The sequence below is a fragment of the Blautia sp. MSK18_10 genome, assembly GCF_020553185.1.
Classification (GTDB): Bacteria; Bacillota; Clostridia; order Lachnospirales; family Lachnospiraceae; genus Blautia_A; species Blautia_A wexlerae.
The window spans coordinates 115,344-173,014 of the sequence record NZ_JAJCGT010000002.1 but is presented as its reverse complement, the minus strand read 5'-3'; the positions used below and the strand labels follow the sequence as shown (position 1 = coordinate 173,014).

Annotated in this window: 56 protein-coding genes, 4 pseudogenes and 1 other annotated feature (2 of these 61 cut by a window edge); of the genes and pseudogenes, 15 read left to right on the top strand and 45 right to left on the bottom strand. The window is 43.7% G+C overall.

All coding sequences use genetic code 11. The annotated features are described in order from the left end of the window. The 10 genes from scpB to LI074_RS17275 form a co-directional block, all read right to left on the bottom strand. On the bottom strand, positions 1-422 hold the 5' portion of the coding sequence (scpB, locus tag LI074_RS01930; protein ID WP_008704505.1) for an SMC-Scp complex subunit ScpB. It extends 148 nt beyond the left edge of the window; only the first 422 of its 570 coding nucleotides appear in the window; the start codon lies at positions 420-422; its stop codon lies beyond the left edge, outside the window. Between the two features lie 29 nt (positions 423-451). Next, positions 452-1,264 (bottom strand): segregation and condensation protein A, encoded by an 813-nt coding sequence (locus tag LI074_RS01925; RefSeq protein WP_173697748.1) that lies wholly within the window; start codon positions 1,262-1,264, stop codon positions 452-454. A gap of 67 nt (positions 1,265-1,331) precedes the next feature. Further along, complete coding sequence (locus LI074_RS01920; protein WP_055201381.1) at positions 1,332-2,141, bottom strand: metallophosphoesterase; 810 nt, start codon at positions 2,139-2,141, stop codon at positions 1,332-1,334. A gap of 58 nt (positions 2,142-2,199) precedes the next feature. Then, positions 2,200-3,234, bottom strand: coding sequence for a molybdopterin-binding protein (locus LI074_RS01915; protein WP_173697747.1), 1,035 nt, complete (start codon positions 3,232-3,234; stop codon positions 2,200-2,202). Between the two features lie 149 nt (positions 3,235-3,383). Next, positions 3,384-4,583 carry a D-alanyl-D-alanine carboxypeptidase family protein gene (locus LI074_RS01910; protein WP_173697746.1) on the bottom strand — a complete coding sequence of 400 codons (1,200 nt, stop codon included), beginning with the start codon at positions 4,581-4,583 and terminating at the stop codon, positions 3,384-3,386. 243 nt (positions 4,584-4,826) lie between these two features. After that, positions 4,827-6,314 (bottom strand): cardiolipin synthase, encoded by a 1,488-nt coding sequence (gene cls, locus LI074_RS01905; protein ID WP_173697771.1) that lies wholly within the window; start codon positions 6,312-6,314, stop codon positions 4,827-4,829. A 189-nt stretch (positions 6,315-6,503) separates the two neighbouring features. Next, on the bottom strand, positions 6,504-6,680 hold the full coding sequence (rpsU, locus tag LI074_RS01900) for a 30S ribosomal protein S21 (protein WP_004222305.1): 177 nt from the start codon (positions 6,678-6,680) through the stop codon (positions 6,504-6,506). Positions 6,681-6,969: 289 nt separating this feature from the next. Then, a complete protein-coding gene (gene alaS, locus LI074_RS01895) occupies positions 6,970-9,609 on the bottom strand; it encodes an alanine--tRNA ligase (protein ID WP_173697745.1) in 2,640 nt (879 codons plus the stop codon). Positions 9,610-9,677: 68 nt separating this feature from the next. Further along, on the bottom strand, positions 9,678-10,907 hold the full coding sequence (gene tyrS, locus LI074_RS01890; RefSeq protein WP_008704520.1) for a tyrosine--tRNA ligase: 1,230 nt from the start codon (positions 10,905-10,907) through the stop codon (positions 9,678-9,680). A 47-nt stretch (positions 10,908-10,954) separates the two neighbouring features. Further along, positions 10,955-11,246, bottom strand: a binding site (T-box leader). 97 nt (positions 11,247-11,343) lie between these two features. Further along, a complete protein-coding gene (locus LI074_RS17275) occupies positions 11,344-12,717 on the bottom strand; it encodes a cell wall hydrolase (protein ID WP_274604716.1) in 1,374 nt (457 codons plus the stop codon). Between the two features lie 267 nt (positions 12,718-12,984). On the opposite strand from LI074_RS17275, the gene LI074_RS01870 reads away from it, so the two are divergent. Beyond that, positions 12,985-13,305: a hypothetical protein gene (locus LI074_RS01870; RefSeq protein ID WP_022381125.1), complete on the top strand. Its 321-nt coding sequence runs from the start codon at positions 12,985-12,987 to the stop codon at positions 13,303-13,305. A 74-nt stretch (positions 13,306-13,379) separates the two neighbouring features. On the opposite strand, the gene LI074_RS01865 is transcribed toward LI074_RS01870, so the two are convergent. Then, positions 13,380-13,565, bottom strand: coding sequence for a hypothetical protein (locus tag LI074_RS01865; protein ID WP_173697701.1), 186 nt, complete (start codon positions 13,563-13,565; stop codon positions 13,380-13,382). Between the two features lie 178 nt (positions 13,566-13,743). On the opposite strand from LI074_RS01865, the gene LI074_RS01860 reads away from it, so the two are divergent. Together LI074_RS01860 and LI074_RS01855 are read left to right on the top strand one after the other, a co-directional pair. After that, the gene (locus tag LI074_RS01860; RefSeq protein ID WP_118670038.1) at positions 13,744-14,109 is read left to right on the top strand and encodes a hypothetical protein; all 366 of its coding nucleotides are present in this window, start codon (positions 13,744-13,746) and stop codon (positions 14,107-14,109) included. Further along, complete coding sequence (locus tag LI074_RS01855; RefSeq protein ID WP_008704527.1) at positions 14,102-14,374, top strand: hypothetical protein; 273 nt, start codon at positions 14,102-14,104, stop codon at positions 14,372-14,374. Before LI074_RS01860 ends, LI074_RS01855 begins: the two co-directional genes overlap by 8 nt. A 155-nt stretch (positions 14,375-14,529) precedes the next feature. On the opposite strand, the gene LI074_RS01850 is transcribed toward LI074_RS01855, so the two are convergent. The 7 genes from LI074_RS01850 to LI074_RS01820 all read right to left on the bottom strand — a co-directional run bounded on the left by LI074_RS01850 (position 14,530) and on the right by LI074_RS01820 (position 19,202). Then, positions 14,530-15,054, bottom strand: coding sequence for a CinA family protein (locus LI074_RS01850; protein WP_173697744.1), 525 nt, complete (start codon positions 15,052-15,054; stop codon positions 14,530-14,532). A gap of 15 nt (positions 15,055-15,069) precedes the next feature. Next, positions 15,070-15,609, bottom strand: a complete 540-nt coding sequence (gene pgsA / locus LI074_RS01845) for a CDP-diacylglycerol--glycerol-3-phosphate 3-phosphatidyltransferase (protein WP_022381120.1) — start codon at positions 15,607-15,609, stop codon at positions 15,070-15,072. Beyond that, the gene (gene rimO / locus LI074_RS01840) at positions 15,593-16,930 is read right to left on the bottom strand and encodes a 30S ribosomal protein S12 methylthiotransferase RimO (RefSeq protein WP_173697743.1); all 1,338 of its coding nucleotides are present in this window, start codon (positions 16,928-16,930) and stop codon (positions 15,593-15,595) included. The genes pgsA and rimO overlap by 17 nt, the downstream gene beginning before the upstream one ends. Positions 16,931-17,018: 88 nt before the next feature. Continuing rightward, positions 17,019-17,378, bottom strand: coding sequence for a DNA-directed RNA polymerase subunit omega (gene rpoZ, locus LI074_RS01835; RefSeq protein WP_008704531.1), 360 nt, complete (start codon positions 17,376-17,378; stop codon positions 17,019-17,021). 42 nt (positions 17,379-17,420) lie between these two features. Next, entirely contained in the window at positions 17,421-18,044 is a 624-nt protein-coding gene (gene gmk / locus LI074_RS01830) for a guanylate kinase (RefSeq protein WP_008704533.1), read from the bottom strand. Continuing rightward, complete coding sequence (locus LI074_RS01825; protein ID WP_008704535.1) at positions 18,037-18,309, bottom strand: DUF370 domain-containing protein; 273 nt, start codon at positions 18,307-18,309, stop codon at positions 18,037-18,039. Before LI074_RS01825 ends, gmk begins: the two co-directional genes overlap by 8 nt. Positions 18,310-18,320: 11 nt before the next feature. After that, entirely contained in the window at positions 18,321-19,202 is an 882-nt protein-coding gene (locus tag LI074_RS01820; RefSeq protein ID WP_008704536.1) for a YicC/YloC family endoribonuclease, read from the bottom strand. Between the two features lie 595 nt (positions 19,203-19,797). Between LI074_RS01820 and LI074_RS01815 the strand changes: the two genes are divergently transcribed. The 3 genes from LI074_RS01815 (at position 19,798) to LI074_RS01805 (ending at position 24,636) form a co-directional block, all read left to right on the top strand. Further along, positions 19,798-21,543, top strand: coding sequence for an Rqc2 family fibronectin-binding protein (locus LI074_RS01815; protein WP_173697742.1), 1,746 nt, complete (start codon positions 19,798-19,800; stop codon positions 21,541-21,543). A gap of 144 nt (positions 21,544-21,687) precedes the next feature. Next, positions 21,688-23,244, top strand: a complete 1,557-nt coding sequence (locus LI074_RS01810) for an ABC-F family ATP-binding cassette domain-containing protein (RefSeq protein ID WP_008704538.1) — start codon at positions 21,688-21,690, stop codon at positions 23,242-23,244. 27 nt (positions 23,245-23,271) lie between these two features. Next, positions 23,272-24,636, top strand: coding sequence for an MATE family efflux transporter (locus LI074_RS01805; RefSeq protein WP_173697741.1), 1,365 nt, complete (start codon positions 23,272-23,274; stop codon positions 24,634-24,636). Positions 24,637-24,715: 79 nt separating this feature from the next. On the opposite strand, the gene leuS is transcribed toward LI074_RS01805, so the two are convergent. Continuing rightward, positions 24,716-27,118 carry a leucine--tRNA ligase gene (leuS, locus tag LI074_RS01800; protein WP_022381115.1) on the bottom strand — a complete coding sequence of 801 codons (2,403 nt, stop codon included), beginning with the start codon at positions 27,116-27,118 and terminating at the stop codon, positions 24,716-24,718. 436 nt (positions 27,119-27,554) lie between these two features. Beyond that, positions 27,555-29,645: an elongation factor G gene (locus tag LI074_RS01795; RefSeq protein WP_025576899.1), complete on the bottom strand. Its 2,091-nt coding sequence runs from the start codon at positions 29,643-29,645 to the stop codon at positions 27,555-27,557. 649 nt (positions 29,646-30,294) lie between these two features. Between LI074_RS01795 and LI074_RS01790 the strand changes: the two genes are divergently transcribed. Then, positions 30,295-31,386 (top strand): prephenate dehydrogenase, encoded by a 1,092-nt coding sequence (locus LI074_RS01790; RefSeq protein WP_025576901.1) that lies wholly within the window; start codon positions 30,295-30,297, stop codon positions 31,384-31,386. Here the strand turns inward: LI074_RS01790 and LI074_RS17700 are convergent. Then, positions 31,352-31,495, bottom strand: a pseudogene (locus LI074_RS17700) (DUF6783 domain-containing protein). The gene LI074_RS01790 and the pseudogene LI074_RS17700 overlap by 35 nt on opposite strands. Here LI074_RS17700 and LI074_RS17695 point away from each other — a divergent pair. From LI074_RS17695 to LI074_RS01780, 3 genes and pseudogenes are all read left to right on the top strand, one after another. Then, positions 31,454-31,564, top strand: a pseudogene (locus LI074_RS17695) (DUF6783 domain-containing protein); the annotation flags it as partial. The pseudogenes LI074_RS17700 and LI074_RS17695 overlap by 42 nt on opposite strands. A gap of 92 nt (positions 31,565-31,656) precedes the next feature. Beyond that, positions 31,657-32,931, top strand: coding sequence for a 3-phosphoshikimate 1-carboxyvinyltransferase (gene aroA, locus LI074_RS01785; protein WP_173696795.1), 1,275 nt, complete (start codon positions 31,657-31,659; stop codon positions 32,929-32,931). Positions 32,932-33,384: 453 nt separating this feature from the next. Next, on the top strand, positions 33,385-34,374 hold the full coding sequence (locus LI074_RS01780) for a 2-hydroxyacid dehydrogenase (protein WP_173697740.1): 990 nt from the start codon (positions 33,385-33,387) through the stop codon (positions 34,372-34,374). A gap of 63 nt (positions 34,375-34,437) precedes the next feature. Here the strand turns inward: LI074_RS01780 and LI074_RS01775 are convergent, their stop codons facing one another. Then, on the bottom strand, positions 34,438-34,815 hold the full coding sequence (locus LI074_RS01775; protein WP_020993787.1) for a hypothetical protein: 378 nt from the start codon (positions 34,813-34,815) through the stop codon (positions 34,438-34,440). Positions 34,816-34,875: 60 nt separating this feature from the next. Next, positions 34,876-35,427 (bottom strand): flavodoxin family protein, encoded by a 552-nt coding sequence (locus tag LI074_RS01770; RefSeq protein WP_025576904.1) that lies wholly within the window; start codon positions 35,425-35,427, stop codon positions 34,876-34,878. A gap of 126 nt (positions 35,428-35,553) precedes the next feature. Here LI074_RS01770 and LI074_RS18085 point away from each other — a divergent pair, with 126 nt between their 5' ends. The 3 genes from LI074_RS18085 (at position 35,554) to LI074_RS01765 (ending at position 37,344) form a co-directional block, all read left to right on the top strand. Beyond that, a complete protein-coding gene (locus tag LI074_RS18085) occupies positions 35,554-35,619 on the top strand; it encodes a DUF6783 domain-containing protein (protein ID WP_319017442.1) in 66 nt (21 codons plus the stop codon). A gap of 6 nt (positions 35,620-35,625) precedes the next feature. Further along, positions 35,626-35,715 carry a DUF6783 domain-containing protein gene (locus LI074_RS18080; protein WP_368221829.1) on the top strand — a complete coding sequence of 30 codons (90 nt, stop codon included), beginning with the start codon at positions 35,626-35,628 and terminating at the stop codon, positions 35,713-35,715. Positions 35,716-35,949: 234 nt separating this feature from the next. Next, positions 35,950-37,344 (top strand): CapA family protein, encoded by a 1,395-nt coding sequence (locus tag LI074_RS01765; RefSeq protein WP_173697739.1) that lies wholly within the window; start codon positions 35,950-35,952, stop codon positions 37,342-37,344. 177 nt (positions 37,345-37,521) lie between these two features. Here the strand turns inward: LI074_RS01765 and queA are convergent, their stop codons facing one another. The 9 genes and pseudogenes from queA to LI074_RS18075 all read right to left on the bottom strand — a co-directional run. Continuing rightward, positions 37,522-38,547 (bottom strand): tRNA preQ1(34) S-adenosylmethionine ribosyltransferase-isomerase QueA, encoded by a 1,026-nt coding sequence (gene queA, locus LI074_RS01760; protein WP_173697738.1) that lies wholly within the window; start codon positions 38,545-38,547, stop codon positions 37,522-37,524. After that, positions 38,544-39,302, bottom strand: coding sequence for a tRNA (guanosine(37)-N1)-methyltransferase TrmD (gene trmD, locus LI074_RS01755; RefSeq protein WP_173697737.1), 759 nt, complete (start codon positions 39,300-39,302; stop codon positions 38,544-38,546). The genes queA and trmD overlap by 4 nt, the downstream gene beginning before the upstream one ends. Next, positions 39,303-39,806, bottom strand: a complete 504-nt coding sequence (rimM, locus tag LI074_RS01750) for a ribosome maturation factor RimM (protein WP_008704681.1) — start codon at positions 39,804-39,806, stop codon at positions 39,303-39,305. A gap of 144 nt (positions 39,807-39,950) precedes the next feature. After that, complete coding sequence (locus tag LI074_RS01745; RefSeq protein ID WP_008704683.1) at positions 39,951-40,181, bottom strand: KH domain-containing protein; 231 nt, start codon at positions 40,179-40,181, stop codon at positions 39,951-39,953. Positions 40,182-40,245: 64 nt separating this feature from the next. Then, on the bottom strand, positions 40,246-40,491 hold the full coding sequence (gene rpsP / locus LI074_RS01740) for a 30S ribosomal protein S16 (RefSeq protein WP_008704685.1): 246 nt from the start codon (positions 40,489-40,491) through the stop codon (positions 40,246-40,248). Between the two features lie 113 nt (positions 40,492-40,604). Continuing rightward, a complete protein-coding gene (ffh, locus tag LI074_RS01735; RefSeq protein WP_008704686.1) occupies positions 40,605-41,960 on the bottom strand; it encodes a signal recognition particle protein in 1,356 nt (451 codons plus the stop codon). Between the two features lie 3 nt (positions 41,961-41,963). Further along, positions 41,964-42,287 carry a YlxM family DNA-binding protein gene (ylxM, locus tag LI074_RS01730; protein ID WP_008704687.1) on the bottom strand — a complete coding sequence of 108 codons (324 nt, stop codon included), beginning with the start codon at positions 42,285-42,287 and terminating at the stop codon, positions 41,964-41,966. A 71-nt stretch (positions 42,288-42,358) separates the two neighbouring features. Next, a complete protein-coding gene (locus LI074_RS01725; protein WP_172730309.1) occupies positions 42,359-42,526 on the bottom strand; it encodes a hypothetical protein in 168 nt (55 codons plus the stop codon). Between the two features lie 158 nt (positions 42,527-42,684). Continuing rightward, positions 42,685-42,741, bottom strand: a pseudogene (locus tag LI074_RS18075) (DUF6783 domain-containing protein); the annotation flags it as partial. 15 nt (positions 42,742-42,756) lie between these two features. Between LI074_RS18075 and LI074_RS18070 the strand changes: the two are divergent. Then, the gene (locus tag LI074_RS18070) at positions 42,757-42,852 is read left to right on the top strand and encodes a hypothetical protein (protein WP_334298479.1); all 96 of its coding nucleotides are present in this window, start codon (positions 42,757-42,759) and stop codon (positions 42,850-42,852) included. A 123-nt stretch (positions 42,853-42,975) separates the two neighbouring features. Here the strand turns inward: LI074_RS18070 and LI074_RS01720 are convergent, their stop codons facing one another. From LI074_RS01720 to LI074_RS01690, 7 genes and pseudogenes are all read right to left on the bottom strand, one after another. Beyond that, entirely contained in the window at positions 42,976-43,275 is a 300-nt protein-coding gene (locus LI074_RS01720) for a hypothetical protein (RefSeq protein ID WP_243278814.1), read from the bottom strand. Positions 43,276-43,535: 260 nt separating this feature from the next. After that, positions 43,536-43,640 (bottom strand): annotated as a pseudogene (locus tag LI074_RS18065) (metal-dependent transcriptional regulator); the annotation flags it as partial. Positions 43,641-43,650: 10 nt separating this feature from the next. Next, positions 43,651-45,387, bottom strand: coding sequence for an ABC transporter ATP-binding protein (locus tag LI074_RS01710; RefSeq protein ID WP_025576908.1), 1,737 nt, complete (start codon positions 45,385-45,387; stop codon positions 43,651-43,653). A 14-nt stretch (positions 45,388-45,401) separates the two neighbouring features. Next, on the bottom strand, positions 45,402-47,147 hold the full coding sequence (locus tag LI074_RS01705; protein ID WP_025576909.1) for an ABC transporter ATP-binding protein: 1,746 nt from the start codon (positions 47,145-47,147) through the stop codon (positions 45,402-45,404). Beyond that, entirely contained in the window at positions 47,144-48,616 is a 1,473-nt protein-coding gene (locus LI074_RS01700) for an ABC transporter ATP-binding protein (RefSeq protein ID WP_025576910.1), read from the bottom strand. Before LI074_RS01700 ends, LI074_RS01705 begins: the two co-directional genes overlap by 4 nt. Before the next feature lie 14 nt (positions 48,617-48,630). After that, on the bottom strand, positions 48,631-49,371 hold the full coding sequence (locus LI074_RS01695) for an energy-coupling factor transporter transmembrane component T (protein WP_025576911.1): 741 nt from the start codon (positions 49,369-49,371) through the stop codon (positions 48,631-48,633). After that, complete coding sequence (locus LI074_RS01690) at positions 49,371-49,955, bottom strand: MptD family putative ECF transporter S component (RefSeq protein ID WP_022379910.1); 585 nt, start codon at positions 49,953-49,955, stop codon at positions 49,371-49,373. The genes LI074_RS01695 and LI074_RS01690 overlap by 1 nt, the downstream gene beginning before the upstream one ends. 202 nt (positions 49,956-50,157) lie before the next feature. On the opposite strand from LI074_RS01690, the gene LI074_RS01685 reads away from it, so the two are divergent. Beyond that, positions 50,158-51,147 (top strand): helix-turn-helix domain-containing protein, encoded by a 990-nt coding sequence (locus LI074_RS01685; RefSeq protein WP_025576912.1) that lies wholly within the window; start codon positions 50,158-50,160, stop codon positions 51,145-51,147. A gap of 105 nt (positions 51,148-51,252) precedes the next feature. On the opposite strand, the gene LI074_RS01680 is transcribed toward LI074_RS01685, so the two are convergent. The 6 genes from LI074_RS01680 to smc form a co-directional block, all read right to left on the bottom strand. Further along, entirely contained in the window at positions 51,253-51,852 is a 600-nt protein-coding gene (locus tag LI074_RS01680) for a HEPN domain-containing protein (RefSeq protein ID WP_025576913.1), read from the bottom strand. Between the two features lie 207 nt (positions 51,853-52,059). After that, positions 52,060-52,581, bottom strand: coding sequence for a HEPN domain-containing protein (locus tag LI074_RS01675; protein WP_330366222.1), 522 nt, complete (start codon positions 52,579-52,581; stop codon positions 52,060-52,062). Beyond that, positions 52,571-52,912, bottom strand: a complete 342-nt coding sequence (locus LI074_RS01670; RefSeq protein ID WP_173697736.1) for a nucleotidyltransferase domain-containing protein — start codon at positions 52,910-52,912, stop codon at positions 52,571-52,573. The genes LI074_RS01675 and LI074_RS01670 overlap by 11 nt, the downstream gene beginning before the upstream one ends. Before the next feature lie 567 nt (positions 52,913-53,479). Then, positions 53,480-54,691 (bottom strand): threonine ammonia-lyase, encoded by a 1,212-nt coding sequence (gene ilvA, locus LI074_RS01665; RefSeq protein WP_008704690.1) that lies wholly within the window; start codon positions 54,689-54,691, stop codon positions 53,480-53,482. Positions 54,692-54,765: 74 nt separating this feature from the next. Beyond that, positions 54,766-55,722, bottom strand: a complete 957-nt coding sequence (ftsY, locus tag LI074_RS01660; RefSeq protein WP_025576916.1) for a signal recognition particle-docking protein FtsY — start codon at positions 55,720-55,722, stop codon at positions 54,766-54,768. Positions 55,723-55,737: 15 nt separating this feature from the next. Beyond that, positions 55,738-57,671: the 3' portion of a chromosome segregation protein SMC gene (gene smc / locus LI074_RS01655; protein ID WP_173697735.1), read on the bottom strand. It continues 1,627 nt past the right edge of the window; the window shows 1,934 of its 3,561 coding nt (coding positions 1,628-3,561); the start codon falls outside the window, past its right edge; it ends in the stop codon at positions 55,738-55,740.

The following is a 57,671-nucleotide window of genomic DNA, read 5'->3' as shown; positions in this document are numbered from 1 at the left end:
CCGGGGGCATCCAGACGCCCAAGTTCCCTGACCAGACTGTATTCTACCAGCTTGTTGATGGCGTGGTCACATTTTACCCCTCGGATCTTCTCGATCTCCGCCTTTGTAACCGGCTGTTTGTATGCAATGATGGATAAGGTTTCCAGCATAACATCTGACAGTGCCGGTTTCTGAGGATGCAGGGCAATATTGATCAGATACTGATAATATTCTTTCTTTGTACACATCTGGAAAGAATTCTCCAGTTCTATGATCTGGATGCCTCTGTTCTCTTCCTGATAACGGTCCATCATATTGCGGATGATCCTTCCTGTTGTCTTCTCGTCCACACCGATGGCTCTGGCGATCCGGGGCAGTTCTACGGAACCGCCCATTGCAAAAAGTATTGCTTCTATCGCAGCTTCTGTCTCCTTAATCTTCACTCAGTCTTCCTCATTCCTTATCCTTTTTATTACATATTGATTTCTGTATTCTGCGGTTCATCTTCCGCAAATTCCGTAAGATTCTTCCATGTGTCCGGATCTGTCTGTACTTCAACAGAGATATCATCGAACAGCCCGTCCTGCTCCACGTGGATGTATCCCATTTTCATCAGTTCCAGTATGGAGAGAAAGGTGACGATCACCTGTACTTTCGAGCACTGACTCTCCAGGAGATTCCGGAAGCTGAATTTTTGATGGGTACGGGCAAAATCTTTGATCTCTATCATCTTATCAGACAGACTGACCTCTTCCTTCTCGATGGTTCCGAATTTGCTTCGGATAGGATCGACCTTGTCTTCCTGCCTGCGGATGATAGACTTGTAGATTGCATTCAGCTTCTCCAATGTGAGACCTGCCAGAAGTTCCTTTGGATCTACAGGCTCTCTGTACTGCAGTACCTCATCGGGAAGAGTGGGCTCTTTAAAGAATACATTTGCCGCATCGTCCATCTTGTCCTTCAGTTCATAGGACATAAACTTATACATCTTATATTCCAGAAGTTTCTCCACCAGTTCCGCTCTTGGATCTTCCTCTTCTCCCTCCTCATTGACTTCTTTCGGGAGAAGCATTTTACACTTGATATCCAGCAATGTGGCTGCCATAACCATAAACTCGCTCATGACACCAAGGTCTTCCCGCTCCATGGCATGGATGTATTCCATATACTGATCTGTGATCTCCACGATGGGGATATCATAGATATCTATTTTATTTTTTTCGATAAGGTGCAGTAAGAGATCCAGAGGACCTTCAAATACTTCCAGCTTTACCGGAATTCCCATAGCACAGTCTTTTCCTTTTCAAGTAAATATTTCGCTGCCATACAGTCAGCAGACAGTAACAATATTCTCAGGCATTCGGTTTCAGATCCACCATCAGCAATTCTCTGGGATTATGGATCCTTACAGGTATAGTGTGTTCCCCTGCTCCTGCGCTTACCAGCATATGCTGTTCCTTCCTGTGGAAATCTCCGCAGCAGAACTTCGGAAATGGATGAAGCTGTGGGGAAAGCAGCCCATTGTGCCTGCCAATTCTTACAATCCCTCCATGATAATGCCCGCTCAGGATCAGATCTGCCCCCCAGTCAAAATAGGTATCTCCATATTTGGGACTGTGAGCCAGAAGAATATTCAGGGAATCGGAAGATGGTTCTCCGATCAGTTCTCTGACTTCCTCTCTTTTAAGCTGTGGAGAAAATGGCTTTTTATAATAGATCAGAGGTACTTCCAGACCATAGACAGTAAGGCTGGTTTTTCCCACCTGCAGGCTGCAGGATTCATTATGCAGGATATGGATCCCGGCTGTCTTCAGCTCCTTTTCATATTCCTGATATCGGGCTGCCATACAGTTCTCCTGAGGATCTGTCCTGTACAGCTTATATTCATGGTTTCCCAGTGCATAATAAACAGGATACTGCTGAGCCAGGCTCCGCAGAAGAGATGATGCAGTCTTTAAAGAAGCAGAATCATTTCTCACGATCATATCACCGGCAATGAGAATCCCATCCGGTCTGTACCGGTGGATCGTCTCCAGAAGCTTTCTGTTATCAGGGCCAAATTCCATGCCATGAAGATCTGCGAGCACCGCAAATCTGATGCCTCTCGCATCCTTTATTTTGTTAGAATGGATTGTATAATGTACGGTTTTAAATCTTTTCATGCAAGTTTTCTTTTCCCTTTATGTTCACTTTGTGTCTGACAACGCATTCTGCGGGATATTATTTTCCGAATCCGCAGTTCGGGAATGTACAGACATCACAGTTCAGGCAGAGTCCACCCTCTCCAAGTTGGTTAATCTCTGATAATGTAATCTCATCATCTGCCATCAGTCTCGGCAGAAGCAGATCAAAGATGGTATTCTTTGCATACATAACACATCCCGGAAGCCCAAGGATCGGTATCTGCCTGCCGTCTTTCTCATAATAGGAAACCAGCATCATAGCTCCCGGAAGTACGGGTGCACCGTAGGATACGATGCGGGTTCCTGTTGCTTTGATCGCACCCGGAGTTCTGTCATCCGGATCTACGCTCATTCCACCGCTGCAGACTACCATATCGGCTCCCTCTTCGATAAATTTCAGGATATCGGCTGTTATCTGTTCCATATTATCACCCGGTTTTGTCTGACCGATGACCTCTGATGGAAATTTTGCAAATTTATCTCTCAGTACAGGAGTGAAGGTGTCAGTGATCAGACCTTTCTGCACTTCACTTCCTGTTGTTACGATACCCACCTTTTTCTTCTTATATGGCAGAATGGAAAAGATCGGCTCTGTGCCTGCCACCTCTGCTGCACGATCCATTTTCTCCTTCTCGATCACCAGAGGGATAATTCTGGTTCCTGCAAGTTTGTCGCCCTTCTTTACAGGAAAATCTCCATGGCGGGATGCGATCATCATCTCTCCAAGTGAATTGACAGCCAACAGAGCTTCCCTGCGGATCTTAAGCACTCCGTCAATGTCTGCGATCAGCTCGATCTTTCCCTCTTTTATATCAGAACCATGCATGGTGTCCGAATCTCCGGCACAGATCTTATAAAGGATCTCTGCGCCTTCATTCTCATGAAGGATTCCTTCTTTCTTCTCCCACACATATAAATGTTCTTTTCCTACAGAGAGTAACAGAGGAATATCCTCTTCTCTGACAATATGACCTTTCTTAAAAAGCACCCCTTTTTTTACATCTTTGATAATCTGTGTGATGTCATGGCATAAAATGTGCCCTACGGCATCTTCTGTACGGATTTCTTTCATTATATAGTACCTTCCTTTTGTTTTTATTTCCCTCAATACCCATTTGGATTTTATTATACATCGGATTGCTGTCCTTTGTCAAAAAATTATAAAACTGTCCAAAATACTTTTTGTTTACAGGTTACTGTTCACTCTGTTCTCAGTAACGTTTACAATCTCATGACGACTTTTTTCAGGCAGTCCGGATATGTGGCTTTTCCTGCATTTTCCCCGTAAAGGATCCGCACTCTTCCCAGTTCCTTCCCATCGACGGAATAGATCATCTCCCCTGCCAGGGTGTTCTTTTTCACCGGGGCCTTTACTTCCCTGTGGATTCTCAGCTTTCTTTTTACATTCCCGATATTCTGTCCTGTGGTATCCAGATAGTGGAACTGTTCTTCATAAACCAGGGAAACCGTCTTTTTCTTTCCATTTCTGACCGGGATCTCAGGCAGAGCTTCCATTTTCTTATCTATGTACAGACTGCATTTTGAAAAGCCATAATTTAACATGGAGGCTGCATCTTTAAATCGCACTTTATAGTCCGGGGCTGCCATCACTACTGCAATCAGAGTAATATCATTTCTTTTTGCGACTGCGCTGAGGCAGTATTTTGCAATACTGGTGCTTCCTGTTTTCAGGCCGACACAGCCCTCATAGCTGCGGATCAGTTTGTTGGTATTGGTAAGTCCGAATTCCTTTGTCCCCTGCCTGGTCACATGGGTGATATTTTCCATCCATATGGAAGAATATTCCAGAATTTTCGGATATTTTGTGATCAGTTCCCTGCTCATGATGGCAATGTCCCTGGCTGTTGTGTAATGATCGGGAGATTCTGTCAGACCACAGCAGTCTTCAAAATGAGTATTTTTCATCCCAAGTCCTTCTGCCCGTTCATTCATGTGGCGAACAAATTCCTGCTCACTGCCGCAGATATGCTCTGCCATTGCTACGCTGGCATCATTTCCTGACGCGATTACAATGCATTTGATCAGGGTTTCCACTGTCTGGATTTCCCCCTCCTCCAGAAACACCTGAGAACCGCCCATTGACTTTGCATGGGCACTGGTTGTGACTGTGTCGTCCATTTTCAGGCTGCCTTTATCCAGAGCATCAAAGATCAGGATCAGAGTCATGATCTTCGTGATACTGGCAGGGCTTCGTCTGGTATCCGCATCCTTCTGATAAACGACTGTTCCTGTCTGCGCTTCCATTAAGATTCCTGATGGTGCTTCAATAAGATCTGTGGATTCTGCCTGTTTAGTATTGCTTTCCTCGGGCAAAAAGATTCCGGCGGCATACACGGGTGCAGTGATGGTGCAGACCATGATAAGTATAGCGCATATTATGGAGATCCATTTTTTTCGCATATTCTCTCTCCGATCAATGTACCGACAGACTGATTGCCGGCACACTGAGACTACTGTTTTTATTCATTATATAGCAATCCAATAAAATAATGCGTAGATACTATGGCAATTCTGTAAAATACCGTATAGGATCCAATCCATACGGAGCACAGTACAATCAGGCAAATATTCTCAATCCGATACCTGATCATAATCAGATAAAAAGCACTGAAAACCATAAAAATATGATTTTCAGTGCTCATTTTACATCAGCGGCGCAAATGCGCGGAAAATATTCTGCATGATACGCAGCCCTATATTTCTGTTCTGGCAGAATTCCGGTTCTATCTGCCTGCAATATTCCATAGTCTGGATAAAATCATCTTTGATATCCTGTATTACTCTGTTTCTGTAGATCCATACACCATCCTCAAAATGAAGATAAAGACTTCGATAGTCCAGGTTGATGGTTCCCACAACTCCAATCTCATCATCACTCACAAAGGATTTTGCGTGAAGGAAACCGGGCTGATATTCATAAATCTTTACACCGGCTTCCAGAAGCTGCCTGTAATAGGACTGGGTAAGGATAAATACCAGCTTCTTGTCAGGGATTCCCGGCGTCATAATACGCACATCCACCCCGCTTTTGGCTGCCAGACAGAGGGCAGTCATCATCTCATTGTCTATGATCAGATAAGGAGTACAGATATATACATATTTTTTTGCTTTGTTGATAATGTTCAGATATACATCTTCACCGACAACCTCCTCATCCAGAGGTGTATCACAGAATGGCTGGACAAATCCGTCACTCTCAAATTCTCCCTCATGATATCTGTGGGGAAAATAGGCTTCATAATCAATACTTTCTTCAGATCTGCCGATCACCGTCCACATATGGAGAAACATTACCGTCATATTCCAGACAGCTTCTCCCTTGAGCATAACAGCGGTATCCTTCCAGTGTCCGAAACGCTCTTTCTGGTTGATATATTCATCTGCAAGATTGATGCCTCCCGTAAATCCAACCCATCCGTCAATAATGCAGAGCTTCCTGTGATCCCGGTTATTCTGGATAATGTTCAGAATGGGACGGAAAGGATTAAATACCTGACATTTGATTCCCTTTTTCTGAAGTTCTTCATAATATTTATGGGGAAGTGTTGTGAGACAGCCAAATCCATCATAGATCAGGCGCACATCCACACCCTCCGCAGCTTTCTTTTCCAGAATATTCAGGATTGTCTGCCACATCACCCCATCATTGATAATGAAATATTCAATAAAAATGTATTTCTTCGCCTGTTTCAGTTCCCTCACAAGCACCGGGAACATATCATCTCCTACCTGAAAATACTCTGCAGTTGTGTTCTCATGGACCGGAAATCTGGAAACATCCGAAATATATCTGGACTGATTTGAAGCCGAGGGATCCAGAGCCTCCAGCTTCTGCCTCGTCTGTGGCCGATCCCGCAGATACTCCCTGCTCTCCTCAATCCTCTGTTCAAAATGCTGCTGCATGATCGCAGCGATCCTGGAACGTCCAAATACAAAATATAATACCACTCCAAGAATTGGCAGGATCAGGATCAGCATTGTCCAGGCCAGTTTGTAGGAAGGATTTATTTCCTTATTCAGGATCCATAATACCAGCACAATACCTATCAGCCTCAATCCGATATCAATATATCTGGAATAAGCGGCCAGACGCAGTACCATCATTAAGATCCATCCGAGCTGGACAAGCATTGCAACCGCAACATAAAAGATTCTGTTGAAAATCAGCTTTGCCAGTTTTTTAAACAGTAAAAGGATCCAGTTTTTCTTTTCTTTAAGTATTTTGTTATTTTCTGCCTTCAAGATTACTTCCTTCCCCTGATTATTGTCCAAATTATGATAAAAATCCCTGACAGAACTGCCAGGGATTTTTGCGCACAATTAATTATATTTACGTTTTCTTGCGGCTTCAGATTTCTTTTTACGACGAACGCTTGGTTTCTCGTAATGCTCTCTTTTGCGGATTTCCTGCTGGATTCCTGCTTTTGCACAGCTTCTCTTGAATCTGCGAAGAGCGCTATCTAAAGTCTCGTTCTCTTTTACGATTACGTTTGACATAGACTCACACCTAACCTCCCTCCAGTTGTAGATTGTGCTAAAATACAACTGTCTGGGTATTTTTTCTTGCACAAGTGATATTATATATCATTGCCTGTGGGTTCGTCAACATCTTTTTGGTTAAATTTTGCAGATTTTTTTAGTTACTATTCACACGCCACTATCCCGCGAGGTGTTTTGGCATGTATATGCCAAAATCCCGAGACATACCGCGCGAATTTATGCGATTAGCATAAATTCTGTGCATCGCGAAGCGTGTTGCTGGTCACAAAGTGAGCAGTAACAATTTTTACTTTATCTGACCTTCAAGGATTCCTGCTGCTGCATCTACGGCTTCCTGAGCTTTGGCAGGGTTCTTTCCACCGGCCTGAGCCATGTTCGGACGTCCGCCGCCGCCACCGCCTACGATAGCTGCCACTGCTTTGATCAGGTTACCTGCGTGAGCGCCTGCTTTCTGTGCTGCATCAGTAGCCATTGCAAGAAGGTTTACTTTCTCACCGTTTACTGCTGCCAGAAGGACAACACCTTCACCAAGTTTGCCTTTCAGCTGGTCGCCAAGGTCACGAAGTCCGTTCATATCCACTCCGTCTACTTTTGCAGCAAGAAGTTTCACACCTTTGACTTCTACTACTTTATCCATAACATCTCCCAGAGCTCCCTGAGCCAGTTTGCTCTTTAAGGATTCGTTCTCACTGGAGAGTGCTTTTACTTCTCCCTGAAGATGTCCGATCTTCTCTACGATCTCTGCAGGATTTGCTTTCAGGGCTTTTGCAGCTTCATGAAGCAGTTCTTCCTGTTTCTTATAGTATTCCAGAACACCATTTCCTGTCAGAGCTTCGATACGGCGCACACCTGCTGCGATACCGGATTCGGAAACGATCTTGAACAGCATGATGTTGCCTGTGTTTGCCACATGAGTACCACCGCAGAGTTCCTTGGAGAAGTCGCCCATGGATACCACACGTACCTTCTGGTCATATTTCTCTCCGAACAGAGCCATTGCTCCGGATTTCTTAGCCTCTTCCACATCCATAACATCTGTACGGACTTCAAGACCAGCCTGGATTTCTTTATTAACAAGCGCTTCTACCTGTGCGATTTCATCAGCTGTCATAGCCTGGAAATGAGCAAAGTCGAAACGAAGTCTGTCCGGTGTTACCAGAGAACCCTTCTGTTCTACATGACTTCCAAGAACTGTCTTTAATGCTTTCTGAAGAAGGTGTGTTGCACTGTGGTTCTTCTCAGTGTCTCTTCTTGCAGCTTCATCCACTTTCAGGGAAACTGTTTCGCCTGTAGAGATCATGCCGGATTCCATATGACCTACATGGCCAAATTTGCCGCCGCGAAGCTTGATAGTGTCTTCTACTACGAACTTACCGTTTGCAGTTTCGATCACACCTGTATCTCCGACCTGTCCACCCATAGTTGCGTAGAATGGAGTCTGCTCTGTAAAGACAGTTCCTTTCTGTCCTTCCATCAGGGAGTTTACGATCTCTGTCTCTGTTGTAAGGACTGTTACTTTGGAATCAAAGGTAAGATGATCGTATCCTACGAATTCTGTTGTAACATTTACATCAATATCATCATATACAGTTGCGTCAGCACCCATATAGTTTGTCACTTCACGTGCAGAACGGGCTTTGTTTCTCTGCTCTTCCATACATTTCTGGAAGCCAGCTTCATCGATATCATATCCTTTTTCCTCAAGGATCTCTTTTGTAAGATCCATCGGGAATCCGTAAGTATCATATAATTTGAATGCATTTTCGCCGGAAAGTGTTTTCTCTCCTGCTGCTTTCATCTCATCTTCCATCTCTCCAAGGATACGAAGACCCTGGTCAATGGTCTTGTTGAACTGGTTTTCTTCATTTGTGAGAACTTTAAAGATAAATTCTTTCTTCTCTTCCAGCTCCGGATATCCTGCTTTGGAACCATTGATCACTTCTTCACTTAATTTTGCAAGGAAGGGGCCTTCGATTCCAAGAAGACGTCCGTGACGTGCTGCACGACGGATCAGACGGCGGAGTACATAACCGCGGCCTTCGTTTGTAGGCATGATACCGTCGGAGATCATAAATGTTGCAGAACGGATATGATCTGTGATCAGACGTATGGATACGTCATCGTTATAATTCTTCTCGTATTCTTTTCCGGAAATCTCACATACCAGGTTACGCAGTGCGCAGATGGTATCTACATCGAAGATGGAATCTACGTCCTGCACAACAACTGCCAGACGTTCCAGACCCATACCTGTATCAATGTTCTTCTGTTTCAGTGTTGTATAATTTCCATTTCCATCGTTCTCAAACTGGGTAAATACGTTGTTCCATACTTCCATGTAACGGTCGCAGTCACATCCTACTGTACAGCCAGGTTTCCCGCAGCCGTACTTCTCTCCACGGTCATAGTAGATTTCTGAACATGGACCACAGGGGCCTGCGCCATGCTCCCAGAAGTTATCTTCTTTTCCAAAACGGAAAATTCTGTCAGCCGGGATTCCGATTTCTTTGTTCCAGATGTCAAATGCTTCATCATCTTCCAGATATACGGAAGGATAAAGACGGTTTGCATCCAGTCCTACTACCTCTGTGAGGAATTCCCAGGACCAGTGGATGGCTTCTTTCTTAAAGTAGTCACCAAAGGAGAAGTTACCAAGCATCTCAAAGAATGTACCATGGCGTGCAGTTTTACCTACATTCTCGATATCACCTGTACGGATACATTTCTGGCAGGTACTTACTCTTGTTCTCGGCGGGATTTCAGCACCTGTAAAATATGGTTTCAGCGGAGCCATACCTGCGTTGATCAGCAGAAGACTCTTATCTCCCTGTGGTACCAGGGAAAAGCTTTTCATTACCAGATGTCCTTTGCTTTCCATGAAGTCCAGGAACATCTGACGAAGTTCGTTTACTCCGTATTTCTTCATAATCTTTTCCTCCTGAAATCGGCGGCACCGGTTCAGCAGTATCCGCCGATATTTCTATAATGAATTTTTTATTTTGCCAGAACTTTATTGAATTTCTTTTTGCCTTTTTTCAGCACTACACCTTCACCTGTAAGTGCATCTTTGGCAACTGTGTATTTCACATCTGTGATCTTCTCACCGTCAATGGAAACACCGCCCTGTTCAATGGCACGACGTCCCTCGGAACGTGTTGGAACCATTCCTGCTTTTACAAGCATGGAGATCAGGTCGATTGTTCCTTCTTCTGAGAAGTCTTCGTCTGCAAGCTCAGTTGTCGGCATGTGTGCTGTATCAGCGCCGCCTGCAAAAAGTGCTCTTGCGCCTTCCTGCGCTTTCTTTGCTTCCTCTTCGCCATGAACCAGATTTGTCAGCTCGTATGCAAGGATTTCTTTTGCTTTATTCAACTGGCTTCCTTCCCATTTCGCCATCTCATCGATTTCTTCTAACGGAAGGAAGGTAAGGAGACGCATACATTTGATAACATCTGCATCATCCACGTTTCTCCAGTACTGATAGAAATCGAAAGGAGAAGTCTTCTCCGGGTCAAGCCATACAGCACCGGACTGTGTTTTACCCATCTTCTTACCTTCGGAGTTCAGAAGAAGTGTGATTGTCATGGCGTAAGCGTCTTTTCCAAGTTTACGACGGATCAGCTCTGTACCGCCAAGCATATTTGCCCACTGGTCATCACCGCCGAACTGCATGGTGCAGCCGTATTTCTGATACAGCATGTAGAAGTCGTAGCTCTGCATGATCATATAGTTGAACTCAAGGAATGTAAGTCCACGTTCCATACGCTGTTTGTAGCACTCGTGAGAGAGCATACGGTTTACAGAGAAATGTGGTCCAACATCACGAAGTACTTCTACATAATTTAAGTTCATCAGCCAGTCTGCATTGTTTACCATTAATGCCTTGCCGTCTGAGAAGTCGATAAAACGTTCCATCTGTTTCTTAAAGCAGTCGATGTTGTGCTGAATGGTCTCCACTGTCATCATCTGACGCATATCAGATCTTCCGGACGGGTCACCGATCATACCGGTTCCGCCGCCTAATAATGCGATTGGTTTATTTCCCGCCATCTGCAGACGTTTCATCAGGCAGAGCGCCATGAAATGTCCCACATGAAGGCTGTCTGCGGTAGGGTCAAAGCCAATGTAAAATGTGGCTTTTCCATTATTTACCATTTCTTTGATCTCTTCTTCGTCTGTTACCTGGGCAATCAGACCACGGGCTTTCAGCTCGTCCCAAACTGTCATTGTTTGTTTCCTCCTCGTAATAAAATAAAACAACCCGGTTCCTGTCCCTTTAGGACGAGAACCGGGTCCCGCGATACCACCTAAATTCACAGAAAACTCGCATTCTCTGCCTCAATAAGTAACAAACCATGCCATTGTTATGATAAACAACGGTTCTCTCTGTTACTTAAGCATGTTAACGGATGCCACTCCGCTGCAGCCTACTTACCTTACAATATCTCTGAAGTGTTCGGTGCAGAGCTCCGGGAGGTATTCACACAAGTTCCCCACGCGCCTCTCACCTGCCGGCAGCTCTCTGTCTGTTTTCCCTATGTTACTCTTTCCCATCTGTGCTTTTTTATATCATATATCTGCAAGTATACAAATACAAAATTTATTTGTCAAGGAATTTATAGCAATCCTCTTCATATTTCACCAACTTAAAGCATTAATGTACTCACCCTGAAATCCAGTCCACAAAGAATACATGTCCTTTATACTGTTCATATTCCAGCTTGCTGAAATTAAGGTTCTGTGCCTTAAATGCTGCCGGAGTCATAAAGAATTTGTAATTGAAATCCTTTGTCTTAAATCCCGGGAGTGTTCTCTTTGTGCCATGATTCACATAGTTACTGAACACTTCCATGGCTGCCTTTGCTGCCGCATAGGCATTGGTCCTGTCCTCAAACTGGCCTTTCAGTCTTTTAAGAAGTGCTCCGTCTGTGACAACCGCATACTGGGTAGGTTTTCCCTGATATACCACATAACGGATCTGTGACGGAAATTCTTTATACTGGTCAATGGTACAGTTTAATACGCAAAGCGCAACTGCCTCCATTCCCACGACTCCCTGATCTCCTGCTTCTGCATCACACACTGCTGCCAGAAGATCCAGATCTGACACCTTTCCGTCTGCAATTCCCGGATGTTTCAGGAACTCTTCTTCCATATAGTAGTATTTATTATTCTTCGCATCAAAGACCTTGACATATTTGCCCTCTACTGTGTAATCATTACCGGAAGTCTTTGTTGCAGCACCGTCAGAATCAAATCTGTATGTAGTTCCGTCAATGGAAGCGATGGTATTTGCCAGCATCACTCCTGAGGTATCAAAGTAATATTTCTTTCCATCAAGCTCAAGCCAGCCTGTCTTCGCCTTACCATCTGAAGGGTTGAAATAATATTTCTTACTTCCTACGGTTCCGAAACCTTTCTGATAACGGACACCGGTTGATTTTGAAAAATAGTAATAGTCTGAGTCAATTTTCTCCAGACCTGTATACATTATTCCATTTGACGGCTTAAAGTATCTGTAATTTCCGACACTGCTCTTCACCCAGCCTGTACACATACGTCCATTGACCTGACTGAAATAGCGTTTCTGTTCTTTTTTGTTCTCCACCCAGCCTTTGGCCATAACGCCGGAACCGCTGTAAAAATAATATTTATATTCATCTGTATCTGTAAGCCAGCCTCTTGTCATCAGGCCTGTTGTCTCATCAAAATGGCGGGTATTTCCATTGGAATCAGTGATAAATCCTGTCACCATATATCCGGCTCCGTTGGTAAAGTATCGGATCGCCTGTCCGCTGGAGTCTTTTACCCAGCCTTTTACCTGAACTCCTGTTTTCTTATCAAAGTAATATTTCTTACCCTTAAGTTCCAGCCAGCCTTTCTGTTTGGAACCGTCTTTGTTTATGTAATAGGTTTTCCCTTTCTGAGTGACAAATCCTGTTTTTGTTGCCGCGGATACACTAAAACAGCCCATTACAAAAACGGTCATCACAAAAAGGAGCAGATACTTTAACAATAGTTTCCCATGTTTCTTCATTCTTATTCTCCGTTTCCTCTCTTTTTATACGTATTGTTTTACGTTTTAATTGGGTTATCGTTGCATTTCTTTCTCAATCATTACAGATTTGTTACGTGGTATATTATATCGAATTCATATATTATTGTCAACTTGTGAAAAGCAACAATTCGCATCGAACTTAAGGTTATTGGTTATTGTGAACATAATGAACAATGATGAAACTGTAACACTTTTTGCGGTTCCACATATGATAGGATTGTAAAGAAAAAAAACGGAGGATTTAATATGAGCGACTTAGCTGCTACAAATTGCGGATGTGAGGACAGAGGAGGATGCGGATGTGGCTGCGCTAATAACAGCGGATGCGGATGCGACAATGGCTGCGGATGTAATAACGGATGTGGATGTAACAGTGGATGGGGACTTTCAGGCGGAAATAATTCCTGCTGTAATATCCTCTGGATCATCATCCTTCTGTGCCTGTGCGGAAACAATAACTGCGGATGCAGCAATGGCTGCGGCGGATGTGGCAACGGTGACAACTGCTGGATTATTATCGTGCTGCTTCTGTTATGTGGAAACAATGGCTGTGGATGTGGCTGCTGACAATCATTTTCTGTTGGCAGGGGGATCTTTCCCTCTGCCTCTTTATATTTTACAGGATTATAATTTCGTCCTTATTATTCATGCTGCCTGATATTATCCTTATCTTTCATATTCTGGGAATTGATCCTGTCTGTTTTCTTTTCCGGGTGCACTGTCTGAGCACATTGTTTTTTCTTTTTCACACACTCCAGATCTATCTCATAAAAAGCATTTCCATCTATAATAAGCATTTCTTTCTTTTCTTCTGACTCTGATCCCATATCTGATTCTCCATTTTTTGCAACTGCAAACGCATGATACCTGCAGCAATTCCATAAAATTTGAGGCAGCGTGCAGTAAAGCAGTCTCACAGTTATTTAAATTCTACTTTATTATATGTCAGAATCCTTCTCCCCGTCATATTCTGTTAATAAAAAACATAAAATGGAAGCAGATATTATGAATGAAGAGCAGATTTCCCAGACTTTGCTGGATCAGATGGTCAGTTCTGACCGCGGACAGATGATAAAAGCCGCCATTCCTTATCTTCCGCCAAAAGGACAGCAGATTTTCTCAGTCTATGAAAAAGCGGTTGAATTTATCAATACGGTTTCTGTTTTCAGCAAAAGAAGTTCCGGCAGCGATCTGTGTGCCATGAGCATGCCGGCCCAGAATCCAGTGGATATCATCAATGATATCCGCAGCTTCTGTTATGGTCCCAGCAGGGATAAATTAAATCAGATGGTAAATATGATGGCTATGGTTCAGATGCTGCAGCTCATGAATCAGCCTGCAGATGGTGAGAAGGAGGATTCCCATGAATGATGACTGGCGCAACAACCCGAAGCTTGCAGGCATGGATCGTTCCAAGCTTGATATGCTTCAGAATCTGGCTTCCCAGGGAAGTTCAAAGGGTGCAAATGAGATGCTGCCTTTCCTGATGAGTGCAGCTGCTCAGGGGAAAAAAGGCGGTCTGAAATTTAATGCTGATGAGATTTCTGCGATCATTGAAGTGCTGAAGATGGGGAAATCTCCCGCAGAGGCACAAAAACTTGATAAAGTGGTGAACCTTATGAAAATGATGCGGTGACCAAGCCCCCACCCACTGCTTATTGCTTTTCGCAGACTCCGCAGGAAACTTACCTGATTCGGTTAATACGAATTGCCATGATAACAAAAAGAGTACATTTCATCAACTTTCCGAAATGTACTCTTATGTTCAGTAATGTAACTTGTCACCAATTATTATCTGTCATATTTGCGCAGCCTGTCGCAGACAAATGTCAGCGCCTGTTCAACTGCCTGGTCTCTGATACTTTTTCTGTCGCCCTCAAAGTGAAATTCCCTCACAGTTGTCTTTCCTGCACAGTAACATCCCATAAATACGGTTCCCACCGGTGTTTCCTCTGTTCCACCGCCCGGGCCTGCAAGTCCTGTCACAGAGAGACAGACATCGGTTTTGGCTGCTTTTGCTCCGCCTTTTGCCATCTGTCCGGCACATTTGGCTGAGACAGCACCTTCTTTCTTCAGTGTACTCTTCTTTACTCCAAGACATTTTCTTTTGGCGCGGTTTGTATATGTGACATAACCACACATAAATACCTCCGAAGCTCCCGGTACATTTACGATGTCCGCTGCTACCGCACCGCCTGTACAGGACTCGGCAAGAGACAGTGTCATTTTCTTTTTTTTCAGGAGTCCTACAACTGTTTCTTCTAATGCTGTTTTCTCTAATGCTGATTCTTCTGATGCTTCCTTTTCTGAAGCCATATTAAAGCCTTCTTTCTAATCCTGCATGGACAGAACACTCCTGTTCTGCCAGATATATGTGATCAGGGAAATAACGGTAAGTGCCAGAGAAAGCCAGATAAATATCTGTTCCAGAATATCAAACACTCCGCCCAGATCGATCAGCAGTAAAATGATCATGATCATCTGGGAAACCGTCTTGAATTTGCCCCAGTAGTTTGCCGCGATCACAATACCGTTCTCGGCTGCGATCAGACGGAATCCGCTGATAATAAATTCTCTTCCTATAATAATGATAACAAACCATGCCGGAAGTTTTTCCAGTTCAATAAAGCAGATCATTGCAGAACACACAAGCAGCTTGTCTGCAAGAGGATCCATGAATTTTCCAAAGTTTGTCACCAGATTGTATTTTCTGGCAAGCTTTCCGTCAAACCAGTCGGTCACACTTGCAACAACAAAAATAGCAAGTGCTATATAGCGGTTTGCCTCACCGCCCAGGTCTGTAAGCATAAACAGTACAAGAAACGGAACCAGGATCATTCTGGCTACTGTAAGTTTATTCGGTGTATTCATCTGCCAACTCTCCTATCAAATCATATTCCAGTGCACCGGTCACACGTACCTTTGCAAAATCTCCTGTCATCAGGAGTTCTCCTGTCTGCACAAAAATATAACCGTCGACCTTTGGTGCATCTCCGTAAGTTCTGCCAATGTATGCGCTCTCATCTGCAACTTTTCCCTCGATCATCACGAGAAGTTCCTGTCCGATACGGTCAGTTCCCTTATCATAGGAAATCTCCTGCTGAAGCTCCATGATCTCGTCACGTCTGTCCTCTTTGACTTCTTCCGCAACCTGATCAGGCATCGTTGCTGCAGGTGTATCTTCTTCCGGTGAGTAAGTAAATACTCCCAGACGGTCAAATTCCATCTCATCCACAAAGCCCATCAGCTCTTCGTGGTCTTCCTGTGTTTCCCCGGGGAATCCGGAGATCAGAGTGGTACGGAGCACGATGTCAGGAATCTCACGGCGAAGCTTATTTACAATCTCCACCAGCTCTGCCTGTGTTGTCCTTCTTCCCATTCTCTTTAAGATACGGTCACTTGCATGCTGAATCGGAAGATCCAGATAATGGCAGATCTTCTTCTCCTCTTTCATGGTCTGGATCAGTTCATCGTAAATTTCCTCCGGATAGCAGTAAAGCACGCGGATCCAGCGGATTCCTTTGATCTTGCATAACTCTTTCAGGAGGATATGAAGAGATTTCTTTCCATATATGTCAGTTCCATATACGGTTGTCTCCTGTGCGACAAGGATCAGCTCTTTTACGCCTTCCTCTGCCATCTCCTTTGCCTGTGTTACCAGACGTTCCATCGGAACGCTTCGGAATTTACCGCGAAGTTTCGGGATGATACAGTAGGTGCAGTGTTTATCACAGCCTTCTGCTATCTTGAGGTATCCGAAATGTCCGCCTGTTGTGAGAACACGTTTGCCAAGCTTTTCCGGAAGATAATCAATATCTTTAAATTCCTGGAAATGTTTTCCTTCCATTGCTTCACGGATTGCCTTAAGGATGTCTTCGTAGGAAGTTGTACCAAGTACCGCATCTACTTCCGGTACTTCCTCAATGATCTCATTCTTATAACGCTGTGCCATACATCCTGTGACAACCAGGACTTTACAGCTCCCGGATTTCTTGTATTCTGCCATCTCAAGGATGGTGTTGACGCTCTCTTCCTTTGCGTCATTGATAAAGCAGCAGGTGTTCACCACAATGGCCTCTGCTTCAGTTTCATCATCTACGATCTCGAACCCGTTACCTGTAAGAAGTCCAAGCATTTCTTCGGAATCTACAAGGTTCTTGTCACAGCCTAATGATACGAATAATAATTTCATAAATTCTCCTATAAGAATGTGCCTGAAAATATACCTCTGTAATTCTCAGACACATCCTTTTGTTTATCTATTGTGTTACCATCAGTTCTTACTCTTCAGTTGTTTCTGCAGTTGTTTCTTCTGCTGTTTCAGCAGTCTCTGTGATTTCAGAAGCCTGTGCTGATTCTTCTGTCTGTGCCTCAGCTGTCTGTTCTGTTCCTTCTTCATCCTCTTCTTCCGGAGCAAGGATCTTTACTTTTCCTTTGTAGAGCTCGTCGATTGCAACTGAGAGAGGTTTCTTGCCTGCCGCACCCTCTACCATTGGTTTGGAACCTGCAATGATCTGGCGTGCACGTTTGCTTGCAGCAAGTACAAGGGAATAACGGCTGTTAAGGGACATTGTTGTATCGTCGTCCTCACTGTTTGTATTGATTGCTTCGATTAATTCTGTATAAGACGGATGTATCATGTATTTTCTCCTTTCTTTTAAGCGGTCTGGGCCGCATGTTTATCATTTCTGAAATGCTTTTGTCTGTTTCTGGATATCTGCGATAAATTCTGCATTTCTGGATACTCTGGAATGTTCACTCACAATAATCTGATGAAGATGGTCTACGCATTCCTCTACAGTATCGTTGACAAGAATATAGTCATATTGTCCCATACCTTCTGCCTCTTCACCGGCTCTTGCAAGTCTGTCTGCGATCACCTGTGCGGTTTCTGTTCCTCTGCCTGTGAGACGGCGTTCCAGTTCCTCCACAGTCGGCGGAGTTACAAACACCAGAAGTGCTTCCGGTATTTTCTCTTTGATCTTCATTGCGCCCTGGATTTCGATCTCAAGGATTACATTTCTGCCTGCCTGAAGCTGCTCTTCGACATAAGAGCGTGGGGTACCATAATAATTTTCCACATACTGGGCATATTCAAGCAATGCATCCTCTTCGATCAGCTTCTCAAATTCATCCCTTGTACGGAAGAAATATTCTCTGCCGTCCTCTTCACCGGGACGGGGTTTTCTGGTTGTTGCGGAGACAGATAATGCATAACCATCATATTTCTCCATGAGACGTTTCATTACTGTGCCTTTTCCTGCACCGGAAAATCCGGAAACCACTACTAAAATTCCTTTATTCATGGGTCTCTCCCTTATCCTCGTTTTCATATATTTCTGCAAATCTCCGGGCAATGGTCTCAGGCTGAAGTGCGCTGAGCACCAGATAATCGTCGCTTGTGACGATCACTGCTTTTGTCTTTCGCCCCTGAGTTGCATCAATCAGTGACCGGGTTCCCTTTATGCTCTGCACCATTCTTTTTACAGGTGCCGCATCCGGGCTTACCACTGCCACGATTTTCTGTGAATTGACTACATTTCCAAAACCGATATTAATAAGTCTTGCCACGTTTTCTTCCTCTATTCTACGTTCTGGATCTGTTCTCTGACTTTCTCGATCTCTGTTTTCAGATCAATGGCAATGTTGGAGATCTCCAGATCACTTGATTTGGATAAAATCGTGTTTGCTTCTCTGTTCATTTCCTGTGCCATGAAGTCCAGTTTGCGTCCGATGCCTTCTTTCTCTGTTGTGAGCATCTTTTTCATGTTCCTGATGTGGCTGTGAAGGCGGACGGTTTCCTCATCATTGCAGATTTTGTCTGAAAACAGGATGACTTCTGCTGCGATGCGGTTGTCGTCGATCTGTGTGTCTTCCAGCAACTCGGAAACTTTTGCTTCCAGTTTGGTCCTGTAGGCATTGACTACTTCCGGAGAGCGGGCTTCTACACGTAATACTTTTTCTTCAAGGCTGTCCAGTTTTCCGATAAGGTCTTTCTCAAGATTTCTGCCTTCCAGTATCCTTGTCTGGACAAATTTCTCACATGCCTCGCGAAGGGGCGGTTCCAGAGATTCCCAGAGTGCTTCCTCATCAACAGACTGTTCTTCCATGACAAGTACCTCCGGATAGCGTGACAGGGTGCTGACTTTGATATCGTAGTCAAGGTCAAAGTCCTGCTGCATCTGTTTGAGACAGGTGATGTATTCGGATGCGAGTTCTCTGTTGTATTTGAGAGCTCCGTTGTCCAGGGTGTAGTCTTCGTATGTGATGTATACATCAACTTTGCCTCTCTGGATGTAGGTTTTCATCAGGTTTCTGACTGCGCCTTCCAGGAAGTTGAGTTTTCTGGGCATTTTGATGCTGAGGTCCAGGTATCTGTGGTTGACAGATTTTAGTTCGATTGTTATTTTTCTTTCTTTGGTCACGACTTCTGCCCGGCCGAAACCTGTCATGCTTTTTATCATAGTTTTTCTCTCTTTGTCTGTCTATTAGTGTCGGGGTATGTGTGCCTGTTCTGGTTTACATACAGATTTATTATAGTTCATTATAGAATGGGAGTCAAACATTTTTTCGTTGATGGCGGTAGGAAATGTGTGGTATACTTACAAGAGGGACGCCGCAGGTGGGACGCAGGTAGGACGCAGGAGAAAATAAATAGTTCCGGGCGCGGTTTCGGGGTTTAGTCAACTCTAAGGCTTCGGAAATCTGCTAAAGGCATGAAAAAAACAGCAAAACTCGCTTCGCTCAGACAGGTTGCTGTTTTTTTCATAACGCAGATTCCCGAAGCCTAAGAGTTACTACAACCCCTGCAAATGCGCCCGGAACTATTTATTTTCTCCTGCTGGTAGTTGGCTGTTGGAGGTATATGGTATATCCTTTAAATTGAACGGCTTTCAGAAAAGCTTATTATAGTTTGTTTGTCAGAAAGGGCTTTGCCTTTCTGACGTAGGTGGTGTTTAGATTTTATGTATTACCTGTCAATTATAAAATTGTTATCAGTCATATTGGGGACTGAGATTTTGATTCTTGTGAGTATTATTTAAAAAGGAGTGTTTTTATATGGCTTTTGATGGGATTACGATTGCGGCTATGGTGAAGGAGCTGCATTTGAATTTGGATGGAGGACGGTTTAATAAGATTGCTCAGCCGGAGGCGGATGAGCTTTTGATTACGGGGAAGGGGGCGAATGGGCAGTGCAGGTTGCTGCTTTCGGCCAGTGCTTCTCTTCCGCTGATTTATTTTACTTCTAAGAATAAGCCCAGCCCTATGACTGCGCCTAATTTCTGCATGCTGCTGCGTAAGCATATTGGAAGTGCGAGGGTTTCGTATATCAGGCAGCCGGGGATGGAGCGTGTGGTGATGTTTGAGCTGGAGCATCTGAATGAGCTGGGGGATCCCTGTAAGAAGGTTCTTATCATGGAGCTGATGGGCAAGCACAGTAATATTATTTTCTGTGATGATAAGGGAATGATCCTGGATAGTATCAAGCATGTTTCTTCTCATATGAGTTCTGTGCGTGAGGTGCTTCCGGGAAGGGAGTATTTTATTCCGAAGACGCAGGACAAGCTGAATCCGCTGACTGTGAGTGAGGAGGAGTTTTGTGATGTTGTGTGCAGGAAGCCTTGTAATATTTCCAGGGCTGTTTACTCTTCTCTTACTGGAATCAGTCCGGTTGTTGCGGAGGAGATCTGTTTCAGGGCTTCGATCGACGGGAGTGATGCAGCGCAGTCTCTGGATGAGGCGGCGAGGGTGCATTTGTATCATACGTTCCGCAGGCTGATGGATCAGGTTGTGGAGGGGGATTTTTCTCCGAATATTGTTTACCGGGGGGAAGAACCTGTGGAGTATGGTGTGTTTGCGTTCCAGCAGTATGGACCGGAGTATCATTCTGTGGAGTTTGAGAGTGTTTCACAGATGCTGGAGACTTATTATGCGACAAAGAATACGTTGACGCGTATCCATCAGAAGTCTTCGGATCTGAGGAGGATCGTGCAGACTGCGCTGGAGCGTAACCGTAAGAAGCTGAGTCTGCAGGAGAAGCAGATGAAGGATACTGCGAAGAAAGAGAAGTATAAGGTTTACGGGGAGCTGATCAATACTTACGGGTATGGGCTGGAGGATGGATGTAAGTCGTTTAAGGCTCTGAATTATTATACCAACGAGGAGATTACCATTCCTCTTGATCCTACTATGACTCCGGCGGAGAATTCCAAAAAGTATTTTGACAAGTATGGAAAGCTGAAGCGTACGGAGGAGGCTCTGACTGAGCAGATTGCAGATACGAGAAGCGAGATTGAGCATCTGGAGTCTGTTTCCAATGCTCTGGATATTGCTCTGGCTGAGAGTGATCTGGCACAGATCAAGGAAGAGCTGATGGAGTATGGGTATATTAAGAAGCATTATGACCGCAGGAAGGGGCAGAAGGCGCAGAGTAAGTCTAAGCCGTTCCATTATGTGACTGAGGATGGGTATGATATTTATGTGGGAAAAAATAATTTCCAGAATGATGAGCTTACCTTTAAGTTTGCCACAGGGAATGACTGGTGGTTTCATGCCAAGAAGATGGCCGGTTCGCATGTGGTCGTGAAGTCTAAGGACGGAGAACTGCCGGATCATATCTTTGAGATTGCGGGACAGCTTGCCGCTTATTATTCCAAAGGACGTACTGCCCCTAAGGTGGAGATTGATTATATCCAGAAGAAGCAGGTGAAAAAACCTGCAGGGGCGAAGCCCGGATTTGTGGTTTATTATACAAATTATTCGCTGATGGCTGAGCCGTCATTAAAAGGAGTCAGGGAAGTCTGATCATACTGTTGTATAGTTACAAATATTAAAAGAATTGCGGGAGCTGCTTTGCAGCGGAGTAAGTAATTCGTGGATGTCAGGTCAGGGGTGAAATACCTTTGGACCCTGACATTATATAACAATAATTAAGGAGAATTTCTTTTTATGAGTATTTTGAATGTTGAACATCTGACACATGGTTTCGGAGACAGGGCGATTTTTAATGATGTGTCTTTCCGCCTGTTAAAGGGCGAGCATATTGGATTGGTTGGTGCCAACGGGGAAGGTAAATCTACTTTCTTTAATATTGTAACCGGAAAGCTGATGCCGGATGAGGGTAAGATTGAATGGGCAAAGAATGTACGTGTCGGCTATCTGGACCAGCATTCTGTCCTTTCTCAGGGTATGTCCATCCGTGACGTGCTGAAGTCTGCGTTCTCTTATCTCTTTGAGATGGAGGAAAGAATGAATGGGATCTGTGACTCTCTTGGCACTGCTTCTCCTGAGGAGATGGATACTCTGATGGAAGAGCTGGGAACTATTCAGGATACCCTTACCATGCATGATTTCTATGTGATCGATGCGAAGGTGGAGGAAGTTGCCAGAGCCCTGGGACTTCTGGATATCGGACTGGAACGTGATGTTACAGACCTGAGTGGTGGTCAGAGAACCAAGGTTCTGCTTGGCAAGCTGCTTCTGGAGAAGCCGGATATCCTGCTTCTGGACGAGCCTACCAACTATCTGGATGAGGAACATATCGAATGGCTGAAGCGTTATCTGCAGGATTATGAGAATGCATTTATCCTTATCTCCCACGATATTCCGTTTCTGAATTCTGTTATCAATCTGGTTTATCATATGGAGAATCAGGAACTGAACCGTTATGTCGGGGATTATGACCATTTCCAGGAAGTGTATGAGGTGAAGAAGGCTCAGCTTGAGGCTGCTTACAGACGCCAGCAGCAAGAAATCAGTGAACTGAAGGATTTCGTCGCAAGAAATAAGGCCAGGGTTTCTACAAGAAATATGGCAATGTCCAGACAGAAGAAGCTGGATAAGATGGATGTGATCGAGCTTGCTGCCGAGAAGCCGAAGCCTGAGTTTCATTTTAAATACGGACGCACTCCGGGGAAATATATTTTCGAAACGAAGGATCTGGTTATTGGTTATAATGAACCTCTTTCCAGACCTGTTACTCTCTCTATGGAAAGAGGAAACAAGATTGCGCTGGTTGGTGCAAACGGTATCGGTAAGACAACTTTACTGAAGAGTATTCTGGGGTTGATCCCGTCTCTGAAGGGTTCCTGCGAACTTGGGGAGAATCTTCAGATTGGATATTTTGAGCAGGAAGTAAAGGGTGATAACAAGACTACCTGTATTGATGAGATCTGGGCGGAGTTTCCGTCTTATACTCAGTATGAGGTGCGGTCTGCTCTCGCCAAATGCGGTCTGACTACCAAGCATATTGAAAGTCAGGTACGTGTACTGAGTGGCGGGGAGCAGGCGAAGGTGCGTCTGTGTAAGCTGGTGAATAAAGAAACGAACATTCTGCTTCTGGACGAGCCTACCAATCATCTGGATGTGGATGCAAAAGAAGCTTTGAAGCAGGCATTGATCGAATATAAGGGAAGCATTCTCCTGATCTGCCATGAACCGGAGTTTTACCGCGATGTGGTTTCTCAGGTATGGGACTGCAGTAAATGGACTACAAAAGTATTATAATAATTGGTACATGAAGGGTTATTACAAATGAGTAAAGCAAAAAATGTGGATCTGACTTCCGGTCCGATCCTGAAAACTCTGGCAGAGCTGGCTCTGCCTATCATGATTTCTTCCATGCTGGGAACAGCATACAGTATTATGGATATGGCATGGATCGGACTGCTTGGTGCGAAGGCGGTTGCAGGCGTGGGAGTAGGCGGAATGTATGTCTGGCTCTCCCAGGGGCTTGCATCCCTGTCAAGAATGGGCGGACAGGTAAATACAGCTCAGGCATGCGGGCGCAAAGATTATGACCAGGCACGTTCCTATGCCGCCGGTTCTCTGCAGCTCACTGCACTGTCCGGCATTTTGTTTGCTGCTGTCTGTGTTATTTTCATACAGCCTCTGCTGGGATTTTTTAATCTGACCGATGCAGAAACTTATACTGCTGCCAGATCTTATACATTGATCACCTGTGGGCTGATTCTTTTTTCTTATCTGAATCTGACGCTGACCGGACTCTCTACTGCGCAGGGAGATTCCCGCACTCCCCTGCTTGCAAACTTTATCGGGCTTGCAGGAAATATGATCCTGGATCCGCTGCTGATCCTTGGCATCGGACCTTTCCCGAGGCTGGAGGTTGCCGGAGCCGCTATTGCGACAGTAAGTTCACAGATTCTGGTTTTTGTGGTGATGGTTATGCGTATCCGGCATTCCAGACTGGAGCCCAATGTTTTACAGCATCTGAATCTGCTGTCTGTTTTTCCAAAAGAATATTATAAGCACATTTTCAGGATCGGGTTTCCCACAGCTATACAGGGAAGCATTTACTGTTTCATCTCCATGATTCTGACCCGTATGGTTTCCGGTTATGGTGCTGCCGCTATTGCAACGCAGCGTGTTGGCGGACAGATTGAATCCGTATCCTGGAATACTGCTGATGGTTTTGCTTCAGCACTGAATGCTTTTATTGCCCAAAACTACGGTGCACGAAAAAAAGACCGTATCCGTAAAGGTTACAGTCTGTCATTTCGCGTTCTCACAATTTGGGGCCTGTTTGTCACTGCAGCTTTTGTCTTTCTTCCGGAACCAATTGCCAGGTTATTTTTCCACGAAAAAGAAGCTCTGGATACTGCTGTCAATTATCTGGTCATTATCGGATTCAGTGAAATCTTTATGTCCATTGAGCTGATGACAGTGGGCGCATTATCAGGACTTGGACGCACCAGATTATCCAGTACGATCAGTGTGATCCTGACAGGCTCACGAATCCCGCTGGCATTAATCCTGACACATGCGGGAATGGGATTAAATGGTGTATGGTGGGCGCTTACAATCTCTTCTATTGTGAAGGGAATCGTGTTTACACTGACATTCCGGCATATCAGCAGGCGGTTGCCTGAAAAGGTCTAAAGGTCTCTTAATATAGCTGTCAAACTCAAAAGAGGACTGTTCAGAAAAATTTCTGTCAGTCCTCTTTTTACTGTTTCTATTATTTCGCAACAAAGTTTACGATCTTGTTCGGTACATAAATCTCTTTGATAAGGTTCTTACCTTCCAGGAAGGAAGCAATTCTCTCGTCTGCTTTGGCGATCTCGAATGCTTTTTCTTTTTCACATCCGTTAGGGATTACGATTGTTCCTCTTACTTTACCGTTTACCTGTACACCGATCTCAACGGTCTTGGCAATTGTTTTGCCTTCATCGTATTTCGGCCATTCGGAAACTGCCAGTAAGCCTTCACCTCCGATGAATTCCCAGATTTCTTCGCAGATATGCGGTGCGAACGGGCTAAGCAGTTTGATAAAGATGGTAAGGTCATCTTTGCTTAAGTGTCCTTCTGCTGTGATCTCATTAATGAGTGTCATCAGGCTGGCGATCGCAGTATTGAATTTCAGGTTCTCGATATCAGAAGAAACTTTCTTGATGGTACGGTGGAGTTTCATCTCCAGTTCATCAGATACGGATTCTTCAGAAAGGATATCTGTCAGCCCTGCAACACGATCCAGGAACTTCTTACAGCCTTTTACAGAGTTCTCGCTCCACGGTGTAGCTGCGCCATAGTCACCCATAAACAGTACATAGGTACGAAGAGTATCTGCGCCGTATTCTTCTACAATATCCAGTGGATCAACTACGTTGCCCTTGGATTTACTCATTTTATCTCCGTCCGGTCCGAGGATCAGTCCCTGGATAGAACGTTTTGCGTATGGTTCCGGTGTATTTACTACGCCAAGATCATACAGGAAATGATGCCAGAATCTGGAGTAGATCATATGTCTGGTAACGTGTTCCATACCACCATTGTACCAGTCAACAGGCATCCAGTATTTCAGTTTGTCCATATCTGCCAGTGCATTTGCATTGTGCGGATCTGTATATCTTAAGAAATACCAGGAAGATCCTGCCCACTGAGGCATAGTATCTGTCTCACGCTTCGCTGCAGCACCACATTTCGGGCATGTGCAGTTTACGAAAGAATCAATCTTTGCAAGTGGGGACTGTCCGTCTTCACCCGGCTCGAAGTCCTTTACATCCGGCAGACGCAGCGGAAGTTCGTTCTCCGGAACTGCCACAACACCGCAGTTCGGGCAGTGGATAAGCGGGATTGGCTCACCCCAGTATCTCTGGCGGTTGAATGCCCAGTCTTTCATCTTATACTGAACACCGGCTTTACCGATTCCTTTTTTCTCCAGTTCTTCCAACATACGCTCAATAGAATCTTTCTTCTTTGCATATCCGTTCAGGAAATCGGAGTTTACCATTTCGCCGTCGCCTGTATAGGCTTCTTTGGAAATATCTCCGCCTTTGATAACTTCGATAATGTCGATACCGAATTTCTTCGCGAAATCATAGTCACGCTGGTCGTGAGCAGGTACTGCCATGATAGCACCTGTACCATATCCCATCATTACATAGTCAGCAATGTAGATCGGGATTTTCTTACCGTTAACCGGGTTGATTCCCTCAAGTCCCTGGATTCTTACACCTGTTTTATCTTTTACAAGCTGAGTTCTCTCAAACTCTGTTTTCTTTGCACACTCATTACGATATGCAGTGATCTCATCCATGTTTGTGATTTTATCTGCATATTTGTCAATGATCGGATGTTCCGGTGCGATTACCATGAATGTTACACCAAACAGAGTATCCGGTCTAGTTGTATAGATTTCAAGTTTCTCATCGATTCCGTCAACATCGAAGTTAACGAAAGCACCTTTTGATTTGCCGATCCAGTGGATCTGCTGCTGTTTTACATTATCCGGATAGTCTACATCTTTCAGACCTTCCAGAAGCTTATCTGCATACTGGGTGATTCTTAAATACCATACATCTTTTGATTTCTGAACAACATCGCTGTGGCAGATATCACATTTACCGCCCTGGCTGTCTTCATTGGAAAGGACTACTTTACAGTGCGGGCAGTAATTAACCAGTGTTCTGTCTCTGAATACAAGACCTTTTTCGAACATTTTCAGGAAAATCCACTGTGTCCATTTGTAGTAGTCTTCATCTGTTGTATCGATCACACGGTTCCAGTCAAAAGAGAATCCAACCTTCTTTAACTGATTGGAAAATCTCTTGATGTTCTCATCTGTGATGATACGTGGATGTGTTCCGGTCTTTACTGCGTAGTTCTCTGTCGGGAGACCAAATGCATCAAATCCGATCGGGAAAAGTACATTATAGCCTTCCATACGACGTTTTCTGGAAATAACCTCCAGACTGGAATATGCTTTGATATGTCCTACGTGCATACCGGCACCGCTTGGATATGGGAACTCTACCAGACCATAGAATTTAGGTTTGTCACTGTTATCTTTGGCTTCGAAGACTTTGGCTTCTTCCCATTTTGCCTGCCACTTAGGCTCGATCTTTTTAAACAAGTATTTCATCTCTATACTTCCTCCAACATTTTGCTGTATGTGAACTACCCGGCAACAGAATTACCAGGGCATCTGACTTAAGGCGAGATACCGTCTTTTTCAGGGTGCGTCCATGACACCACTACTGTTTGCTCCACTGAGCTACACAGCTGCTTTTATTATTTTCGGCGGTTTCAGTCCGATTATGGACATCTTATCCTAAAAATTTATTTTAATTCAACAAAGGCTGTTTGTCAATGTAACGTTTCGCTGTATCGAGTGTTTTTGCTTTACAAATGGCACTTATTTCGCATTTTCGAGTAATACACCACTAGAGTGTGTCAACAAAACGTAAAAAACAGGACATTCCGCATCTCTGCAAAATGTCCTGCCATTTTTATTTCTTAACTATATTTTAATTACTGCGCTAACACAAATTACTGCTCTATCAGTAATTACCCTTTTTTTATTCTTCAGCTTTATCCACTTTGCTTGCTCTTGCTTCGATTTCTTTTGCCTGGATATCGTTCGGAGCCTGCTCGTAGCGTGCGAATTCGTAGGAGAATTCTCCGCTTCCGCCTGTCATGGAGCGCAGATCTGTGGAATATCCGTAGATCTCAAGCTGAGGTACATCTGCCTCGATGATTGTATTTCCCTGATGGTCAGGAGTCATACCCAGAACACGACCGCGGCGTTTGTTCAGGTCGCCCATAACATCACCGGTAAATTTATCCGGAACAGTTACTTTCATAGATACGATTGGCTCTAAGAGTACAGGTGATGCATCCATAAAGCCTTTCTTAAATGCAAGAATCGTTGCCATCTTGAATGCCATTTCTGAGGAGTCTACCGGATGATAAGATCCATCATATAAGGTAGCTTTCACACCAACTACAGGATATGCAGCCAGAGGTCCTTTTAATACGCATTCCTGAAGACCTTTCTCAACTGCCGGGAAGTAGTTCTTCGGAACTGCACCACCAACTACAACCTGTTCAAATTCATAAGGTGTCTCCAGATCGCCTGATGGCTCGAAACGCATCTTAACATGTCCATACTGTCCATGTCCACCGGACTGTTTCTTATGTTTACCCTCTACATCTGCATTCTTACGGATCGTCTCGCGGAACGGAACCTTCGGTTTGCTCAGCTCAACATCTACTTTGTAGCGTTCTTTTAATTTATTCATAACGATATCGAGATGCTGATCACCGATACCATAGATAAGGCTCTGACGGTTTGCACTGTCATTTACTACACGAAGTGTCTTGTCTTCACTCATCATCTTCGCAAGTGCCTGGGAAATCTTATCCTCATCACCCTTCTTCACTGCTTTAAATCTCTTGCAGGTATATGGTGTGGAAAGGAGTGCCTTCGGATAAAGAATCGGATTTGCTTTTGTCGCAAGGCTGTCACCAGTCTGTACGCTGTTTAATTTGGCAATTGCACCAATATCACCGGCATGAAGTTCCGGAACCTCGATTGGTTTGGATCCTTCAAGTACATATAATTTATTCAGACGTTCTTCTTCGCCTTTCTCTACGTTTAATAAAGTGTCATCGGATTTGATAACACCGGAGCATACTTTAATAAGAGAATATTTGCCAAGGAACGGGTCTGCAATTGTTTTCCACACATATGCGGATTTCACTTTCGTGAAGTCGTAGTTTGCTTCAAAGATCTCATTTGTCTTCTGAGCGATTCCGTTGCAGGAGCGTTTGTCCGGGCTTGGGAAATATCCGCAGATATCATCCAATAAGTTGGATACACCGCGAAGGTTGATTGGTGAGCCCATGCATACAGGTACGATAGATGCTTCCTGTACGTTCATTGCAAGTGCTGCGGAAACCTCTGTTACTGAGAATGTATCACCTTCAAAATAACGGTCCATGAATTCCTCGCTGGTCTCTGCAACAGATTCCATAAGGATATCGTGATATTTTTCCAGATATTCATCCAGGTATTCAGGAATCGGGCATTCCTCTTTCTTACCTTTATCTATGTACTTACGTCCTGCCTGTTTTACAACATTTACATATCCTACAAATTTGCCGTCTTCACGAATCGGGAAGTGAAGCGGTGCGATCTTCTTGCCGTAGAGTTCAGTGAGCTGTTCTACTACTTTACGGTAGCTGACATCATCTACGTCCATATCTGTGACAAAGATCATTCTCGGAAGTTTATATTTCTCACATAAGTTCCATGCCTTCTGTGTTCCAACCTGAACGCCTGCTTTACCGGAAACTACAATGATCGCTGCATCTGCTGCGCTTACTGCTTCTTCTACTTCGCCTACGAAATCGAAATATCCGGGAGTATCCAGCACATTGATCTTTACCTTATCCCACGGTACCGGGATCAATGTGGTAGAAATGGAAAAATGTCTCTTAATCTCTTCTTTGTCATAATCGCTGACAGTATTTCCGTCTTCTACTCTTCCGAGACGGTTAGTCATTCCTGCTAAGTAAGCCATTGCTTCTGCCAGTGTAGTTTTGCCAGCGCCCCCATGACCTAAAAGGACTACATTTCTAATTCGGTCAGTTCTAAATACATCCATGTTGCGTACCTCCCTGTTTGTCTGTTATGTTATTGCCGCCTGCAACGTCCGCAGCAACGATATGGCTATATATTACTAAATTTTTTTATATTTTTCAAGTATTTTATGAAATTTTAACATCTTTTTTTGTGAACTTCTTGTAAATTGATGAGCATTTTATATATTTTCAGTAATTTTCATGGATCTCGACTGTGAATTTTATCTCAAGTGTGCAGCTGGCTGACTGATTTTGATTGTACGAATATTTATAATGCATCGTTTTTTCAGTTGACTATAACAGTCCTCGTAACTAGTGTGCCAACAAGTTGATTTCTCGAACAATCTTGCGTTTAAATTTCTTATTTCCGCGTTGTCGTCGGTCGCCGTAGCCACCGCTACGCCTCCTTCCTCCGCCTTGAAATAAAAAAATTTATCCTGCAAGATTGTTTCAAGAATCAACTTGTCGGCACACTAGAGTGCGAAAGACAGTGAAGATATCTGCATATGATACGGCGTTCGCTTTGCCGCTTTAAATTATTTATGTATAAAAGTGCCGTATGAATTGACTTTTCAAATCATATCCTTTAAAATAGTAAATTATGAAATCATGTAACTGTTCCGTATTTTCACAGTTACGAATAATGTTACCTGAAAGGATGCAAAAACCACTATGAAAACTATCGGTTTTATCGGTCTCGGACTGATTGGCGGATCAATTGCCAAGGCCATCCGAAAATACCATGAAGACTACCGACTTCTTGCTTATGATCAGGATCGGGAAACACTTGCTGCAGCAGTAAGCAGCAATATGATCGATGCTGTATGTGAAGAACATGATGAACGTTTCAGGAGCTGTGATTATATTTTCCTGTGTGCTCCTGTAGAATTTAATGTAAAATATCTTGAATATTTCAAAGACAATATCGGTCCTGACACGATCCTCACAGATGTTGGAAGTGTCAAGGGCATTATCCATAAAGAAGTAGAACGTCTTGGAATGGAATCCCGTTTTATCGGAGGTCATCCAATGGCCGGTTCTGAGAAGACCGGATTCGAAGCTTCCAGTGACCGTCTGATTGAGAATGCTTACTATATTATTACTCCGGGCGGTGAAGTTGCACTGGAACGCCTGACAGATTTCACAGAGATGATTTCTTCCCTTGGTGCGATCCCGATGGTCCTTACAAGTGAAGAACACGATTTCATCACTGCCGGAGTCAGCCATCTGCCTCATATTATTGCTTCTGCACTGGTAAATCTTGTCAATATGCTGGACAGTGATCAGGAATACATGAAAACGATTGCAGCCGGAGGTTTCCGTGATATCACACGTATTGCTTCTTCTTCTCCAATTATGTGGGAGCAGATCTGTGTGGAAAATAATCAGAATATCTCCAATGTTCTGGATGACTACATCCGCCTGCTGGTTCAGATCAAATGTTTTGTGGATAACAAGGACTCCAGGAGTCTGTATCAGATGTTTGCAAGTTCCAGGGATTACCGTGATTCTATTGATGTGGTAGACAATGGTCTGCTGAAAAAAGCTTATGTCCTGTATCTTGATATTGCGGATGAGGCCGGCGGTATTGCTACGATTGCCACTATCCTTGCGATGGAGAAGATTAGCATTAAAAATATCGGTATCATTCACAACCGTGAATTCGAGGAAGGTGTCCTTAAAATTGAATTCTACGACGGAATCTCTATGGAAAAGGGTGCCGCACTCCTTAAAAAAAGAAATTATATTGTCTACGAACGCTAGAGCGTATCTGAAAAATCATTCCCGCAATCTGCACGCCCCACTTTGCAGGATATTTCACCCGAATTCAGTTGCCGTAGCCCGCTACGGCGCCCTCATCCGGGCAAAATATCCCACAAATTGTGACGCACATCTTGCAGAAAGCCTTTTTCAGACACGCTCTAAACAGATCACCCTTTGACATTCATTTCAAAAATATTTTGTCAAAAGCAGATTGCTATAAATAGCTGCAGGGAAATACAGAAATATTATAAAAACAGGCAGGAATCAAACATGGAAATAAAAAAACAGACAAACCTCAGAGGAGAACTCACTGTACCCGGAGATAAATCCATTTCTCATCGTGCAGTCATGTTCGGTTCTCTTGCACAGGGTACTACAAAGATCACACATTTTCTTGAGGGAGCTGACTGTCTCTCTACTATCTCCTGTTTCCGGAAAATGGGAATCGATATTGAAAGAAATGCTTCCGAAATCCTCGTTCATGGAAAGGGACTTCACGGACTCAGTGCTCCGTCTGAAACTCTGGATGTAGGAAACAGCGGGACTACCACAAGACTGATCTCCGGAATTCTGGCAGGACAGTCTTTTACCAGCGAATTAAACGGCGACGCTTCCATTCAGTCCCGTCCAATGAAAAGGATTATGACTCCTCTTCTGTCTATGGGCGCTGATATCGTGAGTCTTAGAGGCAATGGATGCGCACCTTTGCGTATTACAGGAAAGCCTTTACATGCCGCTCATTATCAGTCACCGGTTGCTTCCGCACAGGTAAAATCCTGCGTGCTTCTGGCTGGTATGTATGCAGATGGGATCACCAGCGTTACTGAGCCGGTACTTTCCAGAAATCATACAGAAATCATGCTGAATTATTTCGGCGCAAATGTGACTTCCCAGGGAACAACTGCTTCTATTGAACCGGAGCCTGTACTGAACGGACGCGAGATTAAAGTTCCCGGAGATATTTCTTCTGCTGCTTACTTTATCGCAGCAGGGCTTCTTACTCCCGGAAGTGAGATTCTTCTTAAAAATGTAGGCATTAATCCAACCAGAGACGGAATGCTTCGTGTATGCAAGGCTATGGGGGCTGATATTACTCTGCTGAATGCAAGTACAGAGGGTGAGCCTACCGCTGACCTGCTGATCCGCACAAGCAGTCTTCACGGAACCACTGTTGAAGGTGAGATCATCCCCACACTGATCGATGAAATCCCGATGATCGCTGTAATGGCAGCTTTTGCAGAGGGGACTACTGTTATCAGGGACGCACAGGAGCTGAAGGTAAAAGAATCCGACCGTATCGCAGTGGTAACAGAAGGGCTGAAACGCATGGGAACTGATATTCAGCCGACTGATGACGGAATGATCATCCATGGAGGAAAGCCACTTCATGGTGCCGAGATCAATTCTTATCTTGATCACCGTATTGCCATGTCCTTTGCTGTTGCAGGTACAATTTGTGACGGTACACTTACTATCAAAGATGGGGACTGCGTTAAAATTTCCTATCCGGAATTCTATGAAGATCTGTACTCTCTCGGAAAATAGCAACTGTCATTTATAATTATGCTGCTGTCAACATATCATTTTTTTATGTTTGTTGACAGCAGCATAATTTTTACTGTTCACCTGTAATATCCCGCAAGATGTTTTTTATCCTGCATATCTTTTGTCTTTCTGTACATACTTTTCATAACAAAGCATAATTTGCAATTCCTGTTTAAAGTATCTTCATACTCTCTCAGATTGTATTTTTATAGATACTTGAGAAATTTTATCCAAAATAGCCTTTTCTTTTTCCGATAAATCGGTTATAATGTGAATCGTCAGAAGATTGTTATTATTTTAACATTATTCGATTTGTTTTACTATAGCAGGATTTCACACTCTGATGGTCTGGATTAAGATGCATTATTTATGAGGATTGCTATAAACACTGATATTATAATTTTCACGGTGCGTATACCATACAGGTATACAGCCAGAGAGGAGCTAACATTTATGAAAATCTTATTTTACGGCACAAAAAACTACGACGAAGAATTTTTCGAGAAGCTTCTTCCTTCCTATCCGGGAATTACAATTAAATTTACTGAAGCAAATATTCACGAAGAAACTGCTTCCCTTGCAAAAGGATATGAGGCAATCTGCGCTTTTGTAAACGCTGATCTGAGCACTCCTGTTATCGAAGAGCTGAATGCTCAGGGTGTAAAACTGATCCTTATGCGCTGCGCAGGATATAACAATGTAGATCTGGAAACTGCTCACAAATTCGGAATGAAGGTTCTGCGTGTTCCGGGATATTCTCCGGAAGCTGTGGCTGAGCATGCAATGGCACTTGCGCTGACAGCAAACCGCCACACACATAAAGCATACATCAAATGCCGCGAAAACAACTTCTCTTTAAGCGGTCTGATGGGACTTAATTTCTATCAGAAAACTGCCGGAATCATTGGTACCGGAAAAATTGGCCAGGCAATGGCAAAAATCTGCAAAGGTTTTGGTATGAGAGTTATCGCTTACGATCTTTTCCCGAATAAGAACCTGGATTATCTGGAATATGTATCTCTGGATGAGCTTCTGGCAACCAGTGATCTCATCAGTCTTCACTGCCCGCTTACAGAAGAAACCAAACACATCATCAATGAAGAAACTATCGCCAAAATGAAAGATGGTGTAATTCTTGTAAACACTTCCCGCGGCGGCCTGATCAAGACAGAGGACCTGATCTCCGGAATCCGTGATCATAAGTTCTTTGCAGTAGGACTGGATGTTTATGAAGAAGAAACTGATTTCGTATTCGAGGATATGTCCGAGCGTATTCTGCAGAGCTCCATTACCCAGCGCCTGCTCTCCTTCCCGAATGTAGTGATGACTTCTCATCAGGGATTCTTTACAAAAGAAGCACTGACTAACATTGCCGAGACTACTCTCGAAAATGCGAAAGCATTTATGGATGGGAACGAACTGAAGAACGAGGTTTTTTCCTGATAATTACAGAAATATGATCAGGGGGCTGTCGCAATAATAATTCCAGCGACAGCCCCCTTGTGATTATTTTTCAGTTTTCGTTTTAGTTTCTGATTTCGTTGTATCTGCAGAATCTGATGTTTCAGTTTTATCCGCAGATTTTTTTGCAGAAGAATCTGAAGTTTCTGCTTTATCTGTATTTTCCGTTTTATCTGTAGTTTCTGTTGCATCTGTAGTATCTGTAATGTCAGCGGTTTCTTCCTCAGGCTCATCGATCTGTTTCATATCCTCGTCAGAAGTATCTGCATCCATTTCATTCAGCTCTTCTTCTGTCAGCGGTTCAAGATCATCCTGATAAATTTCCTTATTTGTAATATCATCTTCTGACTTCTTCCCACATCCGGCAAGACCGATGGATGCCAGAAGCATTCCTGTAATCATAAAGTATTTTATTTTTTTCATTTTAATCATCCTTTCGTCTGTTCCACATAACACAAATGGTGTTTCATTTTCAGATAATATTTATTCTGCTGTTCTCAATCTGCCTGCCAGATCTTTTATTTCCTGTATGATATCTTCTCTGTCTCTGACCGGCACTTTGTCTGTACGGTTCACATATACAGTCCCCAGACTGTCACAGCTCATCTGACGAAGCAGCATCTCTGCCGTACTTTCCGCTTTTTCTCTGGGTCCGATACTTCCTGCTGTCAGCAGAACTGCTCCTGTTTTCTTCTTAGGAACAGGTTCTTCTTTACGGATATATCTTGCACTGAAATAGGTCTGCAGTCTGCTCATCACAGCAAGAAGCATTCCCGTAACCTCCTCAAAATATACAGGAGATGCCATAATAATATGGTCACATTCTTCAATGTACGAAAGAACCTCCTGCCATTCATCTTTGACTGCGCATCCTGCATGGTCAAAACACCATCTGCAGTCTATACAGGGTCGGATATCTGCCCTATAGGCATTAACCACCTTAAAATCCCCTCCAAGATTTTCCTGCAGAGTCCGGATCATATATGCAGTTTCACCGTTCTTTCGCGGTGAACCGTTGAATATCAATGTTTTCATCTTTATTTTTCCTCATATTCTTTCCTGAGAAGTGCTATCTCACGTACCCATCTCTCATTATCTTTGAGCGCTTTCAGAGCATGTTTCATACGCTTTAGAGCGTGTCTGAAAAAGGCTTTCTGCAAGATGTGCGTCACAATTTGTGGGATATTTTGCCCGAATGAGGGCGCCGTAGCGGGCTACGGCAACTGAATTCGGGTGAAATATCCCGCAAAGTGGGGCGTGCAGATTGCGGGAATGATTTTTCAGACACGCTCTAGGATAACACATCTCATTCTTTGTCTGTAATATTTATGTAACCTTTTGTCATGGTATTATAACAAAAATACGGTTTTATGAAAAGACTTATTTCTTGACGATTCTGTGAATCCTCTATATACTTTGAATATGTCCTATAGCAATTACGATTTATTTTTTGTTAATTCTGATCATCTGTTCAGATATTTTAACTGCCCAGTCTCTTTAATATTTTTTTAATACTATATCTCTAATCTATTATAAACGAAAGCGAGAACTATACATATGAGCCTACAATCCAACAAGCGAAGCCAGACGAAATCTTCTTCTGCACGCAGGAAAGACATCTACAAAAAATCAAAATACTATCAGGAAAAAAGGCAAAAATTGCTGATTGCAACAGGTATCGGTATCTTTGTTCTGGTTTTTATATTTATTCTGGCAGGTATCCGCGGATGCAGCAACTATATGAGTTCCAGACAGGCAGCAGCCAAAAAAACTGTTTCCATGAACGCTTCTGAGGACAACAGCCAAAAAGCATCCTCAGATTCTCAGAACACGGATTCCTCCAATGCTACAGTATCTTCTCCTGTTTCTCTGACACTCAGCGTTGTCGGTGACTGCACTCTTGGCACAGATGAAACTTTTGATTATGATACCAGCTTAAATGTTTATTATGAAAATTACGGTGCAGATTATTTCCTGCAGAATGTAAAAGATATTTTTTCCGCAGATGATCTGACTATTGCAAATTTTGAGGGAACACTCACCGATTCTGATGAACGGGAGGACAAAACATTTGCGTTTAAAGCACCCGCATCCTATGCCTCTATTCTGACAGGCGGATCTGTAGAAGCCGTAAATACCGCTAACAATCACAGTCATGATTACGGTGATCAGAGTTTCAATGATACTCTGGCAGCACTGGATGATGCAGGAATCGTTCATTTCGGATATGATGAAACTGCTGTTATGGATGTAAAGGGAATCAAAGTAGGATTAGTCGGTATCTATGAACTGTACGACCATCTTGAGCGCGAGCAGCAGTTAAAAGACAATATTGCAAAAGTAAAGGCAGACGGGGCACAGCTGATCGTAGTGATCTTCCACTGGGGTAATGAAACGGAAACCGTTCCGGACAGCAACCAGACAACACTTGGACGCATCGCGATCGATGAAGGCGCTGATCTTGTATGCGGACATCATCCGCATGTACTTCAGGGTATTGAAACTTATAAAGGCAGGAATATTGTATACAGCCTCGGAAACTTCTGCTTCGGCGGCAACAGTTCTCCAAGTGATATGGATACCATGATCTACCAGCAGACCTTTACTATTGATGCCGATGGGGTAAAAAAAGACAACGTGACCAATATCATTCCCTGCTCCATTTCTTCTGCTGCCTATGATGGATATAATAATTATCAGCCAACTCCGGCAAAAGGTGATGAGGCAACAAGAATCCTTGGAAAAATCAATGAGCGGAGTTCCTGGATTTCTACTGCAGAAGGCAGTACTTTTACTGCAAAATATAACAGTAATAATGACTCCCAGAGCAGTTCTGCAGATACAGCTGCTTCAGATAGCGATATCGTTGATATGAACAGTTCAGCTTCAGATGACACAGACGCAGAGACATACGACGAATCCTATGATACTGATAATTCGGACGCCGAATAAATAGAGCCTTCATTCATCCAAAATCACATCAATACTTCAAAAGAACTGAAAAATCCAGTTAAGGACTTCTCAGCTCTTTTTTATATTTTTACTATGCTTTTATCAGGCAGATAAAAGCATCCTCTTCGCTACTTGCTCATAACCAGATAATTGATTGATATAATTATTTGGGTGACATTATATGATAATCATAGCATCTCCAAAAGAGAAAAATCTGTACTTTTCCTGCACTGCAGTCTCATAGGCATGCATGATATTCTCCTTGCCTGCCAGCGCAGACACCAACATCACAAGTGTGGATTCCGGCAGGTGGAAGTTTGTGATCAGGGCATCGATCATTTTGAAATGATAGCCCGGATAGATAAAGATTTCTGTCCATCCGCTTCCGGATTTCAGAATTCCATCTTCTCCTGTTGCAGATTCCAGTGTTCTGCAGCTTGTGGTTCCTACTGCTATTACACGTTTACCTGCCTTCTTTGTGTCATTGATCAGCTTTGCCTGATCCTCCTCTACTATGTAGAATTCGGAATGCATATGGTGGCTTTCCACGTCATCTACTTTGACAGGGCGGAAAGTTCCGAGACCTACATGAAGAGTCACATGAGCGATATTGACACCTTTTTCCTTTACTTTTTCAAGAAGCTCTTTAGTAAAGTGCAATCCTGCTGTCGGTGCTGCTGCGGAGCCTTCGTTCTTTGCATAAACTGTCTGATAACGGTTCTTATCTTTCAGTTTATGTGTAATATAAGGCGGCAGAGGCATTTCGCCAAGCTGATCCAGGATTTCTTCAAAGATTCCTTCATAATGGAACTGGATCAGACGGTTTCCCTCGTCCACCACATCAATGATCTCACCTTTTAAAATACCATTTCCAAATGTGATCTTAGCACCCGGGTGTGCCTTCTTTCCGGGTTTTACCAGACACTCCCAGATATCATTCTCTCTTCGCTTCAGAAGCAGGATCTCGATCAGTGCTCCTGTCTCTTCTTTATGTCCGTATAACCGGGCAGGGATTACCTTTGTATCGTTGATGACCAGGCAGTCTCCCTCTTCCAGATAATCCAGAACATCTGTAAAATGGCGATGCTCAATGCTGCCATCTTTTAAAGACAGATGCATCAGTCTGGATGAACTTCTGTCCTCCAGAGGATCCTGAGCGATCAGTTCCTGAGGAAGGTCATAATAAAAATCTGATGTTTTCATTTTATCTGCTCCTCTTCTTCCTTCCACTGTTTCCTTAACTGGCGCACATAGTTCCATTCTTTGTTTGTCAGATCAGCTTTCTTAAGAAGATCCGGGCGTCTTTTTGCCGTGCGGTAAATTGACTGCTCTCTGCGCCACTTTTCTATGTTTGCATGATGACCGGACATAAGAACCTCCGGTACCTTTTTGCCATGCCACTCTTCCGGACGGCTGTACTGCGGATACTCCAGAAGGTTTCCTGCAAAGGATTCTGTCTCACCGGACTCCTGATTGTTCAGTACACCCGGAACCATTCTTGAAATGGAATCCATCATGACCATTGCAGGAAGTTCGCCGCCTGTAAGCACGTAATCTCCGATAGATACGTAATCTGTGACGATTTCCTCCAGAACACGCTCATCAATTCCCTCATAGTGTCCACAAAGGAATACCAGATTCTCTTCCTGCGCCATTTCTCTGGCCATAGCCTGGTTAAATACCTGCCCCTGAGGAGTCAGATATACAACTCTTGGCTTTTTTGCCGTACGGTTTGCAATCGCCTCATAAGCAAGGTAAACCGGTTCTGCCTGCATCAGCATTCCGGCACCGCCGCCATAGGTATAATCATCCACTTTCTGGTGCTTATTGAATGCATAATCACGAATGTTCACTGCCTCCAGTGTGAGGAGACCTTTTGTGATCGCACGTCCGGTAATGCTGGTATTCATGCCATTTTCAATCATCTCCGGAAACAGGGTTAAAACATGAAAATTCATTTATATTAATCCTTTCATCAGATGAATGGTCATTACATTCTTCTCCACATCCACATCAAGGATACATTCCCTGATAGCAGGGAGCAGAATTTCTTCGCCTTTGGCATCCTCTACTACATAGACATCATTAGCGCCTGTTTCCATTACATCTTTCAGAGTTCCAAATTTGCTTCCGTCTTCGAGAACTACATCCATACCGATCAGGTCTGCAATGTAATATTCATCTTCTTCCAGCTCCTGCGCTTCTTCTCTCGGGATCCAGAGTTCTCTTTTTTTATACATCTCTATATCATTAATATTATCAATTCCCCTGAATTTCAGGATTACAAGGTTCTTGAAATACTTAACATTCTCTATTTCAAGCTTTCTTTTCTCTCTGCCTGTGTCAAGCAGAACATATTCCAGATCCAGAAATCTGTCTGCATCTGTGGTAGGATATACTTTTACTTCCCCGCGTATTCCGTGTGTCGTAGTGATCACACCAACTTTTAATAAATCTTCCATCTGCTGACTCCTATAATTTTCATATCATACGTCATTTGCATTCTGCTTTTATGCCTGCTCACAGCGAATGCTGATCCATATTCCAAATCCGCTTAAACCCAAATCAGGAGCCATGGGATGTTCCACAGCTCCTGACCCTTATTTTCATTGCAGAATATCTACAATCACTTTTTTGCTGCTTTTTGAAGAAGCTGCTTTTACCACAGTTCGGATCGCTTTCGCAATTCTTCCCTGCCGTCCGATAACCTTGCCCATGTCAGCAGGTCCGACTTTCAGTTCAACGATGATTGCGTCTTCCTTTTCTGTCTCAGTAACAACTACTTCATCCGGATTTTCAACAAGAGATTTTGCAATTACTTCCACTAATTCTTTCATTACATACCTCCCTGACCCGTCCCCTACGGACGCTGCAGAAATACCTTATCCTGGTATATCTGAATTATTTTTCAATTCCGGCATCTTTGAGGATTTTTGCTACAACATCTGTAGGCTGAGCTCCTGCTGCAAGCCATTTTTTAGCTGCTTCTTCATCAACTGTTACAGCGCTTGGCTCAAGGTTTGGATCGTATGTGCCGATTTCTTCGATACATCTTCCATCACGTTTGCAACGGGAATCTGCAACTACGATTCTATAAAAAGGTGCTTTCTTCTGTCCCATTCTTCTTAATCTGATTTTAACTGCCATTGTTTCTTTTCCTCCATTAAATAAAATATATTGTTTTCTTATGTTATATTACTGTTCAGCTATGAAACAGTAACTTTTATGTCAAAGCGTTATCCGCTTCGCTAACTTCTCAATTACAGTCCGAACGGAAGTTTAAATCCACCGCCGCGCTTACCGGCTTTTCCGCCCATAAGACCAGGCATCTGTTTCATCATCTTCTTGCTCTGCTCAAACTGTTTCACCAGACGGTTTACTTCAGAGACATCTACTCCTGCACCTCTGGCAATACGGTTCTTTCTGGAAATGTTCAGTATTGACGGATTGCTTCTCTCCTGAGGTGTCATGGAAAGGATAATTGACTTGGTTCTGTCCATGGCTTTCTCATCGATCATTCCCTCAATATCCTTCATCTTACCGCCCATACCCGGAAGCATATTCAGGATACTGCCGATACCGCCCATCTTGTTCATCTGTTCCATACTGGTAAGGTAATCGTTGAAGTCAAAGTCCATTTTCTTTAACTTCTTCTGCATGTCCTGCGCCTGTTCTTTATCGATGGAAGCTTCTGCTTTCTCGATCAGGCTCATGACATCACCCATACCAAGGATTCTGGAAGCCATACGTTCCGGATAGAACTGCTCCAGATCAGAAAGTTTCTCGCCCATACCTACATACAGAATAGGCTTACCGGTTACTGCCTTGATAGAAAGGGCTGCACCGCCTCGGGTATCACCATCCATCTTGGTAAGAATAACACCGTCGATTCCTACTTTATCAGCAAATGTGCTTGCCACATTTACCGCATCCTGTCCGGTCATCGCATCTACAATGAGGATGGTTGCATCTACCTGAATGTTCGCCTTGATATCTGCAAGTTCCTGCATCATATCTTCATCAACATGAAGACGACCGGCTGTATCGATAAGTACGACATTCTGCTGATTTGCCTTCGCATGCTCTATGGCTGCTTTCGCAATATCCACAGGCTTCTGCTTATCTCCCATGGAAAATACTTCCACGCCCTGTTTCTCGCCGTTGACCTGCAACTGTGTGATAGCCGCCGGACGGTAAACATCGCAGGCTACTAAAAGAGGTTTCTTACCTTTGGATTTCAGCTTACCTGCAAGCTTCGCAACTGTGGTGGTCTTACCTGCACCCTGCAGACCTGCCATCATGAACACTGTGATCTCATTTCCCGGGCGAAGAGGCAGATCTGTTGTCTCACTTCCCATTAATTTCACAAGTTCATCATTAACAATCTTGATCACCATCTGACCCGGATTCAGACCGCTCATAACGTCCTGTCCGATTGCCTGCTCCTGTACAGATTTAGTAAACTGCTTCACAACCTTAAAGTTTACGTCTGCCTCTAACAGAGCCATCTTTACTTCCTTAAGGGCAAGCTTAACGTCCTCCTCTGTCAGGCGGCCCTTGCTTCGCAACTTCTTAAATACATTCTGCAGTTTATCTGTCAAGCTTTCAAATGCCATATGTTATAACTCCTCTAAAATCTCATTGGAAATATTTACAATTTCATCGGAATGATATTCCCGGGCAAGTACACGGATCTGCTTTACCTGCGCCCGTATATTCAGGAATTTCTCTACAAGATGAAGCTTCTGTTCATACTCTTCAAGGGTCTTGTTGCATCTCTTGATCATATCATGCACACCCTGTCTGCTGATGCCCAGATCCTCTGCGACTTCACTCAGCGAGTAATCCTCCAGCACCACGCTCTCATAAACCTGCTGCTGTCTCTCTGTCAGAAGTTCTCCATAAAAATCATATAAATAACCTTGCTCTACAAACTTCTCCATCTGTAATCACCTTGACTATATTAACCTATTTACAATGTGCTGTCAAGCATTTTATCTTGACGAACTAAATTTTATCTTGTTTTGTCTTGTGTTATCCTGCGTAAAATCAACGCTTCTCTGATTTGCCATCTTTTTGTCTTACCAGGTTCATTCCAGACACGTCCAACAGAATTTGCAAATACAATGTCTGATACCTGCCTCCTGATGTTTCCGGAATCATCTACAAAAGGAATTGACATCGTAGGACCTGCATTCTATCATATTTTTATATACAGTGATATCAGAAAAAAAGCCACCAGAAAATTATATCTTCTGGCAGCTTCATTGTAATTCAGTATTTGCTAGAGTGTGTCTGAAAAATGCTTTCCGCAAGATGTATGTCACAATTTGTGGGAAATTTTGCCCGGATGAGGGCGCCGTAGCGGGCTACGGCAACTGAATTCGGGCAAAATATACCGCAAAGTGGGGCGTGCAGATTGCGGGAATGATTTTTCAGACACGCTCTAATGTGCGACTCTCATGCTCTCATCAATCCATTTCTGTACAATATCAACACCAATCTTAACGGCTTTAGCAATCTTATCGGCAGGTAAACTTTTTCTTTAAAAAGCAAAAATTTCTTTTCAGTCTTTTTGCTGTTTTTCTCTCGGTCTTCCATTCTTTTCCTGCTTTTTCCAGGCAATCTGCTTCATAATATGCATCTGCAATCGGAACTACCATAGCCAGATGGCAAAGCTGCCACATATACATATCTTTTACCTTGCTGATATGGTATATGGGAATGTTTTAATATCTTTGAAAACTGTTTCGCTCTTTCAGATGTATTTCCCGATATCTCTGCAAATGTTGTTGGCCGTATTAGCTTCGGTGTGAGTGCAGCATCCAATATTCCATCGTTTATGCTTCCACCTGCTCCTGGAAAAGCTGGAAAAACGTAAGCGTTGAATTTATCGTGAAAAAGTTCATCAAATAACACTTCCGCTTTCAATAATTCAAAACTGTTTCTGCCATACATTATTCGTTTTATAATTTTGATTTTATTTACACTACCTTCTGCAAGCCGTTATTATACGAATATATGATTCCGTTTTTTACAGCAGTTAAGTCCTTTTTTACACCGTTTATAAATGTTTGAAATTCAGAAATATCATATTTTTGTGCTGTATTGATCCATTCGTCTAATTTTGCAGCATTTTTTGAGAATATAATGTTACAAAAATCTTTGGTTAATGTATACAGCTCACTTAATACTTCCATATGTCGAGCGATGTCTACCGAGCGGACGCTTCCAAATTTTTTATAGAGAACCAAAATTGCTTCTACATAATCTTCTCCAGATGCATAAAGGTTCATAAGTCCTCCTTTACTGAGCCAGCTTCCAGCCGATGGCCTCCTGTCTGGCCGATACAAAATCGGCATACAGGCCCTTCTGCCGAATCAGCTCTGCATGAGTGCCGCGCTGGATAATGTGTGCATTGTCCAGTACAAGGATCTGATCGGCGTCGCGGACCGTTTTCAGACGGTGGGCAATCATGATAATGGTCTTGTCATGGGTCAATGCCTCGATAGCCCGCTGCAATTCATCCTCATTCTCCGGGTCAACGCTGCTTGTTGCCTCGTCCAAAATGATGATAGGTGCGTCCTTCAGCATGGCGCGGGCGATGGAAATCCGCTGTTTCTCGCCTCCGGACAAAGTGCCGCCGCCCTCGCCAATCACGGTGTCATAGCCATCTGGCAGGGCAGAAATAAAGTCATGACAGCAAGCCTTTTTCGCCGCTTCAACCACCTGCTCATGGGTAGTGTCCGGGCAGCCAAACTTGATATTGTTCTCAATCGTATCTGCAAAGAGGTACACGCTCTGGAACACCATCGAGATATTCTTCATCAGGCTGTCCAGCTTGAAATCCCGTACATCCGTACCGCCTATGGTAATCTTCCCGGCATTCACATCCCAAAAACGTGCAATCAGGTTGCACATCGTTGTCTTTCCTGCCCCGGAAGGGCCGACAATGGCCGTAGTCGTTTTTTCGGTAATGGTAAAGCTGACCTGATCTAATATCTTACGGTCTGCGTAGGAAAAATCCACCTTGTTAAACACGATCTCGCTGGACTTCGGCGTAATATCAGCGCCTTTCTCGTCCATTACCGGCGTGTCATCAATGGAGTTTGCCGTATCCATCGAGGCCGCCAGCATTTGCAGCAAAGAGGCCATATTCCCGGCGTTCTCCAAATCGTTGAACACCATGAAAGAAGCAATCACCAAAATCAGGCCGTAGGCCAGCGGCAGGGAGCCGTCCAGCCAGAACCAGACCGAGGCCAAAAGCAACAGGACGCTGAACACTCGGACAACAGCCTGTTTGATAGCGTCATAGGGAACGCTGGCCTTTGTCAATTTCAGGTTATCCCGGCAGCTCGCCTTAATTGCACTGCCGATAGACTGCGTGCTGTCCTGTTCCAGTCCAAATGCTTTGACAATCCCCATCCCCTGAATGTACTCCAACACAGACTCCACAAGGGACTCCTGTGTGTGCTGGCGTACCCCGCTGAGCGCGGCAGATTTGCGAAGCGCCAGTTCCGCCGCCGCAAGGTAAATCAGGACACCGGCAGCGGCCACAAGACCGATCCGCCAGTCAAATACCAACAGGACGATGACGAGGGCAACCGAGTTGAAAAAACCGCCCAGCACTGACACCAGGACACGGGCTGCTGAGTTCTCTACATCACCCAAAGTTGTTGTGACAATGGCGGTAATATTCCCGATACTATTCTTGTTGAAGTAGCCCATCGGGATGTAGCGCAGCCGATCTCCGATGTGGATACGCTTTTCCGCCACCATGCAATAGCCGGTTTCCGTCTGCTCCATCGTGGAAAAATAGGTCGTGATGATACGCCCAATGAGGGAAACGGCCATAATTCCCAGCGAAATGCAGATAAACTTTCCGTCCCGGTTGTCAGATACTACCGCGCCGATCACTACAAAGAGGGCGGCAAACTGCATGGCTGAAAACAGCCCGGACAGGAATGAGAATAACAGGGATTTTTTTAGAAGCCCCTTTTTGCTGCCTGCAAAAGCAAAGATTTTTTTCAATGTTCCATACATCTGACAACACCCCCTTACATCTGGTCTTTCGCGCCGATGTGCGCCTGCCACATATCCCGGTAGAGGGGGCAGGTTTCCAGCAGCTTCTCATGCGTACCCTGTGCGTGGATGGTTCCATCCTTCACCACAACGATGTTATCTGCGCCAACAATGGTAGACAGCCGGTGTGCGATCACAATCAGGGTCTTGCCGACAGTTAAAGTGGAAATGGCTTTCTGCACCAGCGCCTCATTCTCTGGGTCGATATAGGCAGTTGCCTCATCCAAAATGACAACCGGCGCATTTTTCAGCATGGCGCGGGCGATGGCAATCCGCTGGCGTTCACCGCCGGAAAGATGGGAACCGGCGCTGCCGACAACCGTATCATAGCCATTATCCAGCTTGCGGATAAAGGCGTCGCAGCCGCTTTGTTTGGCTGCTTGCTCCACCTCTGCGTCCGTGGCACTGGGGCTTCCCATGCGGATATTCTCCCGGATACTGCGGTTAAACAGGTAGTTATCCTGAGATACATAGGAAATCTGGTCTGCAATTTCAGACAGCGGCATATCCTTCAGCTCATGGCCGCCGAGGGTAATGCTGCCGGATGTAACATCCCAATACCCGGCAATCAGCTTCGCCACCGTAGATTTGCCGGAGCCGGACGGCCCTACAAGGGCGGTCATGGTTCCGGGGTGGATGGCGAGATTCACATCATGCAAAACCTCTGTTGTCCCGTCATAGGAAAACGACACAGACCTAAGAGAAATGCCGGTATCTTCCAGCTTGATCGGCGTTTCTTTATGGTTCAGTTCTTCGGCGTTCAGAAGCTGGCTGATTTCTTCCACATTTGTCCCCAGTACGGCCAAATCGTCCGTAAAGGTAAAGGCCGCAATAATCGGCCCGATCAGCCCCAGCGAGAAAATCACAATGGACAGGAAGGTGGAAAGCTCCAGACTGCCGGAGAGCCAGAACGCGAAGCCGCAGGGCAGCACGCAGATCAGCACTGAGGGCAGGATGGCGTTGTAGGCGCTCATGATTTTCTGGTTTTCACGCATCCAGTCCACATAATAGTTGGCGTTATAATTCACCGCGTCAGAATATTTTTTGTAGGAACCGGCGGATTGGCTGAACGCCTTTACCACCTCAATCCCGCCGATGTATTCTACAATGGCGTTTGCCATCTGCTTTCCCGCTTTAACCGCGCCCTCCCATTTGACGGGATAATTCTTCATACCGGCGGACATGACAGCAAGGCCCACCACCAACGTAACAAGGGACAGGAGCGCCATGCGCCAGTCCATAACGAACAGATATACGACAATCACCAAAGGCACCAGCACATTTGCGGTCATTTCCGGGAGCAGGTGTGCGAAGGTCGATTCCATGCCTTCAACCCGGTCAACAATCGTCGTTTTGTACTGGCCGGACGGAGTGTCTAAAATCGTCCCCATCGGGACGCGGGCCAGCTTTGCGGTGATATTCTCTCGCAGATCGCGCAGCGTGTAATAGGTCGCCGTGTGGGAAATCGTTGTAGAAAGACTGGAAAACAGCACTTTCCCAAAGTAGCCGCACAATGCAATAATGCCAGCGGTCACATAGCGGGAAAAATTCTGTTCCCCAGACAACATCATTGTGACAATATGCGCCACGCAGAAATAGGGCACCATCTGGCAGGCCACGCCTAATACTGCAAGGATAATACTGCCGATGAATTTTCCATGATAAAGTTTGCCCCATCCCCATAAGACGCCTATGGGCGACTCTTTCTTTTCTTCTTTCACTTTACAGATACCCCCTTTATGAAATAGTTTCTAATTTTTTCAAGTCCATCCGCATCCATTGGAAATTGGTCGATGATAGAACCATCTTCAAAATGGACAATATCCGTACAACAGTCTAATATCAACTCAAGGTCATGAGTAATGACATACACGGTAATACCCGTGTCCCTGACTTGTCGCAGGACATTTGCAACCTCTTTCATGTGCTTATAATCAAGGCCGCTGGTCGGTTCATCAAAAAATAAAATAGAGCGTTTAGACGCGATTGCTGAGGCAATCGCTACCCGCTGTTTCTGACCGCCGGAGAGGGACATAGGGTGTCTGTCTTTGAAATCTGTCAAATCTAACTCGGCAAGGATTTTTTCTGCCTGCTCCTCGCTTTCGTCCTCCATGCTGATTAAAACCTCATCTAACACCGTTTCCGTAAAAAGCTGATGATTGACTTCCTGCATTACCATATAGCAGGTATTCAACCTGTCTTTGGGACGGTAGGCTTTTCCATTCCATATAACTTCGCCGCACCGCTTTTCCAAACCGCAAAAGCACCGGGAGAAAGTCGATTTTCCAGCTCCATTATTTCCAATAATCGCTACAATACGGTTCGCCGGAATTTTGCTTTCATGAATGTGAAGCGTTTCCGGCTCGTTTCTGTAGGCAAAACAGAAATTGCGAAGCTGCATTTGTTCTCCGATTTGCGGTGATATTTCGGGCGGTAGCAAATCTTCAAGAATAAAGGTGCGAAGTCCCATATCGGCTCTTTGCTGCTCTGTAAGTTGCTCAAACTCTGCCGCAGAGTAATCCCTTTCCACTTGTCCGGCAGTAATATAAATAAAGCGATCCGCAAGGCCTCGCAGGTAGTAAAGCCGATGTTCTGACACGATAATTGTTTTTCCCTGCGACTTCCAAAATGCAAGTATGGATCTCAAATCGAGAATAGAAGAAGCATCGAGGTTAGATGATGGTTCATCCATAACAAGTACATCAGGCTCCATAATCGACACCCCGGCACAGGCGATTTTCTGTTTTTCTCCCCCGGAGAGGTGAAAAATATTGCGCCCCATCAGTTTCTCCAAATGAAAATCCTGGACGGTTTTTTCTAATCGTTCTCGAATACTTCGCTCTGGCTGGCCGAGATTTTCACATCCGAATGTAATTTCACTGGTCGTGTCCACATTAAAAAATTGAGAGCGTGGATTTTGAAATACGCTACCAACTGTTTTTGCAGTATCATAAAGGGGCTGCTCCGAAATCTTTGCCTTATTCACCCAAACATTTCCGCTCATTTTGCCCTCATAGTAGTGAGGGATCAGGCCGTTAATCAGGCGGGTAATTGTTGTTTTCCCACAGCCGCTTTCGCCGCAAAGTACAATAAATTGTCCATCCTCTATGTTCAGGTTTATATCCTGAACACCACCGGCACTCTCGCTTTCTTCTCCATAAGAGAAGGTCACATGGTCAATCCGTATCACAGGCTCACCCCCTTTCAAAAGACAAGTTGTTTCTGAAGCAGAAATACAATAAAACAGAGGATACAGAATAGGGCGGCAACTACATCTTGAAAATGAAAACCAATTTGGCATACATTTGTGCGTCTAACAGGGGCACCCAGCCCCCGTGTCAACGCAGCAGCAGAAAGTTCGTCACCAATCTTTACAACGGATACCATCAAAGGAACCAGCCTGTATTCCACCATCAGCAAAGGATGTCTCCCACCGAAGCGGATACCCCGCATTTTCATGGCATCCCGGATTGCCTGATATTCTTCGCTGATTGTAGGGAAAAAGCGAAAAATCACAGACATGGGGATGACGATTTTTTCTGTGATGTGCATACGCTCCATAGCGCCGATAAACTCGCTGACGGAAGTCGAGGAGATCAGCCATGCACCAGTCATGATGCCAGGCGCAAACCGTGTCATAATGGATGTAACTGCCATCACAATGAAAGAAAGCAAGCCGCTTAAATATACAAGGGCAATCCGTTCCAATGCAAAGCAGGCTACATAGAGCAGTAAATATTTTCCGGCTGTTTTAAAGCGATGTTCTGATAAAATCAGTACAAAAGGGACAAGACTTAAACAGGGCTTGACAATGTTCATAATCCCCTCATTGCTGGTGCTGAACATCAGAGTTGTAATCGTCAACAACAACAGAAGCTTTGTACGAGGGTCAAGCAATATCCCTTTTCTATTTTCAGTCGTCGCAGAGAATGATACCCCGTCCATTACACAATTCCCGCTTTAACAAAATGTTTTTTCAGAAGCGCCTTACCTAACAGGCCGCCAAAAATTGCAAAGACAAAAATTCCGGCAATTACCAGAACAATGCTCCACATGGGCATGACAGCCATCACCTGGTCAGCGTATTCCTCACCGAAGCTGGCCGCAAAACTGGTCCAGGAGTCCTCTACCATAAAATACATCGGAATGTATGTACCAACCATCCAAAGACTGAATACCGCATAACCAATCAGGCTCTTTTTAGCACTTTTATAACCGCCGGATTTCAAAATCAAATCTCCCAGAACGCCAAAGATCAGACCCATTGGTACACCCCAGAAACCCATGCCGGTCAGGCCCATCAGTAAACCGCTCAAAATCCCCATAATCGTAACCATGCCGAATTTTTTTACTCTTGTCAGGAACAGCATGAAGGGGATACCTGTAATCAAAGACCACAAGGCACCGAGGATTGGCAAAAAGATAGGCACAAACCCAATAGGAATGGCGACACAACAACCAATCACAAAGTAGAGAACGGTGAACAGACCCAGGTTAATCAGATCCTTTGCTTGTAACTTGTTGTTCATAACGAATACCTCCATTCATTTGTTGGTTAGCAAACTCTAACCTCTTTCTAAGATAACACAGTTAGTCATGCCTCTCTACAACCAATTAGCTTTTTAGCTCCAAACAGCAACGAGTTTTTCTGTTGACTGACTCCTTTTCCAAACCTATAATATAATTAAAAACAAATGTAAGAAGTGCGATAATTGAGTGATAGGAGCTAAAATGAAGATTGATGATATTATAAGAAAATGTATTGAAATTCCTGGTATTTCAATAAAACGCAGTGATTTCAGCGCAGAACTACTTATGAAAACCAAAGATGGAAAAGGATCGATGACTTTTTTCCCGCTTTTCTCCGGGCTTACTATTGCTTATATCTTCGTAAATTCTCCTACATGGGTAGCACCCAATTTCTGTGAAGATAGCTCCATTGAAAAAGGTCCATTACTTCTAAACTATTGTGTAACCGGGCGTTGTGAGATTGTCTTGAATAACGAAAACTTTGTGTATGTGAAAGATAGAGAAATTTCTCTCACAGAGCGTTTCGCACAAAAACAATATGTCTATCCTCGCCGTATCTATGAAGGAATGGAACTTTTCGTTGATACTGATACGCTGACATCAGAAAGTGCATGGATAAAAAAAGAGTTCGGCATTGACTTTCACAAAATCATTGAACTTTTTTGCCCTGATGGTAATACCTATATTTCGACGGTTGCTCCTGAAGTCGAGGAAATATTGACGAAACTTTGGGGACTTTTGGATATTGCACCCCCATTTTCAATTTCTCAAATGAAGGTCTATGCTCTGGCATTATTTTCGCTGATGCAAAACCTTAACGATATTCCCCCATCACAAGCCTGCACATTCTTTACTGAAACGCAGGTAGATATCGCAAAACGTGTTGAAAAAATTATTACTTCTGATTTACGTCAACATCATCCAGCATGGGAATTAGCAGCGCAATTTTCTGTTAGTGAAACTAGCTTAAAAAATTATTTTCGAGGAGTTTTTGGTCAGAACATATCTTTTTATCTGCGTGAATGTAGAATGAAACGAGCTGCGGAATTACTTGTATCTACTACACTCTCTGTTGCAGAAATAGCAGAACAGGTCGGTTACATGAATCAAAGTAAATTTGCATTGGTTTTTAAAAAACGATTTTCTATGTCACCGTTAGAATATAGGCGATATAGAAATTTAAATTCATAAATGCCGATATAATTTCATAATAATATGATGAGTTGCTCGACAAATGGGTAACTCATCATATTAGAATATTACTTATTTATGTGTTGGCAATTAGCCGTAAATTCTTTACTTATATAATAATTTATCCATTTCTAATACACAAGCTTTTATAGTATCGACATATTCTAATAACTTACCTTTCCTTAAATATTTTTCACTATATATATTGTGCGCAACATCTCCCCTCGTAGAAATAATATCACCCAAAGATTTAAATGGAAATGCCGTATCATCAATCTCATTTTCACTAATTCCAAAATAATTTTTAAATAACTGTTGTATATTCTGTACTTTTGGTGTATTTAATTTCTTAATATCATAATATATTAATTTTCTATAATATTCTTTCCAATCATCGTAAAATAAAATTGGCGAAATATCATTTTTTTCTTTTTTCACAGCATCTGAAATAGTTTTCTTTGCTTCCATGGGCAATTTTTTAGGCTGATATATTTTTCTTGTTATGAAATTCCCCGTTTCGTAAGTAACAGATTCTACATATACTTCAAAAGATGAACATAAAAAAATCAATCCAGCCCTAGTCAAATGATCAAGGCTCTTTTTTCCTCTTCCTGAGTTTCTTTCCAATTCATGATTATATGTTTCAATTAATTTATTCACCTGATTAAGATTTTTTTGGAATGTTTTATACGCTTTTGATGGCATACTATCCTCCTCACTACATTTTCTTTATCATAATTTTTTAAATCTAACTTTCTTTATATTCAGCAACACGTTTCTACCGCAAAAAGACCAGAACCATATTATTATGATCCCAGTCCTTTTTCTAATTAATCTTCATAATGGCCTCTACAGGTGATGGTCCAAAGAAATCCATTCCCATTTATGTTGTAAGACAACCAACTTACATCATCAGTCTGTCTCGTTCAGCTCATGTTCCTGCCCATTGCCTGCTGATAACTGAGCAATTCCTCTGTCTATCATATCCAGGTATTCCGCATTTCGAACAGTTTTTTCAGACTCTTTCTTCCATCTTGCCTGTACATATTCTTCTACACGTGATACCAACTCTTTTGCTGTCTGGATCTGTTCCTCAGCCTCTTCTCTTGTCGCTATATAGAAATCATCATAATCACTGGCATGACGGATTTCTTCTGATTCAACAATTTTCTTTCCAAGCTTTCTCGGAAAAATCTCCGTTTTTACATAATTCTTATTGAAATTCGCCAGAGCATCTTTATGTCTTTTATACGCATTGCCATCCAACGCATGCACAGCTGATATTGCATGGTAAATCCCATAATATGCCCGGTTATTTGCTCCACGGAATTCTTTAGCTGCCAAAAGGATTTCAGCTGCTTTGATGTCACTTTTAGAGGTTTCAATACGATACAATACCAAATCTTTCTGCGTTCCCTTTTCATTAGGCTGCATCAAACAGTTTCACCCCTTCTTTCTTTACATTCGCATAAAATGGGTATACATCAACCCAGTTCTGGAAATGCTGTTGGCTTTTTGCTATCGGTTTAATATCAAGGTCATGATCCATATTGAAATCAAAAGTTTCTCCTGACAATTCATGGCGATACTGTTTAATATCTATGTCTGACAAGTCCAGGAGAATCATTATATCTATATCAGAATCTGCCTTATAATCTCCCCTTGCATAGGATCCATATAAAATTACTGTCTTTAAATGACTTCCATATATCTTCCGTAATATTTCGGTATACTGATTCAACAATATTTTTATTGTTACCGGCATAATGTTTTCTCCTTTCCTGCTTCGATACTTTTTTCTTTATTATAACCGAACCACCATATCTTTTCTACTGCTTTCTCACACTGTAAATTCATATTTTTCCCGCATTTGTCACAAGATTGTCACAGACTCCTGCCAATATGCCCGGAAAAGCGCGTATTTACGGCATTCTTTCAAAATTAATATCAAGCATCTTCTCTTGACAAAGTTAATTTATAGCAATTCCATAAATTACCGCTAAATATCCAGCGAAGAAAAACAGTTTGTTTCGTGTGCATTTGCAGGGATCTTAGATATTCTTAGCTGGCAGAAATCTGCGTTATGAGCCGGCTGCATCACTGTCTGAGCGAAGTTTGCAACGGAGCGAGTTTGATAAGACGGCTCATGCTTTTAGCAGATTTATGGCAGCTTAGAATATCTTAGATCCCGAAACCGCACACGAAACAAACTGTTTTTCTGCGCGTCCCTTTGAGACCTCTAATATAAGTTACAAAAAGCCCTGATATCCATATACTGAACACCAGGGCTCCCATTTCATTTATTTACATGGCAGATGCTACTCTGAGACAATCACAGACTTGGGCGGATCACCTTTGGTCTGCATCCTGCATCTTCGAGAGCTTTAACAATCTCATTCTTATGATCTGTGCCAAAAGCCTCCAATGTGATCTTAAGTTCCACTGCCGCATTTCTGTTCGTGCTTACAAACTGGTTATGATCCAGCTTGATAACATTGCCCTGAGCCCTGGCGATCACGCTTGCCACGCGTACCAGTTCGCCCGGCTTATCCGGAATGAGCACAGATACTGTGAAGATTCTGTCTCTCTGGATCAGACCATGCTGAACAACAGAAGACATGGTAATAACATCCATGTTTCCACCGCTTAAGATAGAAACAATCTTCTTTCCCTTCACATCCAGATGACGAAGCGCTGCCACTGTCAGAAGACCGGAATTCTCTACGATCATCTTATGGTTCTCAACCATGTCAAGGAAAGCAACGATCAGTTCATCATCCTCGATAGTGATGATATCGTCCAGATTCTTCTGGATATACGGGAAGATTTTCTTTCCGGGTGTCTGTACGGCAGTACCGTCAGCAATCGTATTTACGTGCGGAAGAGTCACAACCTCACCCTTCTTCAGAGAAGCCTTCATGCAGGCAGCCCCTGCCGGTTCCACACCAATGACTTTGATATGTGGATTTAACAGCTTTGCAAGTGTGGAAACACCTGTTGCAAGTCCGCCTCCACCGATCGGAACCAGAATATAATCAACAAGCGGAAGCTCCTGAACGATCTCCATTGCAATGGTACCCTGTCCTGTGGCAACTGCCGGATCATCGAAAGGATGGATAAAGGTATATCCCTCTTTCTCAGCAAGTTCCAGTGCATGTGCACATGCCTCATCATATACATCACCATGCAGGATAACCTCTGCACCGTAACTCTTTGTTCTCTCAACCTTGATCAGCGGAGTTGTAGTGGGCATAACGATCACTGCCTTCACACCATATTTATGCGCAGCATAGGCAACACCCTGTGCATGATTTCCGGCGGATGCTGTGATCAGACCTTTATTTCTCTCTTCATCGGAAAGAGTGCTGATCTTATAATAGGCACCACGAACCTTATATGCACCTGTACGCTGCATATTCTCCGGTTTTAAATAAACCTTATTTCCTGTAAGTTCACTGAAATAGCTGCTCTTGATCAGCTTTGTTTCCTGTGTGACCTGTTTTACGATCTCTGATGCCTGTTCAAAACTCTCTAAAGTAAGCATTGTTTTTTCCTCCATTTTGTCCTAAATGTACTCCCGGAATCTTTTTGTACTTGTTTTGACTCCGAAAATACATCCTAATCTTGAGCGTCCGGGTTTTCTTTATGGTCTACATCAAACAACGCATTTACAAATGCATCTGCATCGAATTTCTGAAGATCGTCAATACTTTCTCCTACGCCAATGTACTTCACCGGAATATCCAGTTCAGACTGGATGGCAACTGCAATACCTCCCTTGGCAGTTCCGTCCAGCTTGGTAAGGATAATACCGCTGACATTTGCGACCTCCGCAAATTGTCTCGCCTGTGCAAGGGCATTCTGTCCGGTGGTACCATCCAGCACTACCAATGTCTCCAGATATGCATCCGGATACTCCCTCTCCAGGATCCTGTAAATCTTGCGGAGTTCTTCCATAAGGTTCTTTTTATTATGAAGACGTCCTGCTGTATCACAGAGAAGTACGTCTGCATTTCTTGCTTTGGCTGCTGCCACCGCATCATAGATAACAGATGCAGGATCTGCTCCTGCCTGTCCGCCGATGATCTCCACACCTGCACGATTCGCCCACTCAGTAAGCTGCTCTCCTGCTGCTGCGCGGAAAGTATCGGCTGCTGCAAGGATAACCTTCTTGCCCTGGTCTTTTAATTTTCCTGCAAGCTTTCCTACTGAAGTGGTTTTTCCGACACCATTGACACCGATCACCAAAACTACGGATCTGCGGTTCTCAAATTCATACTCTGTGCTGTCCACACGCATCTGATCCTTGATCTCATTGATCAGAAGCTGTTTACATTCCATCGGTTCCTTAATATGACGTTCGGAAACCTCTTTCTTTAAATTCTCAATAATAGAAGTGGTCGCATTGATTCCGATATCACCCATGATCAGAATCTCTTCCAGCTCTTCATAAAAATCTTCATCAATACTGGAAAAACCACTGAAAATACTGTCAAATCCGGCTACGATATTGTCTCTGGTCTTTGCCAGTCCACTGACTAATCGTTTAAAAAAACCTTTCTTTTCTTCTGCCATGTGAAACTCCTCCTGTTACTGGGTAAGCTGATTCTCCACCAGATCGACGGAAACCAGTGTGGATACCCCTTTTTCCTGCATGGTAATACCATAAAGCCGGTCTGCGGCGTTCATAGTTCCACGTCTATGGGTTATTATAATAAATTGTGTGTTTTTCGTCAACTTCTGTAAATATCCGGCAAATCGCCCAACATTGGAATCGTCCAGCGCTGCCTCGATCTCATCCAGCAGACAGAACGGTGACGGCTTCAGATTCTGGATCGCGAAAAGAAGTGCGATAGCTGTCAGAGCTTTTTCCCCGCCGGAAAGCTGCATCATATTCTGCAGTTTCTTTCCCGGCGGCTGGGAAATGATCTTAATTCCTGCCTCCAGGATATCTGCCTCTTCATCCAGCTCCAGAGTTCCTTTTCCGCCTCCGAACAATTCCTTAAATGCCTTGTCAAATTCCTTCTGGATCTCACCGAATTTCTCAGAAAACTGTTTCCGCATTCCCTCATCCAGCTCCTGAATGATCTGTTCCAGAGTTTTCTCCGCTGTGACCAGATCCTCATACTGGCCGGACAGAAAGGTGTGTCTTTCCAGAAGTTCCTTATAATCCTCAATAGCATTTACATTTACAGGTCCCAGCTTTCTGATATCATCTTTAATCTGAGCTGCCTGTCGCTTCATCTGCGAAAGATCAGTAAGTTCCTCTTTTCTGTAGGAAACGGCATTATTGGGAGTGATCTCATACTCGGACCACATATAAGCAATCCGCTCTTCCCTGTTCTCCTCCAGCTTGTCCATCTGTCCCTGCAGACGGTAACATTCCTTATCCAGAAGTCCGATCTGACCGGACAGATAATCTCTTTTCTCAAAAAAATCTTTATGCTGAGAAGTTCTGCTCTCTTTCTCCTTCTGCAGATTTTTCAGCTGCATCTGTGTCTGTTCTTCATGAAGGACAGACTCTTCCGACTCTTTTTTCAGCTGAGTGATCATCTCCTGCTTCTTTTCCATCTCTTCACTGCTGTGAGCAAGAGACTGATAAATATCCTCTTTCTCAGTCATAAAAGCTGTGATTTCTGCTTTCAGACGGCTCAGGTTTTCCTGGTCAAATTTCTCTTTCTGTTCAAGAGCGGATGACTGAAGACGGATTTCTTCTAACTCCCGGGTGATTTTCTTCTCTTCTTCTTTCCATTCATCCAGTTCTGACTGCTTTGCCTCAATAAAACTCTCCAGTTCTTTCTCATCCTGCTTTGAATTCTCCAGTTCCCTGGCAATCCGGTCATGATCCTGCCGGATTTCCATGACCTGGCGTTTGATCTCTGCCTGATCTCTGTTGATCTGAGCATATCCGCTTCGGATCTCCTCAGCTTTCTTTTCCTGCTGTTTGATATTCATTCTGGCAGTATTCTGTTCTATATATTTCTGACGGAGTTTTTCCTGAAATCCTGCAATGGCATCACGAAGCCTGTTTCTCTGATTTTTATTTTCCTCAACAGCATTCTGCTTTTCGGTCAGATTCTGCTTCAGCTGACTTACTTTTGTTTCCAGTTCCTCTATTTCACGCCGTCTTCCAAGCAGATTGCTGTTGTTTCTGAAGGCACCGCCGGTCATGGAACCTCCCGGGCTTAAGGATTCACCCTCTGTTGTGACCATTCTCAGACTGTGTCTGTATTTTTTTCCTATTGCAATGGCATGATCAATGTTATCAACTACCAGCACTCTTCCAAGAAGGAATTTCGTGATCTGCTGATACTGAGAAGCTACGGACACCAGTTCGCTGGCAATCCCCACAACGCCCGGCTCTTTCAGTGCTTCTTTCGGTGTAAACTCACCTCTGGGACTTATGCTGCTCATGGGAAGAAAGGTCGCACGTCCATAACGATTCTTTTTCAGAAATTCGATCATGGTTTTGGCAGTCTGCTCATTATCTGTAACAATATTCTGAATGCTCCCACCAAGAGCTG

What these genes read in the sequence shown, in the direction of transcription:
- ftsY (WP_025576916.1), bottom strand. Translation starts at nt 55,722, where the DNA reads ATGGCAGAAGAAAAGAAAGGTTTTTTTAAACGATTAGTCAGTGGACTG.
- LI074_RS01910 (WP_173697746.1), bottom strand. Translation starts at nt 4,583, where the DNA reads ATGCGAAAAAAATGGATCTCCATAATATGCGCTATACTTATCATGGTC.
- tyrS (WP_008704520.1), bottom strand. Translation starts at nt 10,907, where the DNA reads ATGACAGTTTGGGACGAGCTGAAAGCCCGTGGTCTGATTGCCCAGGTA.
- rpsU (WP_004222305.1), bottom strand. Translation starts at nt 6,680, where the DNA reads ATGTCAAACGTAATCGTAAAAGAGAACGAGACTTTAGATAGCGCTCTT.
- LI074_RS01850 (WP_173697744.1), bottom strand. Translation starts at nt 15,054, where the DNA reads ATGGCTTCAGAAAAGGAAGCATCAGAAGAATCAGCATTAGAGAAAACA.
- LI074_RS01865 (WP_173697701.1), bottom strand. Translation starts at nt 13,565, where the DNA reads ATGGGATCAGAGTCAGAAGAAAAGAAAGAAATGCTTATTATAGATGGA.
- LI074_RS01920 (WP_055201381.1), bottom strand. Translation starts at nt 2,141, where the DNA reads ATGAAAAGATTTAAAACCGTACATTATACAATCCATTCTAACAAAATA.
- LI074_RS01925 (WP_173697748.1), bottom strand. Translation starts at nt 1,264, where the DNA reads ATGGGAATTCCGGTAAAGCTGGAAGTATTTGAAGGTCCTCTGGATCTC.
- LI074_RS17275 (WP_274604716.1), bottom strand. Translation starts at nt 12,717, where the DNA reads ATGAAGAAACATGGGAAACTATTGTTAAAGTATCTGCTCCTTTTTGTG.
- LI074_RS01770 (WP_025576904.1), bottom strand. Translation starts at nt 35,427, where the DNA reads ATGAAAACATTGATATTCAACGGTTCACCGCGAAAGAACGGTGAAACT.
- LI074_RS01810 (WP_008704538.1), top strand. Translation starts at nt 21,688, where the DNA reads ATGAGTATTTTGAATGTTGAACATCTGACACATGGTTTCGGAGACAGG.
- trmD (WP_173697737.1), bottom strand. Translation starts at nt 39,302, where the DNA reads ATGAATTTTCATGTTTTAACCCTGTTTCCGGAGATGATTGAAAATGGC.
- LI074_RS01695 (WP_025576911.1), bottom strand. Translation starts at nt 49,371, where the DNA reads ATGGACGGGGTATCATTCTCTGCGACGACTGAAAATAGAAAAGGGATA.
- alaS (WP_173697745.1), bottom strand. Translation starts at nt 9,609, where the DNA reads ATGAAGAAATACGGAGTAAACGAACTTCGTCAGATGTTCCTGGACTTC.
- LI074_RS01710 (WP_025576908.1), bottom strand. Translation starts at nt 45,387, where the DNA reads ATGTATGGAACATTGAAAAAAATCTTTGCTTTTGCAGGCAGCAAAAAG.
- aroA (WP_173696795.1), top strand. Translation starts at nt 31,657, where the DNA reads ATGGAAATAAAAAAACAGACAAACCTCAGAGGAGAACTCACTGTACCC.
- rimO (WP_173697743.1), bottom strand. Translation starts at nt 16,930, where the DNA reads ATGAAATTATTATTCGTATCATTAGGCTGTGACAAGAACCTTGTAGAT.
- leuS (WP_022381115.1), bottom strand. Translation starts at nt 27,118, where the DNA reads ATGAAATACTTGTTTAAAAAGATCGAGCCTAAGTGGCAGGCAAAATGG.
- LI074_RS01780 (WP_173697740.1), top strand. Translation starts at nt 33,385, where the DNA reads ATGAAAATCTTATTTTACGGCACAAAAAACTACGACGAAGAATTTTTC.
- LI074_RS01805 (WP_173697741.1), top strand. Translation starts at nt 23,272, where the DNA reads ATGAGTAAAGCAAAAAATGTGGATCTGACTTCCGGTCCGATCCTGAAA.
- LI074_RS01795 (WP_025576899.1), bottom strand. Translation starts at nt 29,645, where the DNA reads ATGGATGTATTTAGAACTGACCGAATTAGAAATGTAGTCCTTTTAGGT.
- LI074_RS01685 (WP_025576912.1), top strand. Translation starts at nt 50,158, where the DNA reads ATGAAGATTGATGATATTATAAGAAAATGTATTGAAATTCCTGGTATT.
- rpsP (WP_008704685.1), bottom strand. Translation starts at nt 40,491, where the DNA reads ATGGCAGTTAAAATCAGATTAAGAAGAATGGGACAGAAGAAAGCACCT.
- LI074_RS01690 (WP_022379910.1), bottom strand. Translation starts at nt 49,955, where the DNA reads ATGAACAACAAGTTACAAGCAAAGGATCTGATTAACCTGGGTCTGTTC.
- LI074_RS01775 (WP_020993787.1), bottom strand. Translation starts at nt 34,815, where the DNA reads ATGAAAAAAATAAAATACTTTATGATTACAGGAATGCTTCTGGCATCC.
- gmk (WP_008704533.1), bottom strand. Translation starts at nt 18,044, where the DNA reads ATGAATAAAGGAATTTTAGTAGTGGTTTCCGGATTTTCCGGTGCAGGA.
- cls (WP_173697771.1), bottom strand. Translation starts at nt 6,314, where the DNA reads ATGCTTGTCCAGCTCGGATGGATCTTAATGATGGTACTGCGTCTGGCC.
- rpoZ (WP_008704531.1), bottom strand. Translation starts at nt 17,378, where the DNA reads ATGATACATCCGTCTTATACAGAATTAATCGAAGCAATCAATACAAAC.
- LI074_RS01790 (WP_025576901.1), top strand. Translation starts at nt 30,295, where the DNA reads ATGAAAACTATCGGTTTTATCGGTCTCGGACTGATTGGCGGATCAATT.
- pgsA (WP_022381120.1), bottom strand. Translation starts at nt 15,609, where the DNA reads ATGAATACACCGAATAAACTTACAGTAGCCAGAATGATCCTGGTTCCG.
- ffh (WP_008704686.1), bottom strand. Translation starts at nt 41,960, where the DNA reads ATGGCATTTGAAAGCTTGACAGATAAACTGCAGAATGTATTTAAGAAG.
- LI074_RS01870 (WP_022381125.1), top strand. Translation starts at nt 12,985, where the DNA reads ATGAGCGACTTAGCTGCTACAAATTGCGGATGTGAGGACAGAGGAGGA.
- LI074_RS01680 (WP_025576913.1), bottom strand. Translation starts at nt 51,852, where the DNA reads ATGCCATCAAAAGCGTATAAAACATTCCAAAAAAATCTTAATCAGGTG.
- ilvA (WP_008704690.1), bottom strand. Translation starts at nt 54,691, where the DNA reads ATGCTTACTTTAGAGAGTTTTGAACAGGCATCAGAGATCGTAAAACAG.
- ylxM (WP_008704687.1), bottom strand. Translation starts at nt 42,287, where the DNA reads ATGGAGAAGTTTGTAGAGCAAGGTTATTTATATGATTTTTATGGAGAA.
- LI074_RS01915 (WP_173697747.1), bottom strand. Translation starts at nt 3,234, where the DNA reads ATGAAAGAAATCCGTACAGAAGATGCCGTAGGGCACATTTTATGCCAT.
- LI074_RS01670 (WP_173697736.1), bottom strand. Translation starts at nt 52,912, where the DNA reads ATGCCGGTAACAATAAAAATATTGTTGAATCAGTATACCGAAATATTA.
- LI074_RS01765 (WP_173697739.1), top strand. Translation starts at nt 35,950, where the DNA reads ATGAGCCTACAATCCAACAAGCGAAGCCAGACGAAATCTTCTTCTGCA.
- LI074_RS01815 (WP_173697742.1), top strand. Translation starts at nt 19,798, where the DNA reads ATGGCTTTTGATGGGATTACGATTGCGGCTATGGTGAAGGAGCTGCAT.
- rimM (WP_008704681.1), bottom strand. Translation starts at nt 39,806, where the DNA reads ATGGAAGATTTATTAAAAGTTGGTGTGATCACTACGACACACGGAATA.
- LI074_RS01675 (WP_330366222.1), bottom strand. Translation starts at nt 52,581, where the DNA reads ATGCAGCCTAATGAAAAGGGAACGCAGAAAGATTTGGTATTGTATCGT.
- LI074_RS01745 (WP_008704683.1), bottom strand. Translation starts at nt 40,181, where the DNA reads ATGAAAGAATTAGTGGAAGTAATTGCAAAATCTCTTGTTGAAAATCCG.
- LI074_RS01725 (WP_172730309.1), bottom strand. Translation starts at nt 42,526, where the DNA reads ATGTCAATTCCTTTTGTAGATGATTCCGGAAACATCAGGAGGCAGGTA.
- LI074_RS01820 (WP_008704536.1), bottom strand. Translation starts at nt 19,202, where the DNA reads ATGATAAAAAGCATGACAGGTTTCGGCCGGGCAGAAGTCGTGACCAAA.
- queA (WP_173697738.1), bottom strand. Translation starts at nt 38,547, where the DNA reads ATGAAAACATCAGATTTTTATTATGACCTTCCTCAGGAACTGATCGCT.
- LI074_RS01855 (WP_008704527.1), top strand. Translation starts at nt 14,102, where the DNA reads ATGAATGATGACTGGCGCAACAACCCGAAGCTTGCAGGCATGGATCGT.
- LI074_RS01860 (WP_118670038.1), top strand. Translation starts at nt 13,744, where the DNA reads ATGAATGAAGAGCAGATTTCCCAGACTTTGCTGGATCAGATGGTCAGT.